At 60.3% G+C, this 56,680-nt stretch carries 53 protein-coding genes and 4 tRNA genes (1 of these 57 running past the window's edge); 37 read left to right on the top strand and 20 right to left on the bottom strand.

Annotated elements, in window-relative coordinates; genetic code table 11:
- The 3 genes in view from narH to narI are tightly spaced (each overlapping or abutting the next) and all read left to right on the top strand, a layout consistent with a single transcriptional unit that may run on beyond the window.
- Positions 1-344, top strand: the 3' portion of a protein-coding gene (gene narH, locus DD236_RS04525; protein ID WP_109093142.1) for a nitrate reductase subunit beta. Its footprint begins 1,192 nt before the window's first position; only the last 344 of its 1,536 coding nucleotides appear in the window; its start codon lies off the left edge, out of view; the stop codon is at positions 342-344.
- On the top strand, positions 337-1,011 hold the full coding sequence (gene narJ / locus DD236_RS04530; RefSeq protein ID WP_207785680.1) for a nitrate reductase molybdenum cofactor assembly chaperone: 675 nt from the start codon (positions 337-339) through the stop codon (positions 1,009-1,011). Before narH ends, narJ begins: the two co-directional genes overlap by 8 nt.
- Positions 1,008-1,778, top strand: coding sequence for a respiratory nitrate reductase subunit gamma (gene narI, locus DD236_RS04535; RefSeq protein WP_109093144.1), 771 nt, complete (start codon positions 1,008-1,010; stop codon positions 1,776-1,778). Before narJ ends, narI begins: the two co-directional genes overlap by 4 nt.
- On the opposite strand, the gene DD236_RS04540 is transcribed toward narI, so the two are convergent.
- Entirely contained in the window at positions 1,775-3,622 is a 1,848-nt protein-coding gene (locus DD236_RS04540; protein ID WP_109093145.1) for an acyltransferase family protein, read from the bottom strand. The genes narI and DD236_RS04540 overlap by 4 nt on opposite strands.
- Before the next feature lie 591 nt (positions 3,623-4,213).
- Between DD236_RS04540 and DD236_RS04545 the strand changes: the two genes are divergently transcribed.
- From DD236_RS04545 to DD236_RS04560, 4 genes are all read left to right on the top strand, one after another.
- Positions 4,214-4,495 (top strand): HU family DNA-binding protein, encoded by a 282-nt coding sequence (locus DD236_RS04545; RefSeq protein WP_109093146.1) that lies wholly within the window; start codon positions 4,214-4,216, stop codon positions 4,493-4,495.
- A gap of 143 nt (positions 4,496-4,638) precedes the next feature.
- A complete protein-coding gene (locus tag DD236_RS04550; protein ID WP_109093147.1) occupies positions 4,639-4,935 on the top strand; it encodes a DUF3039 domain-containing protein in 297 nt (98 codons plus the stop codon).
- A complete protein-coding gene (locus DD236_RS04555) occupies positions 4,932-6,746 on the top strand; it encodes a DEAD/DEAH box helicase (RefSeq protein ID WP_109093148.1) in 1,815 nt (604 codons plus the stop codon). The genes DD236_RS04550 and DD236_RS04555 overlap by 4 nt, the downstream gene beginning before the upstream one ends.
- A 350-nt stretch (positions 6,747-7,096) precedes the next feature.
- Positions 7,097-8,854, top strand: coding sequence for an HNH endonuclease signature motif containing protein (locus tag DD236_RS04560; protein ID WP_109093149.1), 1,758 nt, complete (start codon positions 7,097-7,099; stop codon positions 8,852-8,854).
- Here DD236_RS04560 and DD236_RS04565 read toward each other — a convergent pair.
- Entirely contained in the window at positions 8,851-10,206 is a 1,356-nt protein-coding gene (locus DD236_RS04565) for a nicotinate phosphoribosyltransferase (RefSeq protein ID WP_109093150.1), read from the bottom strand. The genes DD236_RS04560 and DD236_RS04565 overlap by 4 nt on opposite strands.
- A gap of 58 nt (positions 10,207-10,264) precedes the next feature.
- Here DD236_RS04565 and clpS point away from each other — a divergent pair, with 58 nt between their 5' ends.
- The 7 genes from clpS (at position 10,265) to DD236_RS04600 (ending at position 15,196) form a co-directional block, all read left to right on the top strand.
- Complete coding sequence (clpS, locus tag DD236_RS04570; RefSeq protein ID WP_109093151.1) at positions 10,265-10,558, top strand: ATP-dependent Clp protease adapter ClpS; 294 nt, start codon at positions 10,265-10,267, stop codon at positions 10,556-10,558.
- Entirely contained in the window at positions 10,555-11,280 is a 726-nt protein-coding gene (locus DD236_RS04575; protein WP_109093152.1) for a DUF2017 family protein, read from the top strand. Before clpS ends, DD236_RS04575 begins: the two co-directional genes overlap by 4 nt.
- A 9-nt stretch (positions 11,281-11,289) precedes the next feature.
- On the top strand, positions 11,290-12,090 hold the full coding sequence (gene murI / locus DD236_RS04580; protein ID WP_109093153.1) for a glutamate racemase: 801 nt from the start codon (positions 11,290-11,292) through the stop codon (positions 12,088-12,090).
- Positions 12,087-12,857, top strand: coding sequence for an MBL fold metallo-hydrolase (locus DD236_RS04585; RefSeq protein ID WP_109093154.1), 771 nt, complete (start codon positions 12,087-12,089; stop codon positions 12,855-12,857). The genes murI and DD236_RS04585 overlap by 4 nt, the downstream gene beginning before the upstream one ends.
- Before the next feature lie 9 nt (positions 12,858-12,866).
- Complete coding sequence (gene rph / locus DD236_RS04590; protein ID WP_109093155.1) at positions 12,867-13,637, top strand: ribonuclease PH; 771 nt, start codon at positions 12,867-12,869, stop codon at positions 13,635-13,637.
- Complete coding sequence (gene rdgB / locus DD236_RS04595) at positions 13,634-14,239, top strand: RdgB/HAM1 family non-canonical purine NTP pyrophosphatase (RefSeq protein ID WP_109093156.1); 606 nt, start codon at positions 13,634-13,636, stop codon at positions 14,237-14,239. The genes rph and rdgB overlap by 4 nt, the downstream gene beginning before the upstream one ends.
- 123 nt (positions 14,240-14,362) lie before the next feature.
- On the top strand, positions 14,363-15,196 hold the full coding sequence (locus DD236_RS04600; RefSeq protein WP_109093157.1) for a hypothetical protein: 834 nt from the start codon (positions 14,363-14,365) through the stop codon (positions 15,194-15,196).
- 49 nt (positions 15,197-15,245) lie between these two features.
- Here the strand turns inward: DD236_RS04600 and DD236_RS04605 are convergent, their stop codons facing one another.
- Genes DD236_RS04605 through DD236_RS04615 form a run of 3 tightly spaced genes read right to left on the bottom strand, consistent with a single transcriptional unit; the run spans position 15,246 to position 17,056 of the window.
- Complete coding sequence (locus tag DD236_RS04605) at positions 15,246-15,524, bottom strand: DUF1540 domain-containing protein (protein ID WP_109093158.1); 279 nt, start codon at positions 15,522-15,524, stop codon at positions 15,246-15,248.
- A gap of 36 nt (positions 15,525-15,560) precedes the next feature.
- Positions 15,561-16,571 (bottom strand): ATP-dependent Clp protease proteolytic subunit, encoded by a 1,011-nt coding sequence (locus tag DD236_RS04610; protein ID WP_207785696.1) that lies wholly within the window; start codon positions 16,569-16,571, stop codon positions 15,561-15,563.
- The gene (locus DD236_RS04615; protein WP_109093159.1) at positions 16,568-17,056 is read right to left on the bottom strand and encodes a flavodoxin family protein; all 489 of its coding nucleotides are present in this window, start codon (positions 17,054-17,056) and stop codon (positions 16,568-16,570) included. The genes DD236_RS04610 and DD236_RS04615 overlap by 4 nt, the downstream gene beginning before the upstream one ends.
- Before the next feature lie 68 nt (positions 17,057-17,124).
- On the opposite strand from DD236_RS04615, the gene DD236_RS04620 reads away from it, so the two are divergent.
- The gene (locus DD236_RS04620; protein WP_207785681.1) at positions 17,125-17,940 is read left to right on the top strand and encodes a TetR/AcrR family transcriptional regulator; all 816 of its coding nucleotides are present in this window, start codon (positions 17,125-17,127) and stop codon (positions 17,938-17,940) included.
- On the opposite strand, the gene DD236_RS04625 is transcribed toward DD236_RS04620, so the two are convergent.
- Positions 17,906-18,769: a carbohydrate kinase family protein gene (locus tag DD236_RS04625; protein WP_165819820.1), complete on the bottom strand. Its 864-nt coding sequence runs from the start codon at positions 18,767-18,769 to the stop codon at positions 17,906-17,908. The two genes, DD236_RS04620 and DD236_RS04625, sit on opposite strands and share 35 nt — an antisense overlap.
- A gap of 64 nt (positions 18,770-18,833) precedes the next feature.
- On the opposite strand from DD236_RS04625, the gene DD236_RS04630 reads away from it, so the two are divergent.
- From DD236_RS04630 to DD236_RS04645, 4 genes are read left to right on the top strand one after another with little or no spacing between them, the layout of a single operon-like run.
- Positions 18,834-20,174, top strand: a complete 1,341-nt coding sequence (locus tag DD236_RS04630; protein ID WP_109093161.1) for a 6-phospho-beta-glucosidase — start codon at positions 18,834-18,836, stop codon at positions 20,172-20,174.
- Positions 20,174-20,881 carry a PIG-L deacetylase family protein gene (locus tag DD236_RS04635; protein WP_165819821.1) on the top strand — a complete coding sequence of 236 codons (708 nt, stop codon included), beginning with the start codon at positions 20,174-20,176 and terminating at the stop codon, positions 20,879-20,881. The genes DD236_RS04630 and DD236_RS04635 overlap by 1 nt, the downstream gene beginning before the upstream one ends.
- Complete coding sequence (locus DD236_RS04640; RefSeq protein WP_109093163.1) at positions 20,878-21,519, top strand: lytic transglycosylase domain-containing protein; 642 nt, start codon at positions 20,878-20,880, stop codon at positions 21,517-21,519. Before DD236_RS04635 ends, DD236_RS04640 begins: the two co-directional genes overlap by 4 nt.
- 4 nt (positions 21,520-21,523) lie before the next feature.
- Complete coding sequence (locus tag DD236_RS04645) at positions 21,524-22,573, top strand: LLM class flavin-dependent oxidoreductase (RefSeq protein ID WP_109093164.1); 1,050 nt, start codon at positions 21,524-21,526, stop codon at positions 22,571-22,573.
- Here DD236_RS04645 and DD236_RS04650 read toward each other — a convergent pair.
- Together DD236_RS04650 and DD236_RS04655 are read right to left on the bottom strand one after the other, a co-directional pair.
- Positions 22,570-23,799, bottom strand: a complete 1,230-nt coding sequence (locus DD236_RS04650; protein WP_109093165.1) for an MFS transporter — start codon at positions 23,797-23,799, stop codon at positions 22,570-22,572. The two genes, DD236_RS04645 and DD236_RS04650, sit on opposite strands and share 4 nt — an antisense overlap.
- A 2-nt stretch (positions 23,800-23,801) precedes the next feature.
- Positions 23,802-24,710, bottom strand: coding sequence for a LysR family transcriptional regulator (locus tag DD236_RS04655; protein ID WP_109093166.1), 909 nt, complete (start codon positions 24,708-24,710; stop codon positions 23,802-23,804).
- A gap of 87 nt (positions 24,711-24,797) precedes the next feature.
- Here DD236_RS04655 and DD236_RS04660 point away from each other — a divergent pair, with 87 nt between their 5' ends.
- The 4 genes from DD236_RS04660 (at position 24,798) to DD236_RS04675 (ending at position 29,601) form a co-directional block, all read left to right on the top strand.
- Positions 24,798-25,850 carry a YeiH family protein gene (locus DD236_RS04660; protein ID WP_243409907.1) on the top strand — a complete coding sequence of 351 codons (1,053 nt, stop codon included), beginning with the start codon at positions 24,798-24,800 and terminating at the stop codon, positions 25,848-25,850.
- Positions 25,847-26,362: a GNAT family N-acetyltransferase gene (locus DD236_RS04665; RefSeq protein ID WP_109093168.1), complete on the top strand. Its 516-nt coding sequence runs from the start codon at positions 25,847-25,849 to the stop codon at positions 26,360-26,362. The genes DD236_RS04660 and DD236_RS04665 overlap by 4 nt, the downstream gene beginning before the upstream one ends.
- Before the next feature lie 267 nt (positions 26,363-26,629).
- Positions 26,630-27,664: a nitronate monooxygenase gene (locus DD236_RS04670; RefSeq protein WP_109093169.1), complete on the top strand. Its 1,035-nt coding sequence runs from the start codon at positions 26,630-26,632 to the stop codon at positions 27,662-27,664.
- A complete protein-coding gene (locus tag DD236_RS04675; RefSeq protein ID WP_109093170.1) occupies positions 27,661-29,601 on the top strand; it encodes a hypothetical protein in 1,941 nt (646 codons plus the stop codon). Before DD236_RS04670 ends, DD236_RS04675 begins: the two co-directional genes overlap by 4 nt.
- On the opposite strand, the gene DD236_RS04680 is transcribed toward DD236_RS04675, so the two are convergent.
- From DD236_RS04680 to DD236_RS04695, 4 genes are all read right to left on the bottom strand, one after another.
- Positions 29,582-30,037 (bottom strand): DUF6226 family protein, encoded by a 456-nt coding sequence (locus DD236_RS04680; protein ID WP_133246056.1) that lies wholly within the window; start codon positions 30,035-30,037, stop codon positions 29,582-29,584. The genes DD236_RS04675 and DD236_RS04680 overlap by 20 nt on opposite strands.
- A gap of 64 nt (positions 30,038-30,101) precedes the next feature.
- A tRNA-Leu gene (locus tag DD236_RS04685) sits at positions 30,102-30,186 on the bottom strand.
- Between the two features lie 61 nt (positions 30,187-30,247).
- Entirely contained in the window at positions 30,248-30,724 is a 477-nt protein-coding gene (gene bcp / locus DD236_RS04690) for a thioredoxin-dependent thiol peroxidase (protein WP_109093172.1), read from the bottom strand.
- A 16-nt stretch (positions 30,725-30,740) separates the two neighbouring features.
- Positions 30,741-31,064: a hypothetical protein gene (locus DD236_RS04695; RefSeq protein ID WP_109093173.1), complete on the bottom strand. Its 324-nt coding sequence runs from the start codon at positions 31,062-31,064 to the stop codon at positions 30,741-30,743.
- Positions 31,065-31,155: 91 nt separating this feature from the next.
- On the opposite strand from DD236_RS04695, the gene DD236_RS04700 reads away from it, so the two are divergent.
- The gene (locus DD236_RS04700; protein ID WP_109093174.1) at positions 31,156-31,686 is read left to right on the top strand and encodes a DUF4916 domain-containing protein; all 531 of its coding nucleotides are present in this window, start codon (positions 31,156-31,158) and stop codon (positions 31,684-31,686) included.
- Between the two features lies 1 nt (position 31,687).
- Here DD236_RS04700 and DD236_RS04705 read toward each other — a convergent pair whose 3' ends face one another.
- The 3 genes from DD236_RS04705 to DD236_RS04715 all read right to left on the bottom strand — a co-directional run bounded on the left by DD236_RS04705 (position 31,688) and on the right by DD236_RS04715 (position 35,875).
- Positions 31,688-33,049, bottom strand: a complete 1,362-nt coding sequence (locus DD236_RS04705; protein WP_109093175.1) for an anaerobic C4-dicarboxylate transporter — start codon at positions 33,047-33,049, stop codon at positions 31,688-31,690.
- Positions 33,050-33,212: 163 nt separating this feature from the next.
- Positions 33,213-34,073, bottom strand: coding sequence for a shikimate dehydrogenase (gene aroE / locus DD236_RS04710; RefSeq protein WP_109093176.1), 861 nt, complete (start codon positions 34,071-34,073; stop codon positions 33,213-33,215).
- Entirely contained in the window at positions 34,073-35,875 is a 1,803-nt protein-coding gene (locus DD236_RS04715) for an AMP-dependent synthetase/ligase (RefSeq protein ID WP_243409908.1), read from the bottom strand. The genes aroE and DD236_RS04715 overlap by 1 nt, the downstream gene beginning before the upstream one ends.
- A 59-nt stretch (positions 35,876-35,934) precedes the next feature.
- On the opposite strand from DD236_RS04715, the gene DD236_RS04720 reads away from it, so the two are divergent.
- The gene (locus DD236_RS04720; protein ID WP_109093177.1) at positions 35,935-36,675 is read left to right on the top strand and encodes a fumarylacetoacetate hydrolase family protein; all 741 of its coding nucleotides are present in this window, start codon (positions 35,935-35,937) and stop codon (positions 36,673-36,675) included.
- On the opposite strand, the gene DD236_RS04725 is transcribed toward DD236_RS04720, so the two are convergent.
- Positions 36,672-37,835 (bottom strand): MalY/PatB family protein, encoded by a 1,164-nt coding sequence (locus DD236_RS04725; protein ID WP_109093178.1) that lies wholly within the window; start codon positions 37,833-37,835, stop codon positions 36,672-36,674. The two genes, DD236_RS04720 and DD236_RS04725, sit on opposite strands and share 4 nt — an antisense overlap.
- A gap of 83 nt (positions 37,836-37,918) precedes the next feature.
- On the opposite strand from DD236_RS04725, the gene gltX reads away from it, so the two are divergent.
- From gltX to pulA, 7 genes are all read left to right on the top strand, one after another.
- Positions 37,919-39,427 (top strand): glutamate--tRNA ligase, encoded by a 1,509-nt coding sequence (gene gltX / locus DD236_RS04730; RefSeq protein ID WP_109093179.1) that lies wholly within the window; start codon positions 37,919-37,921, stop codon positions 39,425-39,427.
- Positions 39,428-39,445: 18 nt separating this feature from the next.
- Positions 39,446-39,652, top strand: coding sequence for a GNAT family N-acetyltransferase (locus DD236_RS04735; RefSeq protein ID WP_243409909.1), 207 nt, complete (start codon positions 39,446-39,448; stop codon positions 39,650-39,652).
- Positions 39,653-39,662: 10 nt separating this feature from the next.
- A complete protein-coding gene (locus DD236_RS04740; RefSeq protein WP_109093180.1) occupies positions 39,663-40,952 on the top strand; it encodes a hypothetical protein in 1,290 nt (429 codons plus the stop codon).
- A gap of 100 nt (positions 40,953-41,052) precedes the next feature.
- A tRNA-Gln gene (locus DD236_RS04745) sits at positions 41,053-41,124 on the top strand.
- Positions 41,125-41,164: 40 nt separating this feature from the next.
- Positions 41,165-41,237, top strand: a tRNA-Glu gene (locus tag DD236_RS04750).
- A 32-nt stretch (positions 41,238-41,269) separates the two neighbouring features.
- Positions 41,270-41,345 (top strand) — tRNA-Glu (locus tag DD236_RS04755).
- Between the two features lie 222 nt (positions 41,346-41,567).
- On the top strand, positions 41,568-47,264 hold the full coding sequence (gene pulA, locus DD236_RS04760) for a pullulanase-type alpha-1,6-glucosidase (protein WP_109093181.1): 5,697 nt from the start codon (positions 41,568-41,570) through the stop codon (positions 47,262-47,264).
- A gap of 107 nt (positions 47,265-47,371) precedes the next feature.
- Here the strand turns inward: pulA and DD236_RS04765 are convergent, their stop codons facing one another.
- The gene (locus DD236_RS04765) at positions 47,372-48,709 is read right to left on the bottom strand and encodes an MFS transporter (protein ID WP_109093182.1); all 1,338 of its coding nucleotides are present in this window, start codon (positions 48,707-48,709) and stop codon (positions 47,372-47,374) included.
- Between the two features lie 117 nt (positions 48,710-48,826).
- A complete protein-coding gene (locus DD236_RS04770; RefSeq protein WP_109093183.1) occupies positions 48,827-49,648 on the bottom strand; it encodes an LD-carboxypeptidase in 822 nt (273 codons plus the stop codon).
- Positions 49,649-49,770: 122 nt separating this feature from the next.
- Between DD236_RS04770 and DD236_RS04775 the strand changes: the two genes are divergently transcribed.
- Both DD236_RS04775 and DD236_RS04780 read left to right on the top strand, forming a co-directional pair.
- Positions 49,771-50,196: an NUDIX hydrolase gene (locus tag DD236_RS04775; RefSeq protein WP_109093184.1), complete on the top strand. Its 426-nt coding sequence runs from the start codon at positions 49,771-49,773 to the stop codon at positions 50,194-50,196.
- A gap of 149 nt (positions 50,197-50,345) precedes the next feature.
- Positions 50,346-51,170, top strand: coding sequence for a hypothetical protein (locus DD236_RS04780; RefSeq protein WP_109093185.1), 825 nt, complete (start codon positions 50,346-50,348; stop codon positions 51,168-51,170).
- Between the two features lie 74 nt (positions 51,171-51,244).
- On the opposite strand, the gene DD236_RS04785 is transcribed toward DD236_RS04780, so the two are convergent.
- Both DD236_RS04785 and DD236_RS04790 read right to left on the bottom strand, forming a co-directional pair.
- Positions 51,245-52,363, bottom strand: a complete 1,119-nt coding sequence (locus DD236_RS04785; protein ID WP_109093186.1) for a glycosyltransferase family 4 protein — start codon at positions 52,361-52,363, stop codon at positions 51,245-51,247.
- 2 nt (positions 52,364-52,365) lie between these two features.
- Positions 52,366-53,118 (bottom strand): IclR family transcriptional regulator, encoded by a 753-nt coding sequence (locus tag DD236_RS04790; RefSeq protein WP_109093187.1) that lies wholly within the window; start codon positions 53,116-53,118, stop codon positions 52,366-52,368.
- A gap of 91 nt (positions 53,119-53,209) precedes the next feature.
- Between DD236_RS04790 and leuC the strand changes: the two genes are divergently transcribed.
- The 3 genes from leuC to murA all read left to right on the top strand — a co-directional run bounded on the left by leuC (position 53,210) and on the right by murA (position 56,678).
- Positions 53,210-54,607: a 3-isopropylmalate dehydratase large subunit gene (gene leuC / locus DD236_RS04795; protein ID WP_109093188.1), complete on the top strand. Its 1,398-nt coding sequence runs from the start codon at positions 53,210-53,212 to the stop codon at positions 54,605-54,607.
- A 10-nt stretch (positions 54,608-54,617) separates the two neighbouring features.
- Positions 54,618-55,274, top strand: coding sequence for a 3-isopropylmalate dehydratase small subunit (gene leuD / locus DD236_RS04800; protein ID WP_109093189.1), 657 nt, complete (start codon positions 54,618-54,620; stop codon positions 55,272-55,274).
- 81 nt (positions 55,275-55,355) lie between these two features.
- The gene (gene murA / locus DD236_RS04805; RefSeq protein ID WP_109093190.1) at positions 55,356-56,678 is read left to right on the top strand and encodes a UDP-N-acetylglucosamine 1-carboxyvinyltransferase; all 1,323 of its coding nucleotides are present in this window, start codon (positions 55,356-55,358) and stop codon (positions 56,676-56,678) included.
- The last annotated feature ends 2 nt before the right edge of the window (positions 56,679-56,680 follow it).

The raw sequence follows: 56,680 nt of genomic DNA on the forward strand, positions 1-56,680 counted from the left end.
CGGGCGGCAATCTGGCCGTGACGGAGAAGACTCTGAGGCGCCTAGCCGCGATGCGTTCCTACATGCGCGATATTCACCTCGGCGGTGAAGGGAACGAGGAGATCGCCGCCGCCGTGGGCATGACGGGCGAGGAAATTGAGGCGATGTATCGTCTCCTTGCGATCGCCAAGTATGAGGATCGATACGTTATCCCCAACGCCCATCCGGAGATCGAGCGCTCGCTCGATGATTTCCGATGCTCGTTGGATGGAACCGGCGGCGTGGGCATGGGCGGCCCGGGCTTTTCGGGCAACAAGGTGATGGTGGAACTCCTGCCGCGGCGTCCAGGAGGAACCAGTGTCTAACCGAACTCGCCCACGCTTTTCCAAAGCGGTCCCACCTGACGCTACCTATGTTGAACTCCCGATGGAAGCGCGGCGGCAGGTGTTGATGGCGGCCTCACTCCTTCTGGACTATCCGGGAGCAGATTTCTCGCGGCGCCTTGACGCGGTGGAAGAGAGTAGTTTTCCTGCGCCGGTCGCGGCGTGCTTTTCCCGCTTTTGCGATTGGGCACGGGAGGCAGGCCAGCGTGGCGTGGAGGTGTCCTTCGTGGCAACCTTCGATGAGCGGCGCAAGTGTGCCCTTGAGCTCTCCTACTACGCGGTGGGGGACACGCGGCAGCGTGGTCAGGCGCTGTTGGCCTTTCGGGAGCTTTACCGCAGGGCCGGATTCGAGCAGCTTGGCGGCGAGCTTCCCGATTATCTTCCTGTGGTGCTCGAACTTTGCGCCAAATGCGAAGATCCCGCTGTAACGGACGTGCTGCCAGCCCACCGGGACGCTCTCGAGGTGCTGAGAACGGCACTCTTTCAGCTTGATTCCCCGTGGGAATCGATTCTCACCGCCATTTGCCACGTGCTTCCTCCGATCGAGCAGGAAGCCAAGCAGCGCTATCACAACCTCATTCGGCAGGGCCCACCGAGCGAACTCGTGGGTATCACTGACCTACCATTTCCTACGAAGGCACGATCATGAGCACTCTAGATATCGCACTGTGGGGCGTGTTCCCATACGTGGCGCTGACAGTTTTCATTGTGGGAATCGTTTGGCGTTGGAAAACCGATCAGTTCGGTTGGACTAGCCGATCCTCCCAGTTGCATGAGTCGAAGATCTTGAGGTGGGGCTCCCCGCTCTTCCACGTGGGTATTATCTTCGTGTTCCTTGGGCACGTCTTGGGCGTGCTCATCCCGAAGAGCTGGACAGAGGCGGTTGGCGTCTCCCAGCACACGTACCATCTGGTGGCTACCGGAGCCGGGGCGGTTGCCGCGGTCATGGCGATTGCTGGGTTCGTACTTCTCATGATTAGGCGCTTTAAGTATCCGAGTGTTCGCCGCAAGACCACCCGAAATGACAAGGTCATGCTGCTCCCGCTGACGATTCCGCTGTTGCTCGGCGCCTTCGCCACCTTCCACCACCAAGTGTTCGGCGAAGAGGGCGGGTATGACTACCGCGAGACGATCTCTCCGTGGCTGCGTTCTATCTTCACCCTGAACCCGAAGATTGATCTCATGTTGGGCGCCCCGCTAGATTTCCAGCTTCACGTGATTGCAGGTATCCTCCTGATCGCGATCATTCCGTACACGCGACTCGTCCATATGTTCTCGGCACCTATCGGCTACGTGACCCGGCCCTACATCGTGTACCGCTCGCGCGATGCAGCCGTCAGCACGCGGGATCGTGCTCGCGGGTGGAGCCCGGTTGGCGAAGGAACCGTGAACGGCGATCCCTCCGAAGGGGCCTAAGAATGCTGATCCGCTAGCTCCTCGAAGGCAGCTTGAACGGTTTCGGCAAAGAGATCTGCGCCCGCTATATTGGGGTGGGTCTGATCCGGCTGGAGCATATCCGGATTCGCGCTCGCGGCGGCATGCCAATCAGCAATAATCGCGTTGGGGTAGCCGTCCACGATGTCGGCCAGCAGTTCATTCGCAGGCGTGACGAACGTCGAGGTGCCGTAAATATTCACCACAACGATCATGCGATTTGGGCCGAGCATATCAAGGACGTTGCGGACAACTTGTTCGTCAGGGACTCCGGCGTTCGTTCCGAAGTCGATGATGATGGCTCGGCGCACAGTTTCGGCATCGAGGTTTGCCCGCACGATCTCCTCTGCATCCTTCCACTTCCGATTGGACTTTGCGTCCAACTGGATATCGGGGAACTGGCGGGCGAGTCCGCCAGAGGCGGTAACAAGGAGCGAATCGCCAAAGCCCGTGATTTCATTGCCCTCTGGTACCGAGAAATCGGCTTCAGGATCTCGCGTGTAAGTGGCTGTATCATCCGATGGTGCAGCACTCGGGGGCGAGACAAAGCTGGACTCGCCCTCCTGAATGGCAGCTTGCGCGGAGGATTTGGCGGGAGCGGTTGCGATTCCTACCACGGTGCAGACGATGAGCGCCGCAACAAGTCCGGCGGCGATTCTGGGTGCCCGTCGCGTTCCCCGAATGGCCCCAATGCTGTCGGTGGTGCATTGACGGAATCCGCGCGTCCGCACGGGCTGTTCCACGGTCTGGTAGGACCATCCAGCGGTGAGTAGCGTTAGCACGAGGGCGAGCGCGCGTACGGTCCAGTTCATGGCGGAGTCCGGAGCAGCCGCAGGCAGAAGTGCCGTCAACATGAGGAAAATGGGCCAGTGCCACAGGTAGATGCCGTAGGAGCGCACTCCGATCCACTCAACCGGCCGTGCCTCAGCGAGGGAAAGCAGGAATCGATTCTCAGGGAGCAGTGAGGCGATGAGGATTGCGGTCAGGAGGCATGCGAGGAAGAGCCCGCCGCGGAACGTGAAGGTGGAGTTCTCGTCCAACGTAACCATCAGGGTCACGATTCCAACGGCCGATCCGAGTGCAATAAGCGGTGAGAATTGAGTGAACGCCGGATGGTCAAGCCATCTTGTGCCCGCCCAGATGAACGCGAGAGTGACACCCAGAAGTAAGCCGAAGGCGTGGGTGTCCGTGCCGTAATACACGCGCGTGACATCCTGGCCCGGCGTGACCAGAATTCCCATGAGAAGTGCAGAGAGGACCGCGCCTCCACCAGCGACGGCGATGCGTTGAGTCCAGTTCCTCGTGAACGCCATGAGCGCGATGAACAGCAGTGGCCACAAAAGATAGAACTGTTCTTCAACCGCGAGCGACCAAAAGTGCGCAAAAAGCTGTGGCGAGGTCCCCGCGAAATACGAGGACCCAGCAGCGATCTCCACCCAGTTCGTCGAGAAGGTGAGAGCGCCGATTGTTTGGCGAAAGATTCCCACTAGCAGATCGTTGCCAAGAATCAGGCCGCCCGTAACTGAAACGATCACCGTAAGGAACACCGCTGGCAGGAGGCGCCTAGCCCGGCGCAGCCAGAAGTGGGCAAGATCCACCCCACCCTTGGATGCACGCTCGCGAATCAACAGCGAAGTAATCAGGAAGCCCGAGACCACGAAGAAAATATCAACGCCAATGAAGCCACCCGGAAGGGAGGCAGGCCGCAAATGAAAGATCAGCACGGCAACCACCGCGAGCGCACGCAGCCCATCGAGTCCGCGAATTCTCTGTGGACGTCGAATCGTGCGGGTTCGCCCCGCCATAGATCGCACGCTTTGGCTCATGTCCCAAGGCTATGAGGTAGCAGCCGGATTGCCCTTGGGTACGCGCCGCGGAAGGTCAAAACTCCCGTGATTTGCCGCGCACAGCGCCGTTTCAGCTCACGGCGAACCTTGGAAAACTATGGATATCGGGCCGGTTGTGTGCCGCCTCCACCCACCACGCCCGCCGGCGAGTCGCGTACCTACGCCGTTTCCGGGCCACCAGACTCCATGGAGAGTCGCGCTAAACCGAGCCACATTAAGCATCCCCGCCTATTGTCTTGTTACATAGCGGAGAAAGCCTCGGAATCACGCCGTTTCACGCCTCAACGCTGCGAACTGAAGAAACCGCCTCAGAAGAAGACGCGGAGCGGGCTGTGGAAAGATTCAGCAGTCACAATGGCCCAAATTGCCGAGAACTCGCGGCACGTCAGCGTTCCATGAGCTCGCAAGATGTGGCAGTATGCAAGGTGTCCAAGGCTTCGCTTGCAACGAAAACTGGCGGCCTTTAAGGAAACCCGTCGTGTATCGATGCAGAAGTTTTGGACATTTTCGGATAGATTCTTCCCAGTGGCCCACACGGGTCCTTGATCCTAGATAACGAGAGGTATGGGAATGTCCCTTAACCGCACTGAGCTAATTGCCAAGATTGCCGAGAAGGCAAACCTTTCTAAGACTGATGCAGATAAGTCAGTTGCCGCTCTTCAGGAAGTGCTCGTCGAGTCCCTGTCCAACGGCGAAGCCGTGAAGATCACGGGCCTCATGGCCGTTGAGCGCACTGAGCGCGCCGCCCGCAAGGGCCGCAACCCCCGCACCGGCGAAGAGATTCAGATCCCCGCCGGTTACGGTGTGAAGCTGACTGCTGGTTCCGCCCTCAAGAAGGCTGTAGCCAAGTAAGTACAAACGTGAGTTAAGAGGGCCCGGCACATGCCGGGCCCTCTTTGCGTACGGGAGGGTACGTCGTCGTCGCCAAAAAACCTGCGGACTTTGACACACGCGTCGGCCTTGGGAACTTGGGCCGATCCTCCTACACTGGCTCCATGAGCACTTCGTCTCCGGAAGAAACTGGCGGTTCAACAGAACTCCTTGAGCGCACCGAGGAACAGCGCGCTCCGGGGGATGAGGAGCGCTACGCCCATTACGTGCGCAAGGAGCGGATCACCGAATCGGCCGTTGAGGGCCAGCCTGTGGTTGCCCTATGCGGCAAGGTGTGGACCCCTACGCGAAACCCGGACAAGTTCCCGGTGTGCCCAACGTGCAAGGAAATCTATAATCAGATGAAGAACGGCGGCCAAGGTTGGCCCTTCGATTCTGGTGTTCCGGGAAGCGGTAAGTGAGCGCGCGGACGCCGCGCACTGATCTCAATCCAAAATCGGCATCGGTTCATGCTGCCGAAAGCCTCCCTCCGGCCTTCCCCGAGCGGGCCGCGTGGGGGACTGCGGGATCACTGCGCGCTTGGCAGGCTGAAGCGCTCGAACGTTACCTGGCGAAGTCCCCGCAGGATTTCCTCGCGGTAGCAACGCCCGGGGCCGGAAAAACTACCTTCGCACTGCGCATCGCCACCGAACTTCTGGCAGCCGGGACCGTTCGCAAGGTGACGGTAGTGTGCCCAACCGAGCATCTGAAAACTCAGTGGGCCGAATCGGCTGCGCGCGTGGGCATCCAGCTAGATCCAGACTTCACCAACGCGCAGCGCGAAGAGGGCGCGTTCTTTGATGGTGTGTGCCTGACGTACGCACAGGTGGCCGCGAACCCCGAGCTGCATCGCTCGCGGACCCGGCGGCGCACTACTCTTGTTATCCTGGACGAAATCCATCACGGAGGCGACGCCCTCTCCTGGGGCGACGGCATCCGCACCGCCTTCGACGCCGCCACCCGGCGCCTGTCCCTGACCGGCACGCCCTTCCGCTCCGATACCTCCCCGATTCCGTTCGTGGAATACGCACCGGGGCCGGACGGCGTTTCGCGGTCTCAGGCCGATTACACCTACGGCTACACCGAGGCCCTGCGCGATGGGGTAGTCCGCCCCGTCATGTTCCTTAGCTATTCCGGGCACATGCGCTGGCAGACCAAGCAAGGGGACGTCGTGGAGGCGACGCTGGGCGAGCCGCTGACGAAGGATATGACGGCGCAGGCTTGGCGGACGGCACTCAACCCCGTAGGGGACTGGATTCCGGCCGTTTTGCAGGCCGCTAACGATCGGCTCACCACCATTCGAGGGTCGGTTCCTGATGCGGGCGGGCTGGTGATCGCGTCCGATCAGAAGAAGGCGCGGGCGTATGCGGCGCAGCTTGAGGCGATCTCGGGGGAAAAGCCGGTTGTTGTGCTGTCCGACGATTCCGCGGCATCAGGGCGGATCGCCGAGTTTGCCGCGGGGGATTCGCGTTGGATGGTTGCCGTGCGCATGGTGTCCGAAGGCGTGGACGTCCCGCGGCTGGCCGTGGGGGTCTATGCCACGTCCGCTTCCACTCCGCTGTTCTTCGCTCAGGCCATCGGGCGCTTCGTGCGCGTGCGGCGGCGTGGGGAGACAGCTACGATCTTTCTCCCGTCCGTCCCCCAGCTCCTGGAGCTTGCGAACGAGATGGAAAAGTCCCGAGACCACGCGCTTCAGAACCCCCACAAGGACGAGGATGGTTTGTGGGACGACGACGAATTGGCCCGCGCCAATCGCGACGAAAAGGCGTCTGATCAACTAGCGCTGCCAGGGTTCGAGGCGCTCGAATCCGATGCTGCCTTTGACCGGGCGCTGTTCGATGGCGGCGAATTCGGATCCATGGCCGAAGTCGGGTCTGACGAAGAGGCCGATTTCCTCGGGATTCCCGGGCTCTTGGAGCCTGATCAGGTGACCACTTTGCTCCGCCAGCATCAGGCCAGCCAGTCGAAGCGCCAAGGTGGGGCGCCGAAGTCGGGTGCGGGGTCCGGCGCGGCCGGCGTGCCGGAGCTGAGCGAAACCCAGCGGCGGCGTAAAGCTCGCAAAGAGCTATCTGGCCTCGTTTCGGCGTGGGCACGAAAGTCCGGGGAACCTCACGCCCAAGTTCATGCCGAGCTGCGGCGGATCTGCGGCGGTCCCGAGGTTGCTCGGGCATCCTCAGAGCAGATCGAGGCTCGGATCGAGCGCGTGCGGCGCTGGTTTGTGGGCCGGAAGTAGGATTCCGTCGCGTTCCTTAAAGGTTGGCGTCCCAGTACGTAGGTGAGGCTGCCACGAAGCTGGTTCGGTGTATGGGACAGGTGGGCCCGCCTATCTGTATGTGAAATCGAGACTGGCTACTATGTGCCGAAATTGCTGAGGGAACGGACGCGGTCCCGCCTGGCGTTTGGGTCCCAATTGATGGGAAATAACGCGTAGTCGAAACGTGTTACACATCACAGTTAGAATGCTGTCGTTTTGCCCTTTCTGAGAGAAAAAGGTGTGGGAGGCGCCCGATAGGCTCGATGTATCAAACAGGACTTCGAAGGCGTTGTTTTCGAAGCTGATACATCAGAAAGGTGGTGAAAGTGATGACAACGTTGTTCGATGTAGAGCCAATTTCTTTAGAGCACCAAACACCTCCGGAAGTCTCGGCTTGGAGCGATCCAGCATCGCGCGGTCTGCCGTTTATGGGCAGTAATACTGCTGATGCAAATGGTCCGCTGCAGGGCGGCTCGGAAGGCTCGGGCTGTGCGGAGCTTGCGGATGCGCTGGCACGGGTAACCGCGCGGTGTCGTGGGACGCGGGTCTCGGTGGCCGGGCTTGAGGAAGCGGCGAGCCTGTTGACGGCGGTCAAAGAGGCGAGCCGTTGCCTGGATGGGATCAAGCTGTCGGCAATCGCGCGGATAGATGAGCTGCAAACGCGGCAGGCCGAGGCCAGCGTGGATGGCAGAAAGCCGCCGCTTCCTGGCAAGGAACGGACGCTTGCGGACACCCTGACCAGCGGCGGAATGCAATCACAGGCCCAGACGGGACGGGAGATGAAGCAGGCTCGGGCATTCTCGGCCTTCCCTCTCTTCGGTGAAGCAATCGAGAAGGGGCGTCTGTCGGATGCCTATCTGGATGTTCTCACCTCTGTGATTAGGCCGCGCCTCAAGGAGCGAGCACAGGAGGATGAAGCGGCGCTACTAGCGATCGCACTCAATGAGCCTGTTGAGCACTTCAAGAAGGGCGTGAAGTCTTGGGTTGTGAAGCAGCAGCCTGCTCGCGCCGAGGCTGAGGTCAAGAAGGAAGCGGCCCAAGAATCGTTTTCTGTCTTTCCTGACGGGAACGGATATCGCTTGTCTGGGTGGCTCGCTGGCATGAACGGAACTGCTCTGAAGCAGGCGCTCCGCGACATCGTAGGCGTGCCCGCCAAAGACGATTATCGCCACCCGAAACAGCGGGACGCCGAGGCCCTGATGGGTCTAGTTTTCGGTGCGGCGGGGAGCTCCTCCCAAATTGGCACGGCGGCCGGGTCTGGTCAAGATCGGGATTGCGCTGGTAGCACACCACTTTCGAACGGCACCATCGCTCGGCATGAGATCCTTGTGCACGTGCCCTTCTCCACGCTGGTTCAGACTGAGAAGGCCATCGAACGCGGATGTAAGGAGCTGGAGCGAAGCACCGGCGCGGGTTCGCCTCCGGCAGAAGGTGTACTTGGCGGTGCCGGCCAAGGGGCTGGTGCAGATTCTCGGTCTGGCGGGCGGCTCCTGTCCGATTCGATGGCTCGGGCTGATTCGGGCATCTATTCTTCCGGCGATGCCTGTGCAACCACAGGTGTCGGGCTTGGGCGTCGCGGGGAGTGCCTCGATCAGCGCCCGCAGCAGGAAGCTGATTTGGGTGGTGTTCTCGCAATGATTCGCGCGGGGATAGACGGTGACATGCTCGAAGGGTTCGCCCCGGCAACGCTTCCGGATGGCAGCCCGTTGGCGCCGAGCCAACTGGCCCGGCTCATGTGCGATAGTCACATGACACGCTTCGTCGTTAATGCTCGCGGGGAACCTCTGGACGTGTCTTACAGGCAGCGATTGTTTAGCCAGCGGCAGGCAAAAGCGGTTGTGGGACGTGACCGGCACTGTCAGTTCCCCGGATGCACACGGGGTCCGGAACAAGGGGAGATCCATCATGCCCAAGAATGGGAGAAGGGTGGCGCCACCGTTATCGACAACGCGGTGCTGCTATGTTTTGCCCACCACGCCGTGATCCACAGGGAGCAGATCACGATCGCGCATCACTTGGGTGGCTTCGTGTTTACCGGTAAAGACGGCAAGCGCGTTGGTACGAGTAGGACCCGAGCGAACCTTTAGTCGTCTCCCTCGAAGATATCCACGAGTTTGGTGGGGACCGCGGGTTCGCCGCGGGAGAGGCGCCAGCCATCGTAGGGCAGTTCGGCCCGCGAGGCGTCGTGGCGTTTCGCAGCAGCCGCGATGGCTTCCTTGCCGACGAACTCTTGGTTAACCTCTCCGCCAGAGACGAGCTTGTGCTGGAGTGGGCGCGCTCCCGAGCGGTCGAGGTAGGCGAGGCCGTCCTCCCAGCTTTGGGCGGAGACGATGAGCTCTTGGGCGGAATGGCCCTTCTCGTCGCGCACACGGCCGGCAACCTTGAGTCCGCCCACGCTCTTCTTGTTTGAGGAGGCTTTGGCTACTTCGTGCATCTGGCCGTCGTCGCCTTCGCGGGCGACGAGTTTGTAGACCATTTCTGCGGTGGGATAACCGGAGCCGGTCACCAGTTTGGTGCCAACCCCGTAGGAATCGACCGGTGCTGCACCCAATGCCGCGATCGAGAATTCGTCGAGGTCGGAGGTGACGGTGATTTTCGTCGTCGTCGCCCCTAAATCATCCAACTGTTTGCGGACTGTGAAAGCTTGGGCAATCAAATCTCCGGAATCGATACGGACGGCGCCGAGTTCGCCACCGGCGCCTCGGGCGGCGGCAACGGCGCGCTCTACGCCGCGGGGAATGTCGTAGGTGTCCACGAGCAGGGTGGTGCCAGCGCCCATCGTGGCGATCTGGGCAGCGAACGCTTCTTCCTCGGACTCGTGGAGGAGAGTGAAGGAATGGGCGGAGGTACCAGCGATGTTGAGGCCGTAGGTGCGTCCAGCTTCAACGTCGGAGGTGCCCATGAAGCCGGAGATCACCGCTGCGCGTGCCGCGTGGATAGCCGCACTTTCGTGGGTGCGACGCGCACCAAACTCGAGACACGGGCGTTCGCGGGCGGATGCCGTCATACGCGAAGCGGCGGTAGCTACGGCCGAATCGTGATTGAGGATGGAGAGGATGAGGGTCTCAAGCATACAAGTATCGGCGAAGGTTCCGGTGACGGTGAGGATGGGGGAGTGGGGGAAGTAGCATTCGCCCTCGGCGTACCCGTAGATGTCCCCGCTGAAGTGGTAGTTTGCCAGCCACTCCAAAGTGGTATCCGAGACAATACCGATGCCAGCGAGATAATCGATCTCTTCGGTCCCAAAATGAAACTTCTCGATAGCCTCGAGAACGCGTCCCGTACCGGCAACAACGCCGTAGCGGCGCCCGCCGGGAAGCCTCCGTGCGAAGGCCTCGAAAACGCTCATGCGCCCGGCGCGCCCTGATTCGAGCGCAGCATCAAGCATGGTCAGTTCATACATATCGGTGAGCAAAGCAGTGCTCGCGCCTTCAGTCATGTGCAATAGTTTAGCCCGCGCCACTGTTATCCGCCCGCGAGGTCGCTAGACTGACGGCGTGAACTCCCAGCCATCGGGGGCGCCAGCCCCAATACCCGCCCCATCAGAAGAAGCCAGTCACGACTGGCGGACCGTTGTACACAACGATCCGGTGAACCTCATGAGCTACGTCGAGTGGGTTTTCATGAGCTACTTTGGCATGCCCAAGGACCGCGCCAACACCCTCATGCTCCAAGTTCACGAGCAGGGCCGCGCGATCGTATCCCGGGGTGAGCGCGAGCAAATGGAAACGGACGCTCAGGCGATGCACCGCTTTGGCTTGCAGGCCACGATTGAGGAGGACGCTGAATGATTGCTTTTCACATCGAACGCGGTGGCTATGTAGCGCGGGCCGATTCAACTGAGCGGCGCCTCATGCGGGGATTGGCCTCAGACGTGGGGACGATGCTGGGGATCTCTATCACGGACATCATTGAGAAGCGTCGTGAGTCCGCTGAAGCTGATGATCTTCTGGCGCTCTACGAAAGCGAACTCACCGAACTCGAGGGCCTTGAAGCACAACTTCGTGAGGAAATCGGTGAGGGAGGTAGTGCAAACCCTGACTCGAGTGAGTGGAGCATTGGATCCGAGCGTGATCGGGAAGCGGCGATTCCCATGGACGAAGCCATTGCTCGCCTGCTGCCAGACATGTCCGAGGATCCGGAGCTGGCACGCTCTTTGCGAGCCAAGACGCAAGATTCTTTGGCCGCCGAGAAGGCTGAGAACTTGGCAACGTTTTTTGATTCTCTTGATAACGATAATGACGTGGTGTGGGTGGAAAATGAACGTACCACGGCGTGGCTAGCTGCGGTGAATGACATTCGAATTGTACTGTCTTCGCGGCTCGACATCGTGGACGAAGCCAGTTCTGAAGCCGTTTACACGCGTGCATCATATCTAACTGGAGAAGAGGCGGCCGCCGAAGGCCGTGAGATCGAGGATGAGGACGATTTACTCGCCGTGCTCTACGCGATGTTGACGTGGTGGCAAGAGTCACTGCTGATCGCTGTGGGGATTAAGGCGCGGCGTCGCTAGAGTCCAGATATGGATTCACGGCCCATTGGAGTGTTTGATTCAGGCGTAGGGGGCCTAACTGTAGCCCGAGCGATTATGGATCAGTTACCGAGAGAGTCGATCACGTACATCGGCGATACCGCGCGCACACCCTACGGCCCGCGCTCCCTCGAACAGGTCCGCGAATACTCCCTCGACATCATGGATTCGCTGGTGGCCCACGGCGTGAAGATGCTCGTCATCGCCTGCAACACCGCAACGGCCGCCGTGCTTGACGAAGCGCGCGAACGCTACGAAACCCCGGTGGTGGGCGTTATTGAGCCCGCGGTGCGCCGCGCCGTTTCAGCCACAACGTCCGGCCGTATAGGCGTGATCGGTACCGAAGGGACCGTGAGGTCCCATGCGTACCTGAACGCGTTCGGCAGCTACCCCAATCTCCAGATAACGAGCGTCGCGTGCCCGGCCTTTGTTGAGCTTGTAGAACACGGCATCACGGCCGGTCCTCACGTTCAGGAGGTAGCCGCCGGCTACTTTGGCCCACTGATCGATGCGGAGATAGACACGCTGGTTCTCGGATGCACCCACTATCCGCTCTTGCAAGGAGCTATCGGGTACGTGATGGGAGCGGACGTCACGCTGGTCTCCTCTGCGGACGAAACGGCTCGCGATGTATACCGCCTGCTTGCAGAATACGATCTGTTCTCCCACGAAACAGCGCCCATCCGGGAGTTTTATGCCACGGGAGACCCGGCTTCCTTTGGGCCGCTTGCGCGCCGTTTCATCGGGCCAGACGTCGGGTACGCCAGATCAACAAAGGAGTTGGATCGATGAAGCTGACAGTTCTCGGGTGCTCCGGGTCAATGTCAGGACCGGCCGGGGCCGCCTCGGCTTACCTGCTGCAGGCTGGAGGTTACTCGATCACGCTCGATTTCGGGCCGGGTGCGATGGGTCAGCTCCTGCGTTACCTTGATCCCGCGGATTTGGACGCGATGTTCTTCTCTCATCTCCACGCCGATCACTGCGTGGATATCACCGGGATGCACGTGTACCGGCGCTGGTTCCCGGATGGTCCACTCCCCGCGGTGGATGTGTACTCACCGGCGGATGGCATGGCACGTACCCGGCAGATTGGGGACGATCCCGAGGATGAGACGTACTCGGGCGCATTCCACTTCAAGGATTTTGGCCCCGGCGCCCGCACTACCGTGGGGCCCATGACCATCGAGGCGTTCCCCGCTGTGCACCCAGTGCCTGCCGTGGGCCTGCGTATCATTGGCCCGAGCGAATTGGATCCGAAGCAAGACGTCATCTTCGGGTTTACCGGCGATACGGACTTGTGCGACGGCGAAATTGAGATGGCCCGCCACGCCGATCTCCTCCTGGCTGAGGCGGCCTTCGAGGATGGGCGTGACGAGGCTCGCGGAATCCACATGACCGGAACGCGGGCGGGCCAGCTCGCCCAACAAGCCGGTGCCCGTAAGCTGCTGCTCACGCATCTGCAACCCTGGACTTCGCCGGAGAATGTACGCCGGGCCGCCGAATCCGTGTTCGCCGGGCCGGTCCGTCCGGTTGAACCGGGGGAGACGTACACCGTCTAGAGTAGAGCCATGAGTTTGTGGTCACGCGCCGATGGGCGAGCAATAGATGAAATGCGTCCGGTGACGATTCAGCGTCACTTCCTTGAAGAGGGCGAGGGCAGCGTCCTCGTGAAGTTTGGGAAGACCACGGTGTTGTGTGTGGCCTCTTTCACCGAGGGCGTGCCGCGCTGGCGCAAGGATTCTGGGCTGGGCTGGGTAACGGGCGAGTACGCGATGCTTCCCCGCGCCACTAGCGATCGCTCCTCTCGCGAGTCCGTCCGGGGCAAGGTGGGAGGGCGCACGCACGAGATCTCGCGTCTGGTGGGCCGCTCGCTCCGCGCTGCTGTCAACATGCAAGCCCTTGGGGATAACACGATCGTCCTGGACTGCGATGTTCTTCAGGCGGACGGCGGAACGCGCACTGCCTCCATCACCGGCGCCTTCGTGGCGCTCGCGGACGCCGTGAACTGGGCTGTGGCTAAGGGAATCATGAAACCGGCTCCGATTCTTACCGATTCCATCTCTGCGGTGTCGGCAGGAATCGTGGACGGCCACGCGGTCCTTGACCTGCCCTACGAAGAGGATTCGCGCGCGGACACGGACATGAACGTTGTGGGCACCGGATCCGGCAAGTTCATCGAGATTCAGGGTACGGCCGAACATGAGCCGTTCTCCCGCGACGAACTGGGTACGATCCTGGACCTCGCAAGCATCGGTAACGCTCAGCTGGCGAAGATTCAACGGGAGGCGCTGCTAGGCGAGAATGCTATCGACGCCCGCATCATCGGGGGCGCTTGGTGAGAATCGTCCTTGGCACTCGCAACGAACATAAAGTGGCTGAGCTGCGAAATATCCTTCAACCGCTGCTGGCGGATTTGGACGTCATTGGCGCCAGAGAGTTCGATCTTCCCGAGCCCGTGGAGGACGAGGTCACGTTCGCCGGGAACGCACTGATCAAGGCCCGTCAGATTACGCGGGAAACCGGCTTGATCGCGATTGCGGACGATTCCGGGATTTGCGTGGACGCCATGGGCGGCGCACCCGGAGTTTTTTCGGCCCGGTGGAGTGGAAAACATGGCGACGACGACGCCAACCTCCAACTCCTCCTCCATCAAATGGGGGACGTTCCAGATCGTTACCGTGGGGCCGAGTTTCGCTGTGCCGCCGCGCTAGTGACGCCCGATGGGGTTGAACTCGTTGAGGAAGGTGTTATGCGAGGAACGCTGATGCGCGAAAAGCAGGGCGCCAACGGCTTCGGCTATGACCCTATTTTCATGCCCGAGGGCCTATCGGTCTCCTCTGCCGAAATCTCTCCCGCAGAAAAGGATGCGATCTCGCATCGAGGCAAAGCATTTCGTGCCTTGGCTCCGCATATCGCCTCAGTGCTAGGACGAGGGGCCTAAGGCAAGGGCTATCACCTTCACCTGTGATGCAGTTCACCCCATTTAAGTGACGGACTCGTTGCTTAAATCGGGTGTGGTTCGGGTAGCCTAACTTACGGTTGATTGCCTATTTGGAGTGGAACTGTGGATCCAAAACTCACTCGCACCGCACTCGATCCTGTCCTGTGGCAGGAGCGTAGCGTCTCTACCGCCTACCGTTTGCTGTGCGGTCTTGGCCAAGCGGAGTTGGTGTCCTACCATGCGAGCCCAATGTTCACCTTGACTGCGGTTGCCCACGGAGTGACACGTAGCGGCGATCTTGTTGTGGCCGTTTCGGCGAACGATCCGGCGCTTGGTGATGAGTTGCCCACGGATATTCGCCTATCAATCGATAAGCAGGCGCCGCGGCTCGATGTACATATCGTTGCGTCTTCGGCTCATCTGCTCGGGCAAGCTCGGTGGCTGGAAACTGCAGAGAAGGCTCTCGTTATTCCCGAGCTTCCCCAACGCGTGGCTATGCTTGCCGAAAGTGGATATCTTGCGGTCATTACCTACGATCGCGTCCTGCTCCACGACGTTTGTGGCGTTACGCCCCTATGTGCGGATGTGATCCTTGATGAGCATGAGCGGTGTCAGCTGATCCAGGATGAGTCATTCTTCTGTGAGTTAGAACCAGACCTTTTCGTGTACCCCGAGCATGAGATATCCACTGTGGAAACCGTTAACAGCGAGCTGGATCTGCAGGCGGTTTATGACGGCCTCATGCTAGGTGAGGTCACGGGAGCCTTCCTCGCCTGTCAAGAACTGCAAGACAGTTGCGAACATATTCTTGGAGCAACGTGCCTCGATGTGGATCGCACGGGCATTACGCTCATGAGTATCGAGCGTGAGGGCGCCACAACTGCCTTCGTTCCGTTCAAACACCCTGTGTCCACTAGACCTGATGTGATTAGAGAAGTCCGGCAACTCGGTAAATAAAAATTGAGGGGTCTTCCGACCCCTCAACCTTGCCCCTTGCGCGTAGTGCTTAGCGTGCTTCAAACGTGGTGCACAGGGCGGTGTCACCAGCGATTGCAACCTCACCTGCAGTGCAGAGAAGATCCTTGTTGTGAACGCATTCGAGGCGCTTGCATGCCCCGACGGTTCCTTGAGCGCCTTCCACGCCGCCGCGGGCATCGATCGTGGTGAAGGTTCCACATGCGGCCTTGTCGGCTCCGTCAACGGTGATGGCCAGTGCGTTGCAGCCACCGTGGTTAAAGGCGCATTCGGTTACTGTGCAAGAAGAAATAAGAGTTTGGGTTGCCATGAGGGGCTCCTTAGAACGGCTAATTCGTTTACACCATCAAAGTAGCGAACAAGGTCCAAGGTCTTCAGATGGGTAAGGCTTACCAAACCGCGTCGTAGGGCCGATAAACTGTTGCAACTTCGCCGATTTGACATTTATGCGCAATTTTGGTTGTAAATATCTATTCTCTGCCCAGAGCAGAGATAAGATAGCTGCGCCATAGCTAGCTATGGACGAAATTCTATGGCGGCACATGATCGGCGAAGAATTGAGGCGTCTGGGCCAACCTTCACGCACGCTAATGACGTGGTCAATTAGCCCGTACTCCCGTGCCTCGACCGGTGTAAAAACGCGATCGTGATCCGTGTCGCGATGGAGCTTTTCTGCGCTCTGCCCAGTATGGCGAGAAAGGATCTGTTCAAGTTCCGCACGTATTCTGACGGCCTCGTCCGCCTGCAAGATGAGATCGGGGATGTTGGCGCGCCGCTCCTGATTGCTCGGCTGATGAAGGACTATCCGCGTGTGGAGTAGAGCCAGACGGTGCCCTGCGGTGCCTGAGCCGAGCAGGATGGCTCCCACGCCAACGGCCTGCCCAACGTACGTCGTGCAGATTCTAGGGCGGATGTAGCTCATCGTGTCGTAGATGGCGAGCATGGCGCTCGGATCCCCGCCCTCACAGTTGATATAGAAGCTGATATCCGCGTCCGGACTGGAGGATTCGAGAAACAGCAATTGAGCAATGATACTGTTGGCCACCCCAAAATCGATGAATCCATACTCTTTGGCTTCGTCTGCCGAATACCAATGATCGTGCAGGGAATCCTCGAATACTCGCTCAAGGGGTTGCCCAGTATCCTCACTGGTTATGCCTAGAACGGTATCCCGTGTATGGCGAACATCTTCCGCCTGAAGCTCCACGTCCGTTGTTGAGCCGCCCATACCAGCTGAACCTTGGTGCATCAGAATGCGGCTATGAGGTAGCGCTCGGCGTTTGCCCGGTGTGCCTGAGGTTAGGCAAGGCGAAGCCAGCCCAGCCAGCAGCTCTGCTCCCGGCAGCGCTACCCTCAGCTACGCACGAGGCTTTTACCCCAATCTTGTGCGGCCTCCTCTTCGCCCTCGGCGAGCGGGCCTTCGGTTCCAGTCACAACGAAAGACATGACGTCAATAGTTCGCTTGCCAAGCTTCTTTGCCGCGGCCTTGGCAGCCGAGCCGCTCATCCAGTTCTTGCCCGTGACGGTATCGAAAATGGCAATGTCCGTTCCCTCGGGAACTGAGAGCCGTGGAAGCCACTCGCGGACACCGGTCGCGTTGGGCTTTGTGTCAGCATTCAACCGGCTGGCTGCCTGCGACCGGCTGGCGGGAGTGGAGAGATTGCGGTTATGGGTGGGCGCGCCAATGACGAGCAGGTCGATGCCCTCGGGGATTGCGGTTGGGGCGTCTGCAACCGAATGGTACTCAACGCTTGCTCCGCCCGCTTCGAGGCCGCGAGCAATCCTTTGGCCGATGGTGTTTGTGTTGCCGAACCACGATTCGGTGACGATGAGTGTACGCATACCAATACCTTTCTAGGGTCGTTTAGTACTAACCGTACCAACAACGGTACAGCATGTATAGTGTGGGTATGGCACGAATGAGTGATCGAGAAACTGAGAAGCGGATGCTTGATACGGCCGTTTCGTTGATTAATGAGCGGGGAATCGCCTCCATCGCATTTGACGAGGTGATCCGCGAGGCGGGCGTTTCGCGAACGTCCGCATACCGCCGTTGGGCTGGGAAAGATCGTTTCTATGCAGACGTACTCATCAAGCTTGCTCACGGCGCTGGCCTGCCGGGGCCCGAAGCCCACCTGGGCCCGGTCCTTTCGCGGCTTGTTTTGGACCGCTCTGATAGCCTCGACTCTCCGGATGAGGTGCGGTCGCTCTTAGTCGAAATTCTCCGCGTCAGCATCACGGCGGACCTTGATCTTGTGAGTTCCTCTCCGCAGTGGCGCACGTACCAGCTGTTACTCGGTAGCTATCAGGGTATTGAGGATCCAGAGGTGAGAAGGGCTGTCACCGAAGCCTTAGCGGATACGGATCGCCGCGTTGCTGAGCTGCGGGCGCGGGTCTACGCCCAGTTCACCGCGCTGTTGGGATACCGGCTTCGGGCCCCGCTGAGTGGCCCCGAAGGTTTCGAGTTCATGAGCCGGGCATCGGGAGCTACGATGACCGGCGTTCTCGCGCGGAACTCTCTGGGGGATACTGAGATAAGAACGCCGCGGCCCATGCGGGCATTTGGAGCCAACGTGGCTGCGGACTGGGCGCCAGGAGCCTATATGGTGGCAGCAACCGTGCTGGCCTACATCGAGCCCGATCCCGGTGTTGTCTGGGACCGCCAGCGAATTGACGATATGGTGGCGGCTCTCAGAGACCTGCAGCACGCAGCTCCTCCACAGTAGGTGCTCCCGTCCCGCCGGGAGCCTCCGTCGCGAGGCCCCCGGCAACACTCGCGGCCCGCATGGCCTCACGCAAGTCAGCACCGTCAAGGAGCGCCCATCCGAGGGCCGCGGAAAAAACGTCCCCGGCCCCCGTGGCGTCAATTGCCTTTGCGGGAAACGCCGGTATAGAGGTAACGGCGTGGGAGTCAGCCCCCACGCAGCCGTCAGCCCCGCGCGTGACCACCACGTGGGGCACCCGCTGCACGAGAGCCGCAGCAGCAGCTTCAGCGGATTCGGTGCGGGTGTAGGCGCGGGCCTCATCCTCGTTGGGAACGAACACATCCGCTAGCGCCAACGGCTCGAGATCCGTAAGGCTCCAAACTCCCGATTCGTCCCACCCAACATCCGCAATCACTAGTGTCCCAGCCGCGCGCCACCGCGCAACAACCTCACTATTAGCGGCAAGAGCACGCAGGTCCCCCATAAGAAGGTCAGGTGCCGGACCGGACAGCGGCGGTGCCTCATTGCTCCCATTGGAGACCATGGCGCGATCGCCCGCAAGGCTCATTGCCGCCGTGACCGCCTGACGCGGAATGGGGGCAAGGAGGGAGTGGGACACGTCGTCGTCGGCCAAAATGGAGCGCACTAGCCGTCCTGGGGAGTCTTGGCCCACGTACGAACACAAACTCGTGTGGACTCCCAGCCGGGCGAGCGCACGGGCTTGGTTAGCGGCGCCGCCTGCGGTGATCTCGCACGTATCGCTCCAGAGTTCTTCGCCAGCGTGAGGGAGCCGTTCGAGGCCGGTGAAGATGACATCCAGAAACAGTGGGCCGATCACTACGGCTCTCATTGGGTCTCCTTCCGGTGTTACGATGCTGCGTACCATTATCACCCGCGGATGGAGGAAGCGCTCAATGAAACTCACGATAATTGGAGGCGGAGGCTTCCGGGTCCCTCAGATTGTTGAGGCGCTCAGCCGCCGTGACGATCTAGATGTGAGCGAGCTGCGCCTCTACGATGTGTCCGCCGAACGCCTTGAAGTGATGGCGGACGTGTTGGAACAGCTCCCAATCGCGCGAAAGCCGCGGATTGTGACGGGAACGGACCTGCGCGAGGCTGTGCGCGGGGTAGATTTCGTTTTCTCAGCGATGCGCGTTGCCGGAACCGAAGGACGAGTAAGCGATGAGCTCATCGCGCTCAGCCACGGGATCTTGGGGCAAGAAACCGTAGGACCTGGCGGATACGCCTACGCGCTGCGCACGATCCCGGCGGCCTTGGATTTGGCGCGGGCCGTCAAAGAGGAAGCCCCGAACGCTTGGGTCATCAACTTCACGAACCCTGCGGGGATCATCACTCAAGCGATGCGCGAGGTGCTGGGGCCACGGGTGATCGGCATTTGCGATACCCCGATCGGACTGGTGCGCCGGGCGGCCCGGGCGCTTGGAACCAGCGAATCCGAGCTGGACTATGACTACATCGGGCTTAACCACCTCGGCTGGCTACGGAGCGCCACGAAGGATGGCGAGGAACTTCTCCCGCGTCTTTTAGAGGACCCGGAGCTGCTCACCCAAATGGAGGAAGCGCGCCTCATCGGGTTGGACTGGGTGCGGAGCCTTGGCATGCTGCCCAACGAATACCTTTTCTACTACTACCGTAACCGCGAGGCCGTGGCCCAGATCCGCGATGAGGCCCAGACCCGCGGGCAGTTCCTTTCGGCCCAGCAGGGGGATTTCTATCAAGCCGCCCACAGCCAGCCGCAGGAGGCTGCGGCCCTCTGGGATCGCACGCATCGCGAACGCGAAGAAACGTATATGGCCGAGGCCCGCGAGGTTGCTGGCGCCGGAGAACGCGAAGAGGAAGATCTAGACGGCGGCTATCAGGAAGTTGCCTTGGACCTTATGACTGCCCTCTCGGGTGGACGGCCTGCCCGCATGATCCTAGGTGTGGCAAACGCGGGTGTTATCCCGGCGCTCGCGGACAGCGCGATCATCGAAGTTCCGTGTACGGTGGACCAACGTGGTCCGGTAGCCGTGGCGCTGGCGCCGCTAGAAGGTGCCGAACTTGGCCTCGTGACGCAAGTAAAGGCGTGCGAAACGCTCGTGATCGATGCGGTTCGAACCAAGGATCGTGCGACGGCGTGGAAGGCGCTAGCGCTGCATCCACTCGTGGATTCGGTGGACGCGGCGAAGGAGATGTTAGATGAATACTGCGAGGCGATCCCCCAGGTTGCCGCGGTTTTCGAGGAAGGACGTTAGTGGAACACGAGAGAGTGCTTGGAGTATTTGCCCATCCTGACGATGCAGACGTTGGCTCGGGTGGGGCGCTCGCTCAGTTCGTCGAAGCGGGCGCTGAGGTTGGACTAGTTGTGGCCACCGCGGGCGATGCCGGTGGTTTCAAGGAAGAGGGACAGGACCAGATCGCCGGCGTGCGTATGGCTGAACAGCGCGCTGCCGCTGCTTGCCTCGGGATCGATGACGTGACGTTCCTCGGCCACCTCGATGGCGAAGTTCGAGTCACATCGGAGTTAGTCCGCGACATTGTGGCCCAAATCCGTATCCACCGGCCCACCCTGGTGATCACCATGACTCCGGAACACAACTGGACGAACCTCGCGGCCTCCCACCCGGATCACCGCGCGGTAGGCGAGGCAGCGATCCAGGCGATATACCCAGCCTCCCGCAATCCTTTCGCCTTCCGTGAGCTCAAAGCCTCGGGATTGGATCCGTGGATGGTAGAGGAAGTGTGGCTACAGGGACACCACAATCCCAACCACTACGTTCAGCTAACGCCGGGGCAGGTGGAGAAGAAGGCACAAGCGGTCCAGTGCCACGCTACTCAGTTCGAGGACATGGCATTCATGACCCAATACGTGTGGGAGCTGGCGCGCCAAGGCGCGGTTAATGGCGGTTTAGGACGCGATCGGTACGCGGAGGAGTTCCTACGGTATTCGGCGCGCGAGTGAGGAAAGCCCTAGCGCTCGCGATCTTGCTCGCACTAGGGGCCACCGCCTGTAGCACCTCGGCATCCGAACGGGCAGTTCCTCCGCAGGAAATCCCCGATCTGACCGACGAGACATGGATCGAGCGCACCGCAGAGGATACGGGCATTCCCGAGGGCGCCCTGCAGGCATACGCGCAGGCCGCTGTAGCGCTAGCCGAATGCGGAATCGGTTGGAACACTCTCGCGGCCATCGGCGCCACGGAATCTGGTCACGGCAGCCACGGCGGAGCGACGATCGCCTCGGACGGCCTTGTGACCCCGGAAATCATCGGGATTGCCCTAGACGGCGGAGAATCGGTAGCGGCCGTCCCCGATACTGATGGCGGATCCTATGACGGAGACACCGAGTGGGACCGCGCCGTTGGCCCCATGCAGTTCATCCCCGAAACGTGGGAGATCTACGCCCAAGACGGCAACGGTGATGGCGAAACCAACCCGCACCAGATCGACGATGCTGCCCTAACCGCGGCCACGCTCCTGTGCGAGCGCGGCGGTGACCTCACTACCGAAGAAGGCTGGTACTCGGCCATCTTGGCCTACAACGCATCCGAACAGTACGCCGCCGTGGTGGCCGACCGTGCCACGCGGTACGTAGAGTGAGACCATGAAACTTAGCGTCCTAGACCTCATTCCACTGCGCCGCGGGCAGACCAGCCGCGATGCCCTCCTCGCCAGTCAGGCCCTCGCCCGCGAGGCCGATCGACTCGGCTACACCCGCTACTGGGTGGCCGAACATCACAATATGGAAGCGATCGTCTCAACGGTTCCCGCCGTGCTCATCCCGTTCCTCGCTGAGGGAACCTCACAGATCCGCTTCGGCTCTGGCGGGGTCATGCTGGCCAATCACGCTCCATTTGCGGTGGCCGAACAGTTTGCACTGCTCTCCGAGATGATGCCGGGCCGCGTGGATCTGGGGCTCGGGCGCGCTCCCGGTTCGGATCAGCTCACTGCCGCGGTGCTGCGTCAGGCGCTACCGGGCGACGGAGTCCAGAACTACGTCCGTGACGTCACCCTGCTACGGGAGCTGCTCGGCGGCGGGGAAACGCCAGTGGGCGAGCGCGTACACGTGGAGATTTCCGGACGCCCCTTTGACCTGAGCGCCACTCCCGCCATGTCCACGGCTCCGGACATTTGGCTTCTTGGTTCCTCCGCCTACTCTGCCGAGGCCGCCGGCCAGCTCGGCCTGCCCTACGTGTTCGCCAATCACTTCGGAATGCCGGGCATCGACGAGACGCTTCGGCTGTACCGCGAGAGCTTTGTGCCCTCTGCGAGTTTCCCTGAGCCGAAGACGTTGGTGCCGGTGAACGTCGTCGTCGCCGAAAATGCGGAGGAAGCCAACAAACTGGCCCTTCCCCAGAAGCTGAGCAACGCGCGGCTGCGTAGCGGTGGGAAGATGGAGCCGCAGGCCACGGTGGACGAGATGGAAAACTACGACTGGGCCGCACGCGAATTCATGGCGCCCGCGCCCGGTCCCGATTCTATGTTCGTGGGGACGCCAGAGCATGTTGCCGAGGGGATTTCGGCGCTCGCGGCCCGTCTTGGCGCGGACGAGGTGATGGTCAGTCCCGTCGCCGGTGCCTACGCCGGGGACGATGTGGATCGCGGGGCCCGGCGCGAAGAGTCGCTTCGCCTGCTGGCTGGTGAGCTTTTTTAACGACGACGAACCAGACTCACCGTCACAGGAACTAGCACAGCAAGGGCGATCAGGCAAAGCGCGGCGAAGCTGCTAACTGCAAGTAGGGGACCGGCGATGAAGGCCGCGATTGCTCCGGACAGGTTGGCCATCGCGTCCACGCCGCCTTGGGCTGATGCCCGGAGATCGGGCTCTACCGCCGTGGCGAAGAGCGCCGAGCCGGCAACGTTCATGAAGGACCAGCCGAGCCCGAGCAGGATCAGGGACGCCACGATAGCTGGCATGTAGTCGGGATAGATCGCCCCGATGAGCAGCGAGGCCGTCAGGATCGCGATACCAACAAACATCGGGGCGTGGTACCCGAAGCGGTCCACCATCCAGCCCGCCACGGGGGCCAGCAAATACATGCCAAGGATGTGCATACTGATCGTGATCCCCACCAACTCGATTGTGCCGCCGTGGTGAACCACGTGGACCGGGGTCATCGTCATGATGGCAACCATGATGGCTTGTGCGGTGAGAATAGCGAGCATGCCCTGGCGCTGGCGCGTACTAGTGCGTAGCCCTGATGTCAGAACGCGGATGCGGTGCTTAGGGCGGGGTTGTTCGGCGGCGGCGGTACCCGCGCGTGCGGTCAGGAGGGGATCGGGCCGCAACAGGACGAAGATGAGGAGAGAGGCGAGTCCGAGGCAGGCAGCTGCGATGAGGAACGCACTCGCATAGACCGTGAGCCCGGTGTGTGTGCCCACCACGCGCCCGGGCACCCCGAGATTTGGACCCAGCACGGAGCCGATCGTTCCCACCCAGACAACGAGTGAGAGCGAACGGCCCTTGCGTTGAGGGCTGGCTAGGTCGGTCGCCGCGAATCGGGACTGCAGGCTCACAGCAGAGCCGGAGCCGATCAGTAGGAGTCCGGCGAATAGGGGGACCGTGAGGCTGAACTGCGCGGCGGGAACCAGAATGGCGCTGCCGATCGCTCCGATCAGCCAGCCGCTGGAAAGCGCGACGCGGCGGCCTTTGCGGGCCGCAAGATTTCCAAGGGGGATACCGAGCAGCGCGGCTCCCAGAGTGCTGGCCGTGCGGGCAAGACCGGCCCAGGCCTCATTCTGAGTCACCTCGCTAGCGAGCAGAATGCCGAGCGAAGGTGCAGCGCCCACGCCGATAGTTCCAACTATCTGCGTCACGAGGAGAACGATCATTGTGCGGCGCTGGAAGTTCTGCATTGCCGATTCTGAGTTCGAGCCCATGGTTACTTCTGGGATGCCTGTGTGATCGATGCGAGGAAGGTTGCGCCCGTGGGCGTGGGGCGTTCACCAGCCCAGATTGCGGTTAAAGGACGCTGGGTGTTTAGGCCGCGAACGTGGATGCGAGCGAGGCGGCCGGACTGGGCATCCTCGGCGATGGCCAGAGAGCTGAGCGCTCCGGGGGCCGTGTTCGCCATGATGGAACTGCGTACCCCGAGGGTTGTGGGGATCACGGCGGCGGGCTCTGCCGTCAGTGGGCTGCCGGCTCGCTCGAGGGCCATCTCGAGGGCGCGGCGGGTACCGGAGCCCGATTCGCGGAGAACCAGCGGGGTGTGGGCGAGCTTTTCGCTGGAGATCGTTTTGGTTTGGGCCCACGGGTGGCTGGTGGAGGTGACAACCTCGATGGTGTCGTGCCCGACGGTTACAGAGCCGAGATCTGCTGGGATAGTGGGAGTTTCGATGAACCCGAGGTCTACCGTTCCCTCGTTGACGGCCGCGATGACGGTTGTGCTATTGGCCGCGGTCAGCTTGGCAACAGTGCCGTCGTCTCCCAGCTGGCCGCGCCATCTGGCTATCCACTCGGGTAGGAGATGTTCGGCAATTGTCAGGCTAGCCATGATGCTCAGCGTGTTGTCGCGGCTATTGTGGAGAGAGGTCAGCGCCTGAGTGAAATCCTCCGCGGCACTGAGGACGGCGCGAGCCCAGCCAACTACGAGTTCACCGGACGGGGTGAGGTGTGAGCCACGCGGTGAGCGGGCTAGGAGACGCACATGAAGGTGCGATTCTAGGGCACGGACCCTTAGGGATAGGGCCTGTTGGCTCAATCCTAGGTGGTGGGAGGCCGCGGAAATGCTGCCGTGTTCCGCGATCATGGTGAGGGCGCGTAGGGCCGCTAGATCTGGTTCTGCATCCATGTAGGCTCCTCAGTAACAAGTAATGCTTGTAACCCTAACGTGAACTGACTCTACTCTGCCGGGTTGATTCGGGAGATCATGGACATCGTGAAAACTACCGAAGCCCTTTCAGAAACCGGAAGCCACCAAGCGCAAAAGGAAAGATTCCGGCGCGTGCTTCCCGGCACGCTGCTTGCGCTTGCAGCTGCCGGGATCTCGTTTGGAGTGGGCCAGCTTGTTCCCGTCCTCAGCCCGGTGATCCTGGCGATCATCCTTGGGATTGTTTTGACCAACACCGTGCGGCTGCCCGCGAGTCTTGATCCAGGCATTCAGTTCGCCTCGAAGAAGCTGCTGCGGGCGGGGATTGTGTTGCTTGGACTGCGCCTCGTGCTCTCGGACATCGTTGATCTGGGGCTGCCGCTTATCCTCGTGGTGATCTGCGTGGTGGTTGGCGGGATCTTCGGGACGATTCTGCTAGGTAAGCTGCTGCGGGTACCACCACGATTGACTCTACTCGTGGCGTGCGGATTCTCCATCTGTGGTGCCGCGGCGGTTGCTGGTGCGGCGGGGGTAACCGATCCCAATGACGAACACGAGAAGGACACCGTGACAGCCGTGGCCCTCGTGGTGATCTTCGGGACGCTGATGATTCCGTTAATGCCGTTCCTCACGGGTCTCATGGGTATGGATAGCGAGACGGCCGGTATGTGGGCCGGAGGTAGCACTCACGAGATCGCTCAGGTGGTGGCGATCGGGGAAATCCTTGGTGGAAGCGCACTGACGGTTGCCGTGATCGTGAAGCTCGCACGCGTCTTGCTGTTGGCACCCGTTGTCGCAGTGTTGAGCCTCCGTCAGCGCTGGACCTATCGGGCGAATGGCGCGGTGGGCGGCAAGATGAAGCTCCCTCCGATCGTCCCTCTCTTTATCATTGGGTTCTTAGCGATGGTAGTTCTTCGTTCCTTTGTGGATCTGCCAGGCGCGGTGTTAAGCATCGGAAACGGCCTGCAAACCGCGCTTCTCGCGGCCGCCATGTTCGGGTTGGGATGCGGTGTAAAAATCCGGGAGCTGCTCGGAGTTGGCCTGCGGCCGTTCGCGCTAGCGGCGCTCGCGACGATACTAGTTGGCACCATCGCCTATACCGGGATTATGCTGATCGGGTGACGATAGAGCTAAAGCGTTGCCGTGAGGCGGATGTTGACGTGTTGGTCGCGATCAGCGTGGATACGTTCGTCGAGGCCTTCGGAGACCAAAACACCCCGGAGAACATAGAGATTTACATCCAGCAGTCCCTCACCCGTGATGTGCTCCTTGCGGAACTGCGGATGGCCGGAAGCGAGTTCTACCTGCTGGTGGCTGATAGCGCGGTAGCAGGTTACCTGAAGATCAACACCGGAGTGGCGCAGAGTGAGGCAATGGGGGACGCGGCACTAGAAGTTGAGAGGATTTACGCGCTTGCGGCCTTCAAGGGGCAAGGCCTCGGGGCGCTCATGATGAATCGCGCCGTGGCCATTGCAAAAGAACGCGGACTCGATACCGTGTGGCTGGGGGTCTGGGAACACAACGATCCGGCGCGCGGCTTCTATCGGCATCTTGGTTTCGAGCAGTTCGGTGAGCATTCATTCATGCTAGGGACAGATCCACAAACGGATCTGTTGATGAAGCTAGGTATTTAGCTACCGGGCGCAGCCACAGCGGTCCGCTTCGGGAACGTCGGCTAGCGCTTCCTCGATGTGTTCTCCGCATCCCTCCCACGTGGGCTTACCGCAGGTGGCGCAGGTGACTCGTTTGCACATGGTGACTCCATAGCTAGGTGACGTAACGGGCAGCATTCTATCTGTAACAACCCGGGATTGCGTCAAACCTCGGGTAAGAGGTCCCCTTGTGAACTGCTGCTTAATCGTGAACGATTGAGTAGCACTTGCGCATGTGAAGGAGACCTTATGTCCGTTGATCTACCGATCGTTGCCGCGCCGATGGCTGGAGGGCCTTCGACTCCCGCACTCGTACGGGCCGTTGCCGAGGCAGGAGGCTTCGGATTTCTAGCGGGCGGATACAAGTCCCGTGAGTCCCTTGCGGCGGAGATTTCTCACGTGCGTGAGCATACTGAGCGCTTTGGTGTAAACCTGTTTGTGCCCAGCTCGGCTTCTGTTGATCGAACGGCCTTCCAGAACTATGCTCGTCACCTTCAGCCTGAGGCAGAGGCATACGGGATCCAGCTTGATCTCGAACCAGTGGCCGATGATGATCGCTGGGCCCAAAAGCTTGCCCTTCTCATCGAGCAACCTGTGCCCGTAGTGTCACTGACGTTTGCGCTCCCGGAACCGGCGGTGATCGCGGCACTGCAGCAGGCCGGTTCACGTGTCTTGATGACGGTCACGACGCCAACCGAGGCAAGACAGGCGGAAGCCGCGGGAGTCGATGGTCTCATCGTGCAGGGACCGCGTGCGGGCGGACACTCGGCAACATTTGATCCGCCCCGCCGCATAGAGGATATCTCAACGCAAGATCTGGTTCTCCAGGTGAGGGAGGGCACCGAGCTACCCATCATCGCGGCGGGCGGCGTCGATGGGCCAGCGGCCGTGAAGGAGCTTCTGGATGCCGGCGTTCAGGCCGTAGCAGTGGGCACCTTGCTTATGCGAACGGATGAGGCCGGAACCTCGGATATCCATCGGCGCGCACTCACTGATCCAGCCTTCACGGAGACTACTCTCACGCGTGCGTTCACCGGACGGCTCGCACGAGCCCTTCGAAATCACTTCATCGATTCCCATGACGCCTACGCCGTTGATGCATACCCGGCGGTGCATTATCTCACGAAGGATCTAAGGCAGGCCGCCGCAAAGGCCGGGGACGCTCAAGGGCTCCACCTGTGGGCAGGCACTGGCCACCGAAGCGCGCCTAGGGGACCCGCAGCGGACGTGATCCGCTGGTTAGGTGGGATTCGTGCCGAGCCACTCGCTAGACTTCCGGAATGAAAGCCAGCGTAGACCAACAGCTTCTGCTTCTTCGCCTAGAGCAGCTTGATACCGCGGAGCACGCGGCTCGGGCTGAGATGAGGCGATCAGCCCTGCCGCCGAATGCTAATGAAATGTACAAGCGGTACAAGAGCGAGGGCGTGGCACCTCTTGCCGAGGCACAAAAGGCACTTACGCGCTCCCTTGCTGTCTTAGGTAAGGCACAGCTAGATCTCGATAATCTCGCGAACAAGCTCGAGCGATACACCTCGGATCTCGCCATTCAGAAGAAGGAGAATCCGTACAGCGAGGCATTACGAAAGAAGATCGCGGCGGGCGAGGAGAGGCTGCCTCGGGCCCAGCGTTTTGTGGACCATCGAGAAGACGATGCCGCACGTGACCAAGCCCTTGTGGACGAGCGTCAGGCCATTGAGGAAGCCCTATGGGAGAGCATTCGTCCCTTTGACGAACAGATCGCGGCCCGGCGGCAATTCGGGGAGAACCGTGCAAAGCGACTCCACGCCTCGTTCTATCAGGTAAAGGCCCAGCTACCCTCAGAATTATTCGAAGAGTTCGAGCGGCTGCAATATCGCTATATGACACCGGCCGAGCGGGCCATAACGCACTTTCCAAAGTCCATCTGCGCCGTGGCTCCCCTCATCGAGGGCGCCTGCGGCAATTGCAAACAGGAGTTCAGTGTTCAGGCACCTGAAGATGAGCTTGTTTACTGCCCGGCGTGTGGATGCATGCTGGTGAGGGCGGTTCCACCGAAGATTGCCACCCCCGATACTGTTGAGCCAAATCCGCCGGATTGGACAACCGAGGTGTGGCTGCCCATCGGGCGGTGTATCGCTGTTATTGACGATGAAGTCCAAGGAACCTCGGCCCAACTATTGGTTAACGGCGATATTCACATCATTGACGAAGCCGCATATAACGCGTGGATAGGTCTGCAGAGGTTTCCGAGTAACTCGCTCTACGGCCCGACCACCGCGGAGATCTGCGCTCCCGATCTACCACTGCCGTCGGATTTGGCCGCGCTGCACAAGTTGGGTCTCGTCGTTACCTACAACCATGAGGACTTAACCAGCGTTAATCAGCTCGTTCAATCCCTTCGGCTCGTTCCGATGCAGGCGATGTCAGGAGCCGCCTTGGACAAACGCAAGTTTGAGTTCCAGACCGGGGACGCTCGCACGGCCACCGTACGCGGACCCGTTCGGGATGCAATCGGAGGTGCAGCGAAAGCGAGCAATATTGCCGAACTCTTTGACACCCGCTCGGTCCTCGCGCAGCGTGCCGATCGCAAACTCACCAAACCGGCGCTGATCGAGGAACTGCTGCGAGCACTCCCGGAGCTGATCAAAGTACGTGCCGTTACCCTCGACTACGCGCAGCCCTCAGTGTTCCGGACTGTAAGCGGAGGAGGTTCGTCGTCGGCAAATCTATTCGCCGTGGGCTATCCGATGGGTGAGCGGCCAGATCTGGTGTCCCACGTTTATACTGTGAGCCTCGGCGGCGAGGAAATCTCGCTCGGGAGGGGCAACCTTCCGTGGTATGAATGGCAGGGCATACGCCGTGGTAGTGGGGCAACGGACCTGGTTGGCCGGCTGATCGAACTGGGTGTGGTTGCTGGTCCGGCAACTGATGGTGAACTGTTTGAATTCGCGAGGAACTTCCAACTGAAGCCGCTGCAGGGCGTTGTGGCAACACCAGGTGTGGATCCCCATCACACCGCGCTAAGCCAATCGGCCGAGGATCGTGGCACGCCCGTATTTCTCTCGCAGGTTGAGTACTCGGTGTGGCGTGCCAGCCTCGCCGGGCAGTCTCTCCTAAGGGTTGCTCAGGCGCTCAAGATGGCGGATTCCGCGGATAAACTGAGGGAATTCCTCGCGCACGTACAGCACATCATGAGTCTGGACGCGGGTTATCTTGAGATGTCTAGCGCCGGTCAGCCGTGACGCGTCGCTTCGGCCAAGGTAGCCAATTGCCGTCGGGGCTGACACGCTTCAACGCCTTGAGCTGATCGCGGGCATTCTTCAGCACTGGCTTCGGTAAGTCCTTGGCTCGTGCCTGCTCGCCAGACCCGAGATGCCCATCGGCGGGGCCGAGCCAATATGAGGTAGTCTGACCCATACCTTTCACGAATCCGATACCGCGGCTGTAGCTAAATCTTGGAGGGCGAAGTCTGCTTACCTCTTCTGTGAAGGCGCCGTTCACGATGGCGAACGTTTCCCATTCGAGGTCATCTGCAAGATCCTCCCAACGTTCGTCGCAGCCGTCGCACGCGCACGCAGGAAAGTCCTTGTCTGTCCAACGGTTGCCATAGTTTATGACACGACCTGAGTTATCGCGGAACACCATCGGTTCAATATGCGGCCGCGAATACTCCTTCATGCCGCCAGTCTAGTGGGAATGGCCCCTGACCCGGTGATTTCCTCAGGTCAGAGGCCATTCCATTTGGTGCGCGAAGGGGGACTTGAACCCCCACACCCGAAGGTACTAGAACCTAAATCTAGCGCGTCTGCCAATTCCGCCACTCGCGCGTGACAACTCATAAAGTGTAGCCCAAACGCGCGGCTTATGAACAACCTCGCGGGTGTGACCTTAGCTATCGATACCCAGAATCTTGCGCAACCTGCCTACATGGCCGGTTGCCTTGACGTTGTATTGGGCAGAGGAGATCAAGCCGTCCTTGCCCACCACGAACGTGGAGCGGATAACGCCCTGCACGATCTTCCCGTAGTTCTTCTTCTCGCCGAAGGCTCCGTAGGCCTCCAGTACCTCGCGCTCCGGATCGGAAGCCAGCGGGAAGTTGAGATTGTCCCGGTCAACAAACTTCTGGAGCGACTCCACGGAATCTGGCGAAATGCCGATCACAGTGTAGCCGGCGCCCTTCAGGGAGTTCTCGGAATCGCGGAAATCGCAGGCTTCGGTGGTGCATCCGGGCGTCATGGCCTTGGGGTAGAAGTAGACAACAACGCCCTTGTCCGCCTTCTCAAGCTCTTCGGCTAGGCTCACGGAGCCGTCGATTGTCTGAAGCGTGAATTCTGGAGCGAGATCGCCCTCTTGCAGTTTTGCCATAGGACTATGGTAGTTGCTACCACGTCATCTTGCCGCCGCTGGAATCCTGATAGGCGATCCAGAAGAACGCAACCGCCAGCACGATTCCGATGATCATGGGCCAGAGACCCAGCGGGGTGGGGCATAGCAAGAGAACGGTTGCCGTTCCAGCCCCTAGGTACCAGACGTTGCGGTGCCAATGCCCGAAATACATGACGGCTAAGCCCACCGTCGCAAGTACGATGGACGCTATAAACTCGCGGCTGAATCCCGTTTGTCCAACGGCCACCCACCCAACGATTACCAACAAGGTGGAGTACGCAACCAGTGCGAGGGACAGCGGACGTACTGCTTTGTTCATGCCCCCAGCCTAATCCCCTGAGCGGTTCACTGGAGGAGAACTCGAGAAATCGGCATAACACCAGCTCCTCAGTAGCTGGCATTATTGGAGTATGAGTGAGATCGACTCGGCTGACATGGGACCGTGGCTTTCGCCTGAAGAACTCGAATTCGTCAGGCGGAAGGTGCCGATGGTCTATGTAGACGTTGTGCCTGTACGGCTGGACGAATATGGAAAGCTTGAGGCCATCGGCATGCTTCTGTGCGTGGATGGCGATACTATCCTTCGGTCGTTCCCCACGGGCCGGGTGCTGTTCCATGAGGGAGTTCGGGAGGCGCTTGTCCGACATATCGAGAAGGATCTCGGGGCAATGGCGCTACCTCAGATGCCATCGGCGATTGTCCCTTTCACTGTGACTGAGTACTTCCCAACGCCGGGCGCAGGATTCGTGGATCCCCGCCAGCACGCCGTTGCGTTAGCCTATATTGTCCCCATGCAGGGGGATTGCAATCCTGGATCGGATTCGCTTGAGTTCACCTGGTTCACTCCGGGGGATGCCCGCACGCCCGAACTGCAGGCAGAATTAAGCGAGGGCCATGCCGCGCTCTTGCGGCAGGCCCTCGCTAAAATAGGCGAACTGTAACTCAGTACAGGATGTGCGCCCAGGTGAAGCCAACCACGCACGAGGTGAACACGCAGATCAGCCCCGGAATGATGAAGCTGTGGTTGATCACGTACTTGCCGATGTGAGTGGTACCAGAACGATCGAACCCAATCGCGGCAAGATCGGACGGGTAGGTTGGCAGCAGGAAGTATCCGTACGATGCGCCAAAGAAGCCAATAACTGTCACCGGATCTACTCCGAGGCCGAGAGCAACGGGGACCATGGCAACCACGGCAGCGGCCTGAGAGTTCAGCAGCTTCGAAACGATAAACAGAGCGAGCGCGTAGGCCCAAGGCGCGGACTGAACCACGCTACCCAACCAGCTCTCGATCTCCTCGAGATGTGCACCGAAGAACGTCTCGCTCATCCACGCAACACCAAACACGCAGAAGATGGCGATCATTCCAGCCTTGAACACGCCCGATTCGGGAACGTCCTTCGCGTTAACCTTGCAGAACAGCAAGATGAGGGCACCAGCAAAGAGCATGATGATTTGAATCGTGAGGTTCATGGATAGCGGAGCAGTGCCGCCATCGCCATCATCGAACGCGGGGCGGAGCGACTCGAAGGCGCCAAGCACAACCACAACGGCGATCGCGATGAAGAAGATGGCGGTTGCCCGGTAGGCATCCTTGGAGGACTTCGTATCGAGAAGAGTGGTGTCTCCACCGTAGATGTACTCGCGTTGAACCGGATCGGCGATGCGCTTCTGGAACGCTTCGTCCTTGTCCAGATCCTTCCCACGGCGTAGGGACCATAGGGCGCCCAGCAACACGCCACACAGGGACGCGGGGATGGACACCGCGAGGATCTGAGGAATCGAGAAGGACCGATCAATCGTGCCAGCGTTCTCAGCAAGAATCGAGCTGAGGGACACAACCGCCACGGACACGGGCGAAGCCGTAATTCCCATTTGGGCGGACACGGAGGAGATGGCCATCGGGCGCTCCGGCCGAATGTTCTTCTTCAGAGAGATATCGGCGATAATCGGGAGCATCGTGTACACCACGTGGCCAGTTCCGCACAGCACCGTGAGGAACCACGTGACCAGTGGCCCGAGAATCGTGATCTGGTGGGGATGCTTACGCAGCAGCTTTTCCGCGAAACGCATCATGACGTCGAGGCCGCCAGAGGTCTGAAGTGTGGCAGCGCAGCCAATAACGGCCAGAATTGTGAGCATAACCTGAATTGGCGGCTCGCCGGGTACCAAGCGGAAGCCGAACACGAGGATTACGAGTCCGACACCGCCCATCAGGCCAAGGCTCATGCCTCCCTTGTGTGCTCCGACGAGCAAACAGGCAAGAACAATGAGGAATTGTACGGCCATCAAAAAGCCATCCATGGTGGTTCCTTAAACGTGTGAATACGTTGCATCATCTGATTCAACTCGTTCAGTGTATTCACAGGTTCACTGTGAGCATAAGGGTAGCAAGTCCTAAATTGACTCAGTCCACTCCCGATCTGCCCACATCGAGCCAGCCCCACACCCCAAAGGTCCCACGCCCCTAAGAGAACACGCGAGAGCGCACTACGTCCACGGGCATGGTCCGCCCGAACCAGATTTCCTCAGCGATAGCGGCCTGCCACAGGAGCATTCCCAACCCATCAATGGCAGTGGCACCGGCCTCCGCCGCGATTTTCAGCAGCTTCGTCTCGAGCGGGTGATAAACGGTGTCTACCACGGCCTGCCCGGCGTGGAGCCATTCACCCTGGACGTTGGACTGGTCTTCTAAGGGGGCCATGCCAACACGCGTTGCGTCCACTACCACGAGACTCTCGCCAATCTCCCGGGCCAGCACCTGTGTATCACCTAGGTCGTAAAGCTTCACATCAGCGCCAGTGCGTGAGGCCAAATCCCGAATGCGCTCCTCGGTTGCGTCAAAGAATTCGTCCCGTGCGTTGAACACAGAAATCTGGCCCACTCCATCAACGGCCGCTTGAGTAAACACAGCTGAGCCAGCCCCGCCGGCCCCAATCACGGTCATCTTCTTGCCCACCACGTCGAAGCCGGCCTCTGCAACAGAACGCAGAAGTCCGGCCCCGTCCGTGTTGTGCCCGATGAGCTTGCCATCTTCTACTGCGATCGTGTTGACGGCTCCCATGATCTCGGCCGCCGGAGAGAGCCCATCAAGATGTTCGATCACCGCGTTCTTACACGGCATGGTCACGTTGAGACCCCAGAGCCCGAGCGCTCGCGCACCGGCAATTGCATCGCCCACGGTCTCGGGCGTTGCTTCGGCCACTAAGTACACGGCATCGATCCCAAGTTCACCGAACGAGCAATTATGGATGGCGGGGGAGAGCGAATGCTCCACGGGAGAGCCGAGGAGTTCCACCAGCCCGGTGTGTCCGGAGATCTCTGCCATTACTTTTCCTTCCGGTTATCTTCATACAGTTCGTTGATGAGAGCACCGTAGCGCTCTAGAACCCGTTCGCGCTTCACCTTGAGCGAGGGCGTGAGAAGCCCGTTGTCCTCAGTAAAATCGCCGGGAACGATCGTAAATTTGCGGATCGATTCTGCCCGCGAAACCTGAGCGTTGGTCCGATCGATCGCGCGCTGGAGTGCGGCCAAAACCTCGGGGTCTCGCGCCGCCTCGTTCACGCCCATGGCCGGCAGTTCGTGGCTTGCCAGCCACCCGGGCAGCATCTCCGCGTCCACCGTGATGAGTGCGCCCACGAACGGGCGCTGATCGCCTACCACCACAACTTGCGAGACAAGCGGATGCCCGCGCAGCTTATCTTCTAGGACGGCCGGGGCCACGTTCTTACCGCCCGCGGTGACGATGAGTTCCTTTTGCCGCCCGGTGATCGTCAGGAATCCGTGTTTATCAATCGTCCCCACGTCTCCCGTACGGAACCAGCCATCGGCATCCAAAACCTCGGCGGTGGCTTCCGGATTGCGGTGATAGCCCGGCATGATGTGTGGGCCGGCCAAGTAAACCTCGCCAGTTTCCGAGAGCTTAACCGCGGTCCCGGGAATCGGCTGGCCCACAGTGCCCATAACGAAATGCCCGGGGCGGTTGGCCGTTGCGGGTCCCGTTGTTTCCGTGAGCCCGTATGCTTCGATCACGGTTAGGCCGATTCCGCGAAACACGTGCCCGAGTCGCTTACCCATTGGCGCACCAGCGGACACAGCGAAACGGCAATCCTTCCCGAGCAGTTCCGTGAGTTTGGACCAGACGAGCTTATTCGCAATGAGGCGCTCGGCCCTAAACACGAGGCCGTGGTGCTTACGCCGGGAGTTCTGTTCGGCAATCTTCATCGCCCAACGGAAAATCTTGAGCTTCGTGCCGCCGCCGGACTTTGCCTCCGCTGCGTTATACAGCTTCTCCATGACGCGGGGGACCACGAGCAGCGCCGTTGGCTTGAAAGTTCCGATGTCCGCGATAAGGTTTGCGGTTCCGCCCACATGCCCGATGCGTCCCTTCGAGCACAACCCGTAGAAGAACACGATCCGGGCCATGATATGGGCCAGAGGCAGGAACAAGAGAACACGCGTTCCGGGTTCGTTGATAAGCTCCCGCTCGGACTTCATGATCGTCAGCGTGGAGAACACGAAGTTTCCGTGGGTGAGCTCCACGCCCTTTGGCTGCCCGGTTGTTCCCGAGGTGTAGATAATGGTCGCGAGACTATCCGAGGTGAGCGCCGCCCGATACCCGTCCGCTACTGAGGGCTGCACATCGTTGCCGGCTTGGTATATGGAGGAGAGGCCGTCGTCGTCCAAAATAACCGTGCTCAACAGGCCTTCAGTACGTACGGATTCCACAAGTCCTGCGTGAGCCGCCGTATCCGTGATGACGAGTTTGACTTCGGAATCCTCGAGTATCCACCGGATTTGTTCGGCGGAGTCCGATTCGTAAATTGGGACGACGACGATACCTACGCTCAACGCCGCCACATCTATCAAGCTCCACTCGTATGATGTGGCCGCAAAGATGGCGAGCGAATCGCCCGGGCGTAGTCCAAGGCCAATGAGGCCGCGTGAGATCCGGTGCGCGTCCGTGTGGAACTCGGAGATCGTGACGGGAAGCCATCGTGAGCCGAAGCGAGACTTCTTCTCAATACACACATCGTCCGGTCGGTTCTTCAGGCGATGCTCAATCATCCACGGAATGGTCTTATGCGGTTCGAGCGTGACAGTGGCGGCTTCGCGCCAGGGGTCTTTCACGGTGCCTCCTTGTGATAGTCGCATGATGATCTTAGCGTGAAGTGACGTAGGCTTACGGCATGAAGATCGCACGCATCAGCTTAGATCAGGGACCTCGATACGCCATTCTTGACGAGGACACTCACCAATACCTCGTTCTAACCGACGATCCCATGTTCGGCAAAGTAGAAGTTTCCGGCCAGCGCATTGCCCAGGACGAGGCTCAGCTGCTTTCCCCGATGATCCCACGCTCGAAGGTTGTGGGATACATCGGGTCCTACGGGAGTGCTGGCACGATCGAGGATCTGGACATGTTTCTTAAGCCCAACACCGCAGTGATTGGCCCGGACGATCCAGTGATCCTGCCATCGTGGGCACAAACCGTTCGGCACGAACCCGAGCTGGCCGTTGTGATTTCCCGGGCGTGTAAGGATATTCCTGCTTCGCGCGCGAGTGGCGTTATCTTTGGGTACACCGTTGCCAACGACGTGACGGCGGTTGCCGGGGACAAGGCGCGTGCTAAGGCCTTCGATACGGCGTTGCCTACCGGGCCGGTGATCGAGACCGATCTTGACGTGGCTGATCTGCACGTGGTTTCGCGAGTCAATGGCGAGGTTCGGCGCGAGGGGCGGACCAGTGAGCTGGCCTTTAGCGTGGACGAGCTAGTGGCCTACGCCTCCACCATTTTCACTCTGCTTCCGGGCGACATCATCCTCACCGGCGCGCCCGCCGGCGTTGGAGAGATTGAGGCGGGGGACTCCGTTGAGGTTGAGGTTGAGGGGATTGGCGTGGTGGCCAACCCCGTGATGCGCCGGGGTTAACCTAGCGCCGCCTCGATGCGATCCAGCGCCTCGGTGAGAACCGGCAGCGGCGTGGCGAAGATGATGCGAGCGAAGTTTGAGTAGTTCGCTCCGCACAGCCGTCCCTCGGTGAGAGCCACTTTGGCGTTCTCGCGGAGGAACTCGGCTGGACTCTGATCTCCAAATGCTCCCCGCTGGGCAAGCTCGGTGAAGTCCAGTAGCCCGATGTAGGTGCCTTCGAGCGGGGAGATGGAGACTCCGTCCCATCCGGCAACACGCTCTTCCAACACGTCGCGGTTGATTCGCAGGTAATCGCGTACCTCGTCGTTCCAATCCTGCGACTGGGTGAAGCAGACGCCAGTGGCTCGCACGCCAACGGTGGAGGTGGGTTCGGAGGCCGCATGAGCGAGCGGCTGGAACGCGTTCCAATCTTCCTCATTGTTAAAGATCAACTGTGCGCACTTCAGCCCCGGGATGTTCCAGCCCTTGGTTGAAGAAATCGCGGTGATCGTGTGGCTAGGGGCCTGCTCGGACACGGTCGCGAAAGGAATATAGGTACCGTCCAGAACGAGCGGAACATGGATGGCATCCTCGAACACGCGCGCCCCATGCTTAGTCACGATGGCGTCAAGCGCGGAAAGCTCATCGAAGGATAGGCAGCGGCCGGTTGGATTCCAGGGGTTACAGAGCACAACGGTCTCGGCTCCGGTAGCCAGAGCGGCGTCGATACCGTCCAGATCGAGGCGCCAATAGCCCTCTTCATCGCGGTTGGACGGCACTTCGATGATCTCGCGATCGAACTCCTTGGGGATCGTGAGGAACGGCATGTAGGCCGGAGTTGGCACTACGACGGCCGAACCGGGCGAGGAGAAGTGTTCGATCTGAATGCGTAGGCCCGCAAGCACCTCGGGCAGCAGGAGCATGTGATCCGGGTTGGGAGTCCAGTTGAACCGGCCTAACCATTCGGAGGTAGCTTCGAGGACGCGGCGGCCATCGGCCGGAGGAAGGTACCCGAAGGATCCTCGGTTGGCTTCCGCGATGAGGTAGTCACGGATCTCGTCGCTCACCCCGAAGTCCATTTCGGCCACCCACATGCCGATGGCGCCGGGGTACCTGCTCCACTTGTGGGAGCCTTCGGAGATGAGCTGCTCTAGAGAGCGTGAGGAGAAATCGTAAGCCATAGATTCATCCTATAGCTTGGAGCGAGGCCCCGTTGCCGGCAAAATACTCAACCACGGGCTCAACGCGATATCCTTAGGTAATCATGGCTATTACCACTGCATCGGGCTCAGACGTCCGCGTTCGCTTTTGTCCTTCTCCCACCGGCACACCCCACGTAGGTATGGTGCGTACGTGCCTGTTCAACTACGCGTACGCGCGGCACGTTGGTGGCACATTCGTATTCCGCATCGAGGATACGGATGCCGCGCGCGATTCCGTAGAATCCTTCGACCAGATTATCGAGTCCCTCAAGTGGCTCGGTCTGGACTGGGACGAGGGCGTCGGCATTGGCGGGCCCCATGGGCCGTACCGCCAGTCTGAGCGCTCGGACATCTATCAGGACGTCGCGGCGAAGCTGCTCGCAGGCGGTTACGCATACGAATCTTTCTCCACCCCCGAAGAGGTTGAGGCCCGTCACAAGGCGAAGGGCGAGGATCCCAAGCTTGGTTACGACGGCTACGATCGGGACCTCAGCGAGGACCAGAAGGCTGCCTTCCGCGCCGAGGGCCGCAAGCCGGTTTTGCGCATGCGCATGCCCGATGCGGACGTGACATTCGACGATCTGGTTCGCGGCGAGATCACGTTTAAGGTGGGATCCGTCCCCGATTATGTGATCGTGCGTGCTAACGGCGATCCTCTCTACACGCTCACCAATCCCGTGGATGACGCCATGATGGAGATCACCCACGTGCTGCGCGGAGAGGATCTGCTTTCTTCGACCCCGCGCCAGGTGGTGCTATACGCCGCGCTGGAGGAGCTTGGCGTTGCCAGCTTCACGCCGCGATTCGGCCACTTGCCCTACGTGATGGGCGAGGGCAACAAGAAGCTTTCCAAGCGCGATCCGAAGTCCAACCTCCTCATTCACCGCGAAAACGGCATGGTGCCCGAGGGCCTGCTCAACTACCTCGGGCTGCTCGGTTGGTCTATCGCCGCCGATCGGGACGTCTTCTCCAAGGAGGAGATGATTGAGGCGTTTGACATCGAGGATGTGAACCCGAACCCCGCTCGTTTCGATGAGAAGAAGTGCATCGCCATCAACGCGGACCACATCCGCCTATTGGACGAAGACGATTTCCGCGGGCGGCTGGTGCCCTATCTTCATCGCGAGGGTGTGGTTTCCGCGAGCACTTACTCGGACTTGCCCGAGGGCGAGCGCGCCATTCTTGACGCCGCCGCACCCTTGGCTCAAACCCGCATGCAGCTTTTGGGGGAGGCTCCCGATCTGATGCGCTTCCTGTTTATTGGGGCGGAAGGGATCGAGTACAACGAGAAGGCCATCTCCAAGCTGCGCGACACCGCGCCGACCGTGCTTGAGGCCGCCGCTGAGGTGTTTGAAGGGCTGCAGGAGTTTGACGCCGAGCACGTCAAGGCCGCCCTAGATGCCAAGCTCGTGGAGGAGATGGGCATCAAGCCCCGCTTCGCCTTCGGCCCGCTTTTCGTGGCGATGACGGGCACCAACGTGTCCCTGCCCGTGGTGGATTCCATCGCCATTTTGGGTAAGGACGAGGCCATTAAGCGTATTCGCCAGCTTCAGCCAAAGCTCGGGGAGTAGTGTTTCTTCGGCCCTTATATGCCGACGACGACGCCAACGTCCTCGCCGCCTTCTCCTCTAACCCGGCTATGGGCCGTTGCCCGCGCCGCTGGGTTCATCAAGGAAGGCACCGAGCGGGGCAAGTTTTTGATTGGCGGGCAACGCATCGACGTTGACACGTACGGCCGCCTGCGCACCGATCCGTTCCCGGACACGGCTCCGCTGGAAGTTCGGCAGTGGCGGTAGGCTAGCCCTTATGTTTGAGAGCCGATCTGCCGAAGAGCCAACGTTAGTCAGCGTCTCCGATTGCCTGGTTCGTCCCGGCATTATTCAGCGGGCATGGTTGGTTGAGCTCGCAAAGAATCTTGCGAGCCTGTCCTCAGCAGAGGAATGGGGAAGTGGTCTCGCTAATCTGCGGGCGTTTGATATAGGCATTGCTCAGGCAGCCAGTCCGGGCGGGATGATGGTGCTGACGTCCAACGAGGTGGGGGATGAGGATGAACCTGAAATTCCCGAGGAAATGCGCGCGCCCGAGACGCGGGAGGAGCTGGCGGAAAAGTGTGAGGCGGCGGGGTTTGCAACGATCGAATGGATTGTTGCGGCGTTCGATGCTCCGGATGGCGTGCTCGCCGAAGGCGAGACAACTACGGCTGTCCTCGCGCGCCTAGCCCAGCGATCCTTGAACGATGTCACGTGCGCGTACGCGTTCGGCAACTTCGAAAAGTACATCGTGCGCGATGTCTTTTGGGGCCCTGACGTCCGCGAACGCCTTGACCGGCTCTCCCTCCGAATCATCGAACTGCCCGGATTGGAGTGGCTCACCGAGGAGTTCGCTCCGGAAAACTATGGTTACCACTGGGTTTTGGAAGAGTCCGAGGCGCCCCTATTATCGCAAGCGAGGCCCGGTGAGAAGCTCCCGGCCTCCGCGGTGCAGATGTACAGTCCACGCCGTCTCACCAAAGAGCGGCGTACTTTCGATCGCCAAGTCAAGACGATCGAAAAGGAACTCGTAGACTTCCCGCGCATCATCGGTGTTGGCTGGGATGCAGTTTCCCAGTCTGCGCTGCGCCTCGTTCCGAGCTACCGAACCACCTCGCCAACGTGGTTTTATGGCGGTGAGGATGACGAGACCGATTGGGAAACTTGCGTATGTACGAATCAGGTTCTTGGCGACGACGCCGGAGACCTCTCCCTCTCATCCCTCACTCAAGCGGACCTGCCCAAGCGCCCCTACCGGATCGCCACGATTCACAGCGGGCAGGACTGGGTAGATCTGGTCCTCAAATACCCAATGATCGTGGTGCCAAACGGTGACACGCAGACCTTCGAAATGTGGAGCGGAACGGCTCATGGCACTTGGGTGGTACTTGATTGGGAGGCGTTGGCAGAGGATCTAGATGGCGTATACCTAAGCGTGCTCGGGGCGCTCGATGCCGCCTACGTGCCGTACGGTGTTAGCGTTGGCGGGCAGGAACTGTGGACGATGATGACGGGTTGGGTCCCGGGATCGGTCATGTGGGTGCGCGATCCATTGGCCGAGCTGTGACTCACGTATCAGCCTTTCCAGTTTGAAAGTCGAGGCGTGCAACGGTAGAGTTTCATGCTGTCGCCGATCGAGGTAGCGCCTCGAAAAGTGGCTAATCCCTTGGGGTATGGTGTAATTGGCAACACAACGGTTTCTGGTACCGTCATTCTAGGTTCGAGTCCTGGTACCCCAGCGAACAAGGTCATACTTGGTTCAGGCGCTTAGGCGCGAGAGCCCCCATCGTCTAGCGGCCTAGGACATCGCCCTCTCACGGCGGTAACACCGGTTCAAATCCGGTTGGGGGTACGAAGCTTCCAACTTATGTTGAAAGTAGCTAGGCCCCCATCGTCTAGCGGCCTAGGACATCGCCCTCTCACGGCGGTAACACCGGTTCAAATCCGGTTGGGGGTACCACGGTCCCGTGCGGTTACGCACGGGATTTTTTGCGTATTGGACAGCAGTGCCATTGCTCGTCACATGTACACCCGAAGTATTCCCCACCATCAGACGCTGCGTGAAAGAAATTGCTGCAAATTACTTGCAATCGGTGTGACCTCCGATATAGTAGTGACATCCAGCTCTGACAAATGTTTGTGAGAGTGTTGATAAATCACCATTAAGTGCGAAGGGGCATGAATGCAACAGATGAAACGAAAGTCTGGCAAACGCAGCATTTGGGGCAAAATCGTCGCTGGGGCTGCAAGTGTTGCAGTGGCGACGGCCGGGCTTATCTCAGGAATGCCCACCGCGCCAGCCGAGGCAAAGCTGGAAGCAGACAATGACGCGATCGCAGTGTTGTTCTCCTACCCATGGAACGATATTGCCGAACAGTGCGAGACCACACTCGGCCCTGCCGGCTACGGCTACGTGCAAACCTCACCGCCTCAAGAGCATATTCAGGGGGAGGCATGGTGGACGTACTACCAGCCGGTCTCCTACGATCTCAACTCGCGGCTCGGCACTGAGGCAGAGTTCCAAGACATGATCGGCCGCTGCAAGGACGCAGGCGTTGGCGTGATCGCCGACGTGGTGGTCAACCATATGTCGGGCCAACCCGAGGGCGGTAAGGGTTTTAATGGCACCAAATTCGAGTACGAGAATTACCCGGGCCTCTACGATCCTTCCGATTTCAACTCCTACAAGGGCGAAGGCGGGCCAGAGGAGCCTTGCTCTGAGAACATCGAGGATTACACGAACCGCTGGGAGGTCCAGACTTGCCGGCTCGTCGGCCTATCAGACCTGAATACCTCAAAGCCCGAAGTCCAAGACAAGATCGCGGGCTACATGAACGAACTCGCCGATATGGGCGTGGCGGGCTTCCGCGTGGACGCTGTGAAGCACATCCCGGCCACAGACATGGAGGAGATCTGGGGCAAGGTCAAGAACAACGATGACCTTTACATGGTCCAAGAGGTGATCCGCGGCGGCGGCGAGCCGATCGGCCCCGAGGAATACGCCAACATCGGCGATGTCCACGAGTTCGAATACGCCACCCAAATCCGCACGGCCTTTCAGAGCAATCAGGTGGGTGATCTCCTGAGCAAGGGTGGTATCGGAATCGGCTCGGACTGGGACATGCTAAACAGCGATCAGGCCGCAGTGTTCGTGGATAACCACGATACGGAGCGCAACGGCCAGACACTCTCCTATAAGGATGGCCGCACCTACGATCTGGCGCAGGCCTTCACTTTGGCGTGGAACTACAGCTCTCCCTCGATCCATTCGGGCTACGCGTTCACCGATTATGATGCGGGCCCGGCCCAAGACGCCGACGGCAAGGTCCTTTCGCCCTCCAAGGAAAACGGCTGGACCTTCAAGCATTCGCAGAACAACATCGCGAACATGGTGGGCTTCCACAATGAGGTCGCAGGCCAAGATGTGAACAATCAGTGGACGGACGAGGGCAACAACGCCATCGCCTTCGGCCGCGGCACCACTGGCTTCTTCGCCATGAATAACGGCGCCGAAGCACTCGACGTCACCCTCACAACCAACCTTGAAGACGGCATCTACTACAACGTCTTTGCTGCAACCCACAACAATGAAGACGACACGTGGACAGGCCCAACCGTCACGGTCAAGGACGGCAAGATCGCCGCCTCGATCGACGGCCAAAGCGCCATTGCTCTGTCCACAGATGCCATAGCGGACACTGAGTGCGCGGAAACATCCGCCCCGACCCAGCCCACCGGTCTCACGGGCACTGCAACCTACAGCTCGGTCAAGCTCTCGTGGAATGAATCCACCAACACTTGTGGTGGAATCACCTACCAGATTGAGCGCACGAACACCGCCACTGGCGAATCGGAAACTCTGACCGCACCTTCCGCCCAGCTGACGGACAAGAACCTTCCCGAATCCACCGAGTTCACTTACAAGGTCACGGCGAAGGACAAAGCCGGCCAGGTCTCGGCCGCCTCCGATCGATTCACGATCACAACGGCCGCAAAGCCCGAGGGAACCTACACCACGGTGTACCTCAAGGCCCCCACCGGTTGGACGAATGCCAACTTCCACTACTCCACAACGGGAGATAGTGGCTGGACAGACATGCCCGGTGTGGAGATGGATGCCTACGATGAGGTGCCCGGCTGGTTCGTGGTTGACGTCCTAACGGACGATGCCACCCAGATCGAAGCCAACTTCAACACCAACTCCGGCGGCGAATGGCTGAGCAAAGGAACGGGGAAGAACGGCAACTATCTGATCCCCGCTGGCGAAGGCCCACAGATGGTCAATGGTTCGAAGGTAACCGCGGGTACGCCTTCGTCCGATGAGACGGATCCCGGTACGGATGAATCGCGCTACGCCGTGGGCACCTTCCAGAAGGCTCTCGGCTGCGGGGATGATTGGGCCGCCGATTGTGAGGAAACAGCTCTGACCTACAACTCGGATTATGAGCTTTGGCTCGGCGAGCTCGATATTGCCGTGGGTGATCACGAGCTGAAGATCACTGATGGAACGTGGGATAACAGCTGGGGAACGCCCGCCGGAGACAACATCGCCTTCACGGCAACGGCCGATCCTACCCACATCATCCATTCGCCGGCTACGCACGAAACCGTTGCCGCCCCACAATCTGAGCTGTACACGGTTGCTGGCGATTGGCAAGGCGCCGTTGGCTGTGGCACCTGGGAGGAAAATTGTCTCGGATCGGTGATGTTCCCGCAAGATGATGGCACGTACCGCCTCACCACGGGCAATATCCCCGCAGGTAACTACGGATTCAAGGTGGTTAAGGGCTTTAACTGGGACACCTCGTGGGGAGACAATGGCGGTAACGTCACTTTCTCAACCAACGAAGGGGAAAATGTGACCTTCATTTTCGATCCCGCCACGAAGCAGGTTTCCGTCGAGGTCTCCAATCCGCCGCTGGCAGGCACGGGCGAATCCCGCGCGTACTGGATTGGCCCCGATACGATCGCTTGGCCCACCTCCTTGGGTGGTAGCGAGTTTGGTTTAGTTGGGAACGACGACGACGTGACGCTCACGCCGGACGATCTGACCGACGAGCAGAAGGCGTCATTCCCACGAATCAAGAGTGGTTATACCGCTCTGCGTGTGAGTACTGATGGAGATCTTGACGAAACGGTTCGCGAGATCCTCAAGGGCTCGGTCCAGATCGAGGCAACTGAAGACGGAGAGACGGTGGCTCAGACGGGCGCACAGATCGCCGGCGTGGTGGATGCCCTCTATCCGGGCGCTGCGGAGCGCGATCTCGGGCTGACTTGGGATGGAGATACCCCAACTCTCAGCGTGTGGGCACCCACGGCAACCGAGGTGACGCTTCAGCTCGAGGATCAAGAGATCGCCGCGGAGCGGGACGAAGATGGCGTGTGGATGGTAGTGGGAGAGCCCTCGTGGAAGGGCGCTGGCTACCTCTGGAACGTTGACGTATTCGTGCCGTCCCAGGGCGAAGTGGTAACTAACCAGGTGACAGATCCCTACTCGGTGGCACTCACAACCGATTCTAAGCAATCGGTGATCGCAGACCTCACCGATCCGGAGCTGTACCCGGAGGAGTGGAACAACAGCCCAGATGCTCCCGCCACACCGGCGGCAGAGACCATCTACGAGCTGCACGTGCGCGACTTCTCCATTGCCGATGAGACGGTTCCTGAGGATCTTCGTGGAACTTACAAGGCCTTCACGCAGAGCAACTCGGACGGCGTCAAGCACCTGACCGAGCTCTCGGACGCGGGAATGACCACAGTGCACCTTCTCCCGACCTTCGACATCGCAAGCTCGTCAATCCCGGAGTCTCGCGAAAACCAACTGGTACCGGAAATCGGAGGCGGGGATCCGTCGTCGGAAAATCAACAAGCAGCCGTGGCTGCCGTACAAGATGAGGATGGCTTCAACTGGGGCTACGATCCCTACCACTGGTCAACACCGGAAGGTTCGTACGCGACCAATGGCCATCAGGACGGTGCGGCGCGAACCCGCGAGTACCGCGACATGGTTTCGGCCCTGCACGGGATGGGGCTGCGTGTGGTAGCCGATCAGGTGTTTAACCACACCTCAGCGTCCGGACAGGCGGATGAGGCGGTTCTGGATCGGATCGTGCCAGGCTATTATCACAGGCTGGATGCCAAGGGTGCGATCGAGACCTCCACCTGCTGCCAGAACATCGCAACCGAGAACGTGATGGCCGGCAAGATGATGGTCGATTCCGTGGAATTGTGGGCCACCCAGTACGGCGTGGACGGATTCCGGTTCGATCTCATGGGGCATCACACCCTTCAGAACATGGTGGATATTCGGGAGATGCTGGACGGCCTGACTCTTGAGAAGGACGGCGTAAACGGTAAGGAGATCTATCTTTACGGTGAGGGCTGGGACTTCGGCGAGGTTGAAGGCGATGCTCTGTTCAAGCAGGCAACCCAGGCAAACATTGGCGGTACCGGTATCGGTGCGTTCAATGATCGGCTTCGCGATGCCGTGCGCGGGGGCGGCCCGTTCGATTCGGATCAGAGGACCTATCAGGGCTTCGGATCCGGGCTGTACACCGATCCTAATGAGGTGGCGGCGGAAACTGTGCCCGAGGATGAGCAGCTGGCCAGCCTCCTGCACCAGACTGATCTAGTGCGCATCGGGCTTGCCGGCAACGTCAAGGGCGTGCAGATTTCTGCGGGAGATGGCGAATTCGTCAACTCCGAGGAGATCGATTACAACGGGGTGCCTGCCGCCTACGCGCTGGATCCAGATGAGAACGTCAACTATGTGGATGCCCACGATAATGAGACGCTCTTCGATAACCTCGTGTGGAAGCTGCCCACAGACGCCACGATGGACACGCAGATTCGCATGAACACGCTGAGTCTGGCCACCGCAACGCTGGGGCAATCACCCTCGTTCTGGCACGCAGGAACGGACATGCTGCGCTCGAAGTCTCTGGACCGCGATTCATACAACTCCGGCGATCACTTCAACGCGATCGATTGGACGATGCAGACCAACGGGTACGCGAACGGCCTCCCGATGAAGGGCGTGAACGGCGAGAAGTGGCCGCTCATGACGCCACTCCTAGAGAACGCATCGAAGGTGCCTGCGCCTGAGGATATTGAGGCGGCGAACAAGATGTCGCTTGATCTGCTCAAGGTGCGCAGCTCGAGCCCGCTGTTCAGCTTGGGCAGTGGAGAGTTGGTCAAGGAGCGCGTCAGCTTCCCGAACGGTGGAGCCGGGGCAACGCCCGGGCTGCTCGTGATGCAGATTGATGATGCGGCTCCCGGGGTCATGGGTAAGGCTCTCGAGGCCAACGTGGATCTGGATGTCACGTTCAAGCAGGACATCGATCCGGATGTGGATCGTCTGGTCGTGGTGTTCAATTCCTCAGCAGATGCAATCACCGAGGAGCTGGACGGCCTGAGCGGGCACGATCTGCAGCTCTCGCCGGTTCAAGCGAACGGCTTCGATGAAGTTGTGAAGGAGACGGCGTGGGATTCGAAGACCGGGACGCTCACGATCCCGGCGCGTACCGTGGCGGTGCTCGTGGAGCCTGCCGCTGGGACGGAGCCAGGGCCAGACCCGACCGATCCGCCAACCACAGATCCGACGGAGGAGCCAACTGGAGAACCCACTGATGGGCCCACTACGGGACCGAGCGGAGAGCCTACGGACGGCACACCAGATCAGCCAACTACTGGCCCAAGCAATGGCGGTACGGATCAGCCGGGGAATGGCGCGACTGGTGGGGCAACCGCTGGCCCAGCGAATCCTGGCGATGACCTAGCCAATTCGGGAGCCAACGTGCTCGCGTTCGCAGGCCTCGCAGTTCTGCTGCTTGCGGCAGGTGGCCTTGCGCTCTATGGACGTAGGAGCCGAGCGTCGTAGCGGATCTCTCTAAGACGCCGCTGGGGGTAGGTAGTCACCTGTGGCGGGTGGCTGCCTACCCCCTTGCGATCGGCCACCCCGAAATGCGGACTCTGAGTGTTGTGACCCTAGGACAAGCTCTGGCCCCGGCGCTCGGGGAGCGCAAAGGTCGCTGCCGCAGCCACCACGAAGGCTCCAGCCAGCACGGGGAAGAGGAGGCCTTTGTTGCCGCCGGGAACTCCGCCCACGCCCAGCAGGAACGTCACCAAGAACGGAGCGGCGATCGAGGCCAGCCGTCCGAAGCCTGTGGCTGCGCCCGCTCCAGTTGCTCGAATGAAGGTTGGATAGATCTCCGGTGTGATCGCATAGAGAGCGCCCCACGCGCCTAGGTTAAAGAAGGAGAGGACGCATCCGGTCGCGATGATCGCGGCCGATGAATCGGCCATCCCGAACCCTATGGCGCCGATCGAAGAACCCACGAGGAACGTTGTGAGGGTGGCTCGCCGTCCCCAATGCTCAATGAGATAGGCGGAGGTGGCGTACCCCGGGAGCTGCGCCAGCGTGATGATCAGGGTGAAACCGAAGGACTTAACCAGATCGTGGCCGTTGGCATGCAGGATGGACGGTATCCAGATGGAGGAGCCGTAGTAACCCAGATTGACCATGAACCACACGGTCCATATACCGACCGTCCGCTGGCGGAGGGCCGGTGAGAAGAGCTTGCCCCACGTGGGCTTTTCGAGAGAGGCGGCTTCGGCCACTTCGTCATCGGTGGGAATAATGGGGTCGTGGCCGTCAGCCAGCTCGTCGGTGACACGTGCCGCCTTCTCATTTTCGCCCCGGTGCAGCAGGAACCTTACTGATTCCGGTAGATGCCATCGCAGGACAATGGCATAGAGGGCTGGGAGGGCCCCGATAGCGAAAGCGATGCGCCAGCCGTTATCGGATAGTGGCACAACGAAGTATCCGATGAGGGCCGCCACGGTCCAGCCGAGCGCCCAGAAGGCTTCCAGCCACACGGTGATCGACCCTCGAATCCGCCGCGGCGAAACCTCTTGCACCAATGTGGAGGCAACGGGCAGTTCTGCGCCTAGGCCCAGTCCCACGAGGATTCGGAGGATGATGAGAGGGAGGACTCCGCCTACAAAGGCCGAAGCGCCGGTCGCGATACCGTACACCACCAGAGTCACCGTGAACACGGTGCGCCGCCCCACCCGATCGGCTAGAGCGCCGCCGAATGTTGCACCCACGGCCATTCCAATGAAGCCGGCCGAGACGATGAGGGATTGCTCCGTTGCGCTGAGGCCCCACTGCTTCGTCAACACGGCGATAATGTAGGTAATGAGGCCAACGTCCATTGCGTCGAACGCCCACCCTAGGCCCGAGGCGAAGATGATCTTGCGATGCTTGCGAGTAAATGGCAGGTTATCGAGACGATCAAGAATCTCTGCCGGATTGTTGCTCATTCAAGAAACGATAGCGGGCCGCTACGGTCAAGTCCCGCTTGGCCGATGCTGGACACCTACTTGACTGCCACATAGTGCGCACTGTAAGGAAGGCGCGAGAAGAACGTCGTCGTCGTTCTAACCCAACGTCACCGCGCCGCTCGTAAGTGAGTGTCCAACGGATGGAGCTTCGGCCAGGGGTCCGCGCGCGTACTCGCGCACAAGATCGAGCAACTGGCCGCGCTGCCCCGCCTCATCGATCTTAGTAAACTGGCCCACCACAACGCCGGCGGCGCGCTCGAAGGAGCCGAGCGCCTCGTGATGACCCAACAGTGCCGCGACGGCCGTGAGTGACGGCCCCTGCCCCTCAAGCAGCAGCACGTGGCCGGCGAGGTCTGGCCACCACGGCGTTCCAGCAAGTTTGAGGAAGCAGCGGATGTTGCCGCCAGCCCAGGGCAGGCCGGTGAGGTGTGAAGTCTCGGCCGCGCCGCGCTTGGAAGGAGCAACGGGAACCAGCTCGGGGCGAACCACATCGCGAGCTAGGGCTTGATCGAGTTCTTCAAAACCCTCGGTGATCCCAACCAGTGGATTCCACAGGAGCGTGGGGAAGGGCAGAGCGCCTAGCACGCAGCTCATGTCCGAGTAGCCCACCATGAGCTTGGGGTGGGCGGAAACGGCCTCGAAATCGAGGTGAGGGAGGATTTCGTTCGCGAGGTCGCCACCGGAGATGTCAAGGATGGCGTCTACATCGGGGGCAGCGAAGGCCCGCTCCAAGATGCGAGCGCGCTCGCGAGGGTCCCAACGATCGGGGGTTTGCGCGGATTCGCGGGCTAGAGCCTCAACGGCCGACGTGTCGAGTATGTGGCCGGCAGCTTCAAGTGCTTGTACCAGCTTCGGAAGCTTGTCCTGGGCCCACGGCAGCGTGGGGTTAGAACACGAGGTCAGAGCAAAGTGAGTCATACCGTGAGCTTACCTGTGGCGTACGCGGCACGTGTGGATCGGCACAGCCCCGCCATTTCGGTGTGGCTGGCGGGTAACATGCCGAACTAAGCAAAGCTAGTTCCGAGCACAGGGGAGGCCCCATGGCTATTCGTGTAGGCGCAGTCGTATTGCGCAATTCCGAGGGCGACGTCCTGACAGTTCGTAAGCAAGGCGCCAGCCTGTTCCAGCTGCCCGGCGGCAAGCCAGAGGGTGAGGAAAGCATGCGGGAAACCGTGGTGCGTGAGGCGGCGGAGGAAGTTGGCATCCAACTCGATCCGGCGCAGCTGGAGTATTTGGGTGATTACACGGCTTCGGCCGCGAACGAACCCGGACATGACGTGTCTGGCGCCATCTATACCTACCCGAGCGAGCTGACGCAGAACATCGCCCCGCACTCAGAGATTCGTGAGCTCAAGTGGGCGGAGCCTGTTCCCGATTCGCCCGGGTATGCGCCTCTCTTGGCAACACGCGTTTTCCCGGCCTTGGAGCGCCAAGAGCGTTTGCGCGCCGGAGCACAAAGCGCCTAATAGGGTGTGAAGAGACTGCTTCGGGTCATACCGTGAAGGCTGGCGAGCTCCCGGAATGGATTCAAGCCGAGCCTTCGGGTAGAACCGAGCTGAAGCGGGTAGAAACGGGCTGAAGCGGGCAGAACCGAACTGAAGAAAGAACAATTGCAATGGCGCATATTATTACGCTCGTCCTCACATTTGGCATTACGGTATTTGTGCTGCTGCGATCAAGACGCGTGTATGCCAAGCCCGCGCCGCTGCGTCAACGGGTCTCCAAGATCATGCTCTTCGCCGGAATCCTCCTCCTTGTTGTGGGCCTGCTCATGGCTATCGTCATGCTTGGAACACCGGATGAGGGATGGACCGTGGGGCCGATCGTTTCCGCGTTGGGCATGGTGGCCGGCGGACTCTTCTTCGTCTATTACTACTCGAACTCTTTCGTGGACGTTTTTCCTGATCGCGTGGTGTATCGCGGGATGGGACGCAAGGCCAAGACGTTTGAATATAAGGACATATGGAAGTACGACGTCTATCAGTATCAATCCCAAAAGACCCTGCGAGTTTGGGACCCGAGCGGGCGGAAGTACCGGCTGAACATCACGAACTTCAATGGTGGGGCACTGCTGAATTACATCCAATGGCTGCAAGACCTCAACGCCTACGCCCGCTCCAACTATCCTGAGGCATCTCAGGACCAGATCCAGCAATGGGTCTGGGACAATCAGCAGGCGCGCGCTTCGGAGGAGCTCAAGCAGGCCCGAGCTGCGGCTGCATCGATTGCCTCTGAGAGCCTCTCGCCTAGCGGCCAACAGCAGAACAACCCCCAACAGCCAAGCAATTCCACTACGGCCGATCCCCGCGCTACCTTTGGGGGCGCAGACGCCCTCGGAAGCGGGAAAGGCCGGAAAGCCCCCGGTAACTGGAATCCTCTTGGCGAAGGTAGTGCGGGCAATAGGGGAGCTGCGCCGCACAGTCCCTTCTACGACAAGTGATGGCCAATGGCCCCGGAACTTTCCCGGAGACCAGACGTTTGCGGAGATTTGACGCAAAACTCCGAGAGGGGACTCTAGGCCTCCAGCTCCTTCAGGAGCGGCTGAACCAAATGGCTCCACCGCCAGGCCTGATCCACCCATTGCTTGCCGGCTTGGCCCATCGCCTTCGCACGCTCGGGATCTTCTAGCAGGTAGCACACGGCGGACGCGGCGGCTTCCACCGATCGCCCGGCGGCAACAAGTCCGGTCTTCCCGGGAATCACGGCCTCGGGGGCGCCACCTGAATCCCCGGCCACCACTGGCAGTCCCGCCGCGTAAGCCTCCAGATACACGATGCCGAGTCCCTCGATGTCCAGCCCGCCCCCGCGGGTTCGACACGGCATCGCGAACACGTCCCCGAGTGAGTAGTGCGCGGCAAGTTCGGGGAACGCCACTTCGCCCGTGAAGATAATGGATTCGTTGTTTCCGGCCATTTCCCGAAGTTTGGCTTCGTAAGGACCTTTACCGACGACGACGAGCTTCGCCTCGCCGAACCTCTCCGTGATTGCCGGCCATGCGGCAATGAGCGTGTCTTGGCCCTTGCGTTCGACTAAGCGGGAGATGCACACAACAACTGGCTCGTCGCCAATCCCGTACCGGGCGCGGAGCCGTTCCCGCCATTCTTGGGAAAACGCGAAGGCCTCGGGATTGATGCCGCCTGGCATGCGCACGTGATGTGTATCGCCCATGCACGGCTGGAGGCGGCGAAGGGTCGCGTTGGTCAGGTACGTGACCGTATCGGCGGTGTGGAAGATTCGCTTGAGGATCTGCCGGGTGCCAGGGAACATGGACCAGCCGATCTCGTGACCATGAGTGGTGGAGACGACCTTGCGGGCTCCGGCGGCGCGCGCGGCGTTCGCCATGATGCCCAGTGGCGCTGAGGCGCCAAACCACACAGCCTCGATCCTTTCCTCGCGGATGATGCGCTGCATTTCCTTCCGAACAGTCGGAATTGGCAGCATCATCGTGCCGGGGTAGCGGTAGGTTCGCCATGGATGCTGGGCATCGTATTCCTCCGCGCCGCCATCCGGCGGGCTAGAGGCGTAAACAACAAGCTGATCCGGGTCCAGCTCTTGTATGAACCCTTCTAGGTACGTCTGGATCCCTCCGCGTCGCGGTGGAAAATCATTCGTAACAAGAAGAGTTCGGAGCATGCCTACATACTATGTGGTGCGAGGCCTTCGGTGGTTTGCAGGACATCGGTGAGCCGCTTGGCGGATGTCACTACGGCGGCAGCGTGTTGGCGCCCGGGTTGGCGGCCCATGCGCTCGATCGGCCCAGAGATGGACACGGCGGCGATCACGCGACCGGATGGCCCGCGCACCGGAGCGGAGATGGAGGCGACGCCAGGTTCGCGTTCGCCCACGGACTGTGCCCAGCCACGCCGGCGCACGGCGGAAAGATTGGTGGCGGTGAAGCTCGCGCCGTGCAGGCCACGGTGGAGGCGATCGGGTTCCTCCCAGGCGAGCAGGACTTGCGCTGCCGAACCAGCCTTCATGGAAAGTGTGGCCCCCACGGGAATGGAATCGCGAAGGCCCATGGTCCGCTCTGCGGCGGCAACGCAGATGCGCTGCTCGCCTTGACGGCGGAAGAGTTGCGCGGACTCGCCGGTGTGATCGCGTAGCGCGATAAGAACTGGGGTGGCTGCGGCAAGCAGACGGTCTTCGCCCGCAGAGGACGCAAGCTCGCCCAAGCGTGGCCCGAGCACAAAACGGCCCTGCATATCCCGAGCTACGAGACGGTGGTATTCGAGGGCAACAGCCAAGCGGTGAGCGGTGGGGCGGGCAAGGTGGGTTGCCGTGACAAGTTGGGCCAACGTTTGGGGGCCGGATTCGAGCGCGCTTAAGACGGATGCCGCCTTATCGAGTACGCCTACCCCGGAGCCAGATTCCTCAGTAGAATTGTCCATGACTTGATATTGTCATCCCAACAGGTGAGATGCAAGTGCGGAGACCTGTGAGTTAGCGCGAATCTAGTGAGACGAGAGAGGGAGTCAGCACATGAGCCGCACCTTGGCTGAGAAGGTTTGGAGCGATCATATCGTGAAGCACGGGGATAATGGACGCCCTGATCTGCTTTACATCGATTTGCAATTGGTCCACGAAGTGACAAGTCCTCAGGCTTTTGAGGGGCTTCGACTAGCGGGCCGTCCGGTTCGACGGCCAGATCAGACTCTTGCCACCGAGGATCACAACACCCCCACTCTCAACATTGATCTGCCTATTGCGGATAAGACCTCCCGCGCTCAGATTGATCAGCTGCGCAAGAACTGTGAGGAATTTGGCGTTCCGATCTATTCACTAGGTAACGCCGATCAGGGCATCGTTCACGTGGTTGGCCCGCAGCTGGGCATCACCCAGCCAGGCATGACGATCGTGTGTGGCGATTCGCATACCTCCACGCACGGTGCTTTTGGGGCGCTCGCGTTGGGGATTGGTACCTCTGAGGTGGAGCACGTGCTTGCCACACAGACGCTCCCTCTTAACCCGTTCAAGACCATGGCCATCAATGTCAACGGCAAGCTCAAGCCGGGCACTACCGCCAAGGACATCATTCTGGCGATCATCGCGAAGATCGGAACGAACGGCGCCCAGGGCCACGTGATTGAATACCGTGGCGAGGCCATCCGCTCGCTCTCCATGGAAGCGCGCATGACCATCTGCAACATGTCGATTGAGGCAGGCGCGCGCGCCGGCATGGTGGCCCCGGATGAGACCACGTTCGAGTACATCAAGGGCCGTCCGAACGCTCCCGAGGATTGGGACGCAGCCGTTGCCTACTGGAAGACGTTGCCCTCCGATGATGATGCTACGTTCGATACGGTTGTGGATCTTGACGCCTCTGACTTGGAGCCGTTTGTCACGTGGGGGACTAACCCAGGCCAAGGAGTTCAGATCTCCGAGACCGTGCCTGAGCCCGCCGAGATGGGTGACGAGACAGAGCGCCACGCCGCCGAGCGCGCACTCGAATACATGGGCCTAGTGCCCGGCACCCCAATGCGAGATATTGCCGTGGACACCGTATTTATCGGATCGTGCACCAATGGACGTATTGAGGATCTGCGCAACGTGGCCGGCGTAATCAAGGGCCAGAAGAAGGCGGATAGCGTTCGCGTCATGGTGGTTCCCGGCTCCGCCCGTGTGCGCCTTCAGGCCGAGGCCGAGGGGCTTGACCAGGTCTTCCTTAATTTCGGAGCTGAGTGGCGTAACGCCGGATGCTCCATGTGTCTTGGCATGAACCCCGATCAGCTCACCCCGGGTGAGCGTGCGGCCTCCACATCCAACCGTAACTTCATGGGACGTCAGGGACCCGGCGGGCGTACCCACCTCGTTTCTCCGCTTGTTGCAGCAGCAACCGCCATCCGTGGCACTCTCTCAACACCGGCAGATTTGGACTGAAAGGACCATCATGGAGAAGTTCTCAACACACACCGGCATCGGCGTTCCACTCCGGCGGTCCGAGGTGGATACCGATCAGATCATTCCAGCCGTTTATCTTAAGAGGATCTCCCGCACAGGATTCGAGGATGCTCTCTTTTCTTCCCTGCGCAAGGATCCTGACTTCGTCCTGAATCAGGAGGAGTACTCCCGAGGATCGGTCCTCGTGGCTGGCTCCGATTTCGGTACGGGCTCTTCCCGCGAGCACGCGGTATGGGCTTTGAAAGATTATGGCTTTAAGGCTGTCTTTGCCCCGAGGTTCGCGGACATCTTCCGTGGTAATTCCGGCAAACAAGGGTTGGTTGCCGGCGTCGTCGCCCAAGAAGATATAGAGCAACTGTGGAAGCTCCTCGAAAACGAGCCCGGCCTCGAAATCTCCGTCGACTTGCCGAACAAGTCTCTCACCTGCGGCGGCTTTACGTGTTCCTTCGAAATTGATGATTACACGCAGTGGCGGCTGATGGAGGGACTGGACGATATCGGCCTCACCCTTCAGGATGAGGCGGACATTACGGCCTATGAGAAGACTCGCCCTTCCTACAAACCGAAGACTCTGCCAAAGAAGCACTTGCCCAGCGTGCCGGTGGTTTCGGCGCGTCCGGTGGGGGAGGAATCAGCGCTCAGCTGAGCTGTGGTGACCTAACCGATACAAGCAACTCCCGAAGTCATATAGTCTAGTGTGGTTAGGGAAGTGCCTGAAGGGACGGTTATGGCTGCAAAGCTGCGCGTAGTTGGCGGTTCACCACTCACCGGTGAAATCAGCGTGAGAGGCGCGAAAAACTTCGTATCAAAAGCGATGGTTGCCGCGTTGCTCTCATCCGATACCTCCGTCCTGCGTAACGTACCGCTGATCCGGGATGTTGACGTTGTTTCCGATCTGTTGCGCTTACACGGCGTAGAGGTTGATTACGATCAGGAAGAAGGCCGCCTTGCTATCACGCCCGGGCGTATCTCACTTCCGGATGATCCTGTGGAGATGGACCGCCTAGCCGGATCCTCCCGCATTCCGATCCTTTTCGCGGGCCCGCTTCTTCACAACCTAGGCGAGGCGTTTATCCCCGATCTGGGCGGCTGCCATATCGGGGACCGTCCCGTAGATTTCCACATGCAGGTGCTCGAAGATTTCGGGGCCCGACGGGTTCAGGAAAAGGGCGGGATGCACCTAGTGGCTCCGCGCGGGCTTAAGGCTAAGCCCGTTCACCTCCCGTATCCTTCCGTTGGTGCCACCGAGCAGACCCTGCTGACGGCCGTCATGGCTGAGGGTGTTACCGAGCTTTCGAACGCGGCCGTCGAGCCGGAGATTTACGATCTTATTGCTGTGCTGCAGAAGATGGGTGCAATCATCTCTGTGGATACCGATCGCACCATCATGATCGAGGGTGTGGATTCGCTTCAGGGATACACGCACACCGCGCTCGCTGACCGGATTGAGGCTGGTTCATGGGCTTCGGCGGCACTGGCCACGCATGGAGACATCATTATCCGTGGGGCCGAGCAGCAGAACATGATGAGCTTCCTCAACGTGTTCCGCAAGGTTGGCGGCCAGTTTGAGGTGCGCGATGAAGGCATCCGCTTCTGGCATCCCGGTGGTGCTCTTCGTTCCATTCCTCTACAGACGGATGTTCATCCCGGTTTCATGACGGACTGGCAGCAGCCGCTGGTGGTTGCGCTGACTCAGGCCGATGGAATCTCCATCGTTCACGAGACCGTCTATGAGAATCGATTTGGATTCACAAAGGCGCTCACGGACATGGGTGCCCACATTCAAACCTACCGCGAGTGTTTGGGCGGGCTCCAATGCCGCTTCGGACAGCGCAGCTTCTACCACTCGGCTGTGATTCAGGGGCCATCGCCTCTCCACGCGGCCGATGTTGAGGTGCCCGATCTTCGTGGCGGATTCTCTTACCTTATTGCCGCGTTGGCTGCTGAGGGAACTTCCATCATCTCCGGAATCGACATCATCGATCGCGGGTACGAACACTTCATGCATAAGCTGCGGTGCCTAGGAGCTAATGCGGAGAAAATCGCCTAATC

Origin of the sequence: Ancrocorticia populi (genome assembly GCF_003123745.1) — a bacterium.
GTDB classification, from domain to species: Bacteria; Actinomycetota; Actinomycetes; order Actinomycetales; family Actinomycetaceae; genus Ancrocorticia; species Ancrocorticia populi.

What these genes read in the sequence shown, in the direction of transcription:
- DD236_RS04630 (WP_109093161.1), top strand. Translation starts at nt 18,834, where the DNA reads ATGAAACTCACGATAATTGGAGGCGGAGGCTTCCGGGTCCCTCAGATT.
- DD236_RS04670 (WP_109093169.1), top strand. Translation starts at nt 26,630, where the DNA reads ATGTCCGTTGATCTACCGATCGTTGCCGCGCCGATGGCTGGAGGGCCT.
- DD236_RS04550 (WP_109093147.1), top strand. Translation starts at nt 4,639, where the DNA reads ATGAGCACTTCGTCTCCGGAAGAAACTGGCGGTTCAACAGAACTCCTT.
- DD236_RS04700 (WP_109093174.1), top strand. Translation starts at nt 31,156, where the DNA reads ATGAGTGAGATCGACTCGGCTGACATGGGACCGTGGCTTTCGCCTGAA.
- DD236_RS04605 (WP_109093158.1), bottom strand. Translation starts at nt 15,524, where the DNA reads ATGGCAACCCAAACTCTTATTTCTTCTTGCACAGTAACCGAATGCGCC.
- pulA (WP_109093181.1), top strand. Translation starts at nt 41,568, where the DNA reads ATGCAACAGATGAAACGAAAGTCTGGCAAACGCAGCATTTGGGGCAAA.
- DD236_RS04545 (WP_109093146.1), top strand. Translation starts at nt 4,214, where the DNA reads ATGTCCCTTAACCGCACTGAGCTAATTGCCAAGATTGCCGAGAAGGCA.
- DD236_RS04740 (WP_109093180.1), top strand. Translation starts at nt 39,663, where the DNA reads ATGTTTGAGAGCCGATCTGCCGAAGAGCCAACGTTAGTCAGCGTCTCC.
- murA (WP_109093190.1), top strand. Translation starts at nt 55,356, where the DNA reads ATGGCTGCAAAGCTGCGCGTAGTTGGCGGTTCACCACTCACCGGTGAA.
- DD236_RS04540 (WP_109093145.1), bottom strand. Translation starts at nt 3,622, where the DNA reads ATGAGCCAAAGCGTGCGATCTATGGCGGGGCGAACCCGCACGATTCGA.
- DD236_RS04705 (WP_109093175.1), bottom strand. Translation starts at nt 33,049, where the DNA reads ATGGATGGCTTTTTGATGGCCGTACAATTCCTCATTGTTCTTGCCTGT.
- DD236_RS04780 (WP_109093185.1), top strand. Translation starts at nt 50,346, where the DNA reads ATGGCGCATATTATTACGCTCGTCCTCACATTTGGCATTACGGTATTT.
- aroE (WP_109093176.1), bottom strand. Translation starts at nt 34,073, where the DNA reads ATGGCAGAGATCTCCGGACACACCGGGCTGGTGGAACTCCTCGGCTCT.
- DD236_RS04645 (WP_109093164.1), top strand. Translation starts at nt 21,524, where the DNA reads ATGAAACTTAGCGTCCTAGACCTCATTCCACTGCGCCGCGGGCAGACC.
- DD236_RS04680 (WP_133246056.1), bottom strand. Translation starts at nt 30,037, where the DNA reads ATGAAGGAGTATTCGCGGCCGCATATTGAACCGATGGTGTTCCGCGAT.
- DD236_RS04655 (WP_109093166.1), bottom strand. Translation starts at nt 24,710, where the DNA reads ATGGATGCAGAACCAGATCTAGCGGCCCTACGCGCCCTCACCATGATC.
- rph (WP_109093155.1), top strand. Translation starts at nt 12,867, where the DNA reads ATGAGTTTGTGGTCACGCGCCGATGGGCGAGCAATAGATGAAATGCGT.
- DD236_RS04575 (WP_109093152.1), top strand. Translation starts at nt 10,555, where the DNA reads ATGATTGCTTTTCACATCGAACGCGGTGGCTATGTAGCGCGGGCCGAT.
- DD236_RS04585 (WP_109093154.1), top strand. Translation starts at nt 12,087, where the DNA reads ATGAAGCTGACAGTTCTCGGGTGCTCCGGGTCAATGTCAGGACCGGCC.
- DD236_RS04725 (WP_109093178.1), bottom strand. Translation starts at nt 37,835, where the DNA reads ATGGCTTACGATTTCTCCTCACGCTCTCTAGAGCAGCTCATCTCCGAA.
- DD236_RS04735 (WP_243409909.1), top strand. Translation starts at nt 39,446, where the DNA reads ATGCCGACGACGACGCCAACGTCCTCGCCGCCTTCTCCTCTAACCCGG.
- DD236_RS04770 (WP_109093183.1), bottom strand. Translation starts at nt 49,648, where the DNA reads ATGACTCACTTTGCTCTGACCTCGTGTTCTAACCCCACGCTGCCGTGG.
- DD236_RS04620 (WP_207785681.1), top strand. Translation starts at nt 17,125, where the DNA reads ATGGCACGAATGAGTGATCGAGAAACTGAGAAGCGGATGCTTGATACG.
- DD236_RS04785 (WP_109093186.1), bottom strand. Translation starts at nt 52,363, where the DNA reads ATGCTCCGAACTCTTCTTGTTACGAATGATTTTCCACCGCGACGCGGA.
- DD236_RS04615 (WP_109093159.1), bottom strand. Translation starts at nt 17,056, where the DNA reads ATGCGTACACTCATCGTCACCGAATCGTGGTTCGGCAACACAAACACC.
- murI (WP_109093153.1), top strand. Translation starts at nt 11,290, where the DNA reads ATGGATTCACGGCCCATTGGAGTGTTTGATTCAGGCGTAGGGGGCCTA.
- DD236_RS04560 (WP_109093149.1), top strand. Translation starts at nt 7,097, where the DNA reads ATGACAACGTTGTTCGATGTAGAGCCAATTTCTTTAGAGCACCAAACA.
- DD236_RS04625 (WP_165819820.1), bottom strand. Translation starts at nt 18,769, where the DNA reads ATGAGAGCCGTAGTGATCGGCCCACTGTTTCTGGATGTCATCTTCACC.
- DD236_RS04775 (WP_109093184.1), top strand. Translation starts at nt 49,771, where the DNA reads ATGGCTATTCGTGTAGGCGCAGTCGTATTGCGCAATTCCGAGGGCGAC.
- DD236_RS04565 (WP_109093150.1), bottom strand. Translation starts at nt 10,206, where the DNA reads ATGACTGAAGGCGCGAGCACTGCTTTGCTCACCGATATGTATGAACTG.
- gltX (WP_109093179.1), top strand. Translation starts at nt 37,919, where the DNA reads ATGGCTATTACCACTGCATCGGGCTCAGACGTCCGCGTTCGCTTTTGT.
- narI (WP_109093144.1), top strand. Translation starts at nt 1,008, where the DNA reads ATGAGCACTCTAGATATCGCACTGTGGGGCGTGTTCCCATACGTGGCG.
- DD236_RS04720 (WP_109093177.1), top strand. Translation starts at nt 35,935, where the DNA reads ATGAAGATCGCACGCATCAGCTTAGATCAGGGACCTCGATACGCCATT.
- DD236_RS04765 (WP_109093182.1), bottom strand. Translation starts at nt 48,709, where the DNA reads ATGAGCAACAATCCGGCAGAGATTCTTGATCGTCTCGATAACCTGCCA.
- DD236_RS04695 (WP_109093173.1), bottom strand. Translation starts at nt 31,064, where the DNA reads ATGAACAAAGCAGTACGTCCGCTGTCCCTCGCACTGGTTGCGTACTCC.
- bcp (WP_109093172.1), bottom strand. Translation starts at nt 30,724, where the DNA reads ATGGCAAAACTGCAAGAGGGCGATCTCGCTCCAGAATTCACGCTTCAG.
- DD236_RS04790 (WP_109093187.1), bottom strand. Translation starts at nt 53,118, where the DNA reads ATGGACAATTCTACTGAGGAATCTGGCTCCGGGGTAGGCGTACTCGAT.
- leuD (WP_109093189.1), top strand. Translation starts at nt 54,618, where the DNA reads ATGGAGAAGTTCTCAACACACACCGGCATCGGCGTTCCACTCCGGCGG.
- leuC (WP_109093188.1), top strand. Translation starts at nt 53,210, where the DNA reads ATGAGCCGCACCTTGGCTGAGAAGGTTTGGAGCGATCATATCGTGAAG.
- DD236_RS04650 (WP_109093165.1), bottom strand. Translation starts at nt 23,799, where the DNA reads ATGGGCTCGAACTCAGAATCGGCAATGCAGAACTTCCAGCGCCGCACA.
- DD236_RS04675 (WP_109093170.1), top strand. Translation starts at nt 27,661, where the DNA reads ATGAAAGCCAGCGTAGACCAACAGCTTCTGCTTCTTCGCCTAGAGCAG.